The sequence below is a fragment of the Gluconobacter wancherniae NBRC 103581 genome (genome assembly GCF_007988885.1).
In the GTDB taxonomy this organism is placed as follows: Bacteria; Pseudomonadota; Alphaproteobacteria; order Acetobacterales; family Acetobacteraceae; genus Gluconobacter; species Gluconobacter wancherniae.
Genome location: NZ_BJUZ01000001.1, coordinates 230687 through 288357, shown reverse-complemented (window position 1 = coordinate 288357; position 57671 = coordinate 230687). Strand labels below are relative to the sequence as shown.

The following is a 57671-nucleotide window of genomic DNA, read 5'->3' as shown; positions in this document are numbered from 1 at the left end:
GCGGATGCGCAAGGTGGGCCCTCTCTCCTTTGTGGAATTTCACCTGGTGGTTCCCAGCGAAATGACGGTCTCTGATGCCCACGACATCTGTGACAGGATTGAAGCAGCCATTCGCGAAAAGCTGGGCCGTACATCCATCCACATCCATGTCGAGCCACCGGACAAGGCAAAGCACAGCGGCGTTCTGGTCCTTTCCTGAGCGCACTCCCAGGTAGCACAGTCAGCCGGCGGCGCGTCTTCCCACCACAAATGCCGCGACATTTCCTTGACCCGGCGCGCGCGATGCTGGCAGGAGCGAGGAACACACGGAGCTCTGGCCTGGCGTGCTCCGCCCTTGCCGACCATCCTTCTGGACGATCTCCTTGGCTGATACACCAAACACCTCCGCCGATATCCCACCCCGCCCACTTCCTGCGGGGCATATTTCTTCCCAGCACGCGATGCGGCGCAAAAACCGCATCATGTATCTGCGCCGGTCGGCCCGGGTCACCACGTCGCAATGGCGCCGTACGCTGGTCTACTGGGTAGGTGCGGTGTGCGTAGGGCTTGCCGCAGTGGGTTTTGCTGCGGCTGCAAACTGGGCCTCGGCCATGTGCCAGCATGTCGTAACGTGGAACCGCTGGGCGATGCTGGTTATTATACCATCTGGGCTCGCCCTCTCCACTTGGCTGACGCGAACCTTTTTCAAAGGCGCGCAGGGCTCTGGCATTCCGCAGACAATCGCAACACTGCATATCGGCAATTTCGATATCGTGGACCGCGTCCTGTCTCTCAAGGTCGCCTTTGGCAAGATCGTGCTCACAACGATCGGCCTGCTATGCGGTGCATCGATCGGCCGTGAGGGGCCAACGGTTCAGGTCGGCGCATCCATCATGCACGCCTTCTCTCGCATGATGGGCCAGTCCAACATCGCCGCGCGTCGCAGCATGATACTTGCCGGAGGTGCCGCAGGTGTCTCAGCTGCCTTCAACACACCTCTGGCCGGGATCGTGTTCGCAATTGAAGAGCTCTCACACTCCTTCGAGCAGCGCACATCCGGCACAACCCTCACAGGCGTTGTGCTCTCGGGCGTTACGGCAATCGCACTCGTTGGCAACTACACCTATTTCGGTCACACGGATGTCGATGTGCCGATCGGGACAGCATGGATCGCGGTTCTGACATGCGGCATCCTCGGCGGCCTTGCCGGTGGAACATTCTCGGCAATCCTGATCCGCGTTTCTTACGGAATTCCGGGACTGCTAGGCCGCTTTACCAAAAAGAACCCCATCGCCTTCGCAGCGCTATGCGGCCTGATACTTGCCATCATTGGCCTATTTTCAAAGGGCGCCACCTACGGCACCGGATACGAACAGGCACGCGCCATCATCGCCGGAACCGAGCATTACCCCGCATCGTTTTTCATCTACAAATATCTGGCAACCATCGTTTCATACTGCTCGGGCATTCCGGGCGGCCTGTTCGCTCCTTCCCTCTCGATCGGCGCTGGAATTGGCGGCTGGGTGGAGCAGTTTCTGCCACACACCACGCCCGGCGCCGTAGTCCTGCTGGGAACCGTCGCCTATTTCTGTGGAACTGTTCAGGCCCCGCTGACAGCCACCATCATCGTCATGGAAATGTGTGACAACCAGCAGGTCACGCTTGCTCTGCTGGCCACATCCTTTCTGGCTTTCGGCGTTTCGCGCATGATCTGCCCACAGCCGCTATACAGCGCACTGGCAGACCGCTTTATGGAAGCCAATGACCGGCCCGCAACCACAACACCACGATCCCAGACCGAGATGCCCTCAAAACCTCTCCCTTCCACCCCCGAAAAAACCCCGGAAGCCTGACGGCAGCATCTCCCGACGCGCTTATAGCCCCAGCCTATTGCCATGGAATGACAGGATGAAGCGCGGCATCTGCTTCCAGCGCGCATTCCTCAGGATCAGGACGCAGCCCTCTCAGCCGAGCCTGAGCAAGCTCCTGCCTTGCCATTTCAAGATCGCCCTTGAGAGCTGGGTCGGTTTTCAACGCCTGCATGAACATCATGCCGTTGCGAAATCCCGCCTCAACATCTGATTTCCAGTGCACACCACACACCAATCGGCTCTCTCCAAAAACATGCCCACGCGTCATGATCGCCTCACGCTGGTCCGGAAGCAGATCCGCAAGTAGCAACGCCATTGTAAAGCCTGCGGTAGCATGCCCTGATGGATAGGAGGCATGACCGTCCAGATCTGTATTTTTCCCCACGCACACCGGCAGATCATTTCCAACGAACGGGCGCGTGCGATGCCAAAGGTGTTTTTCCTCCGTCACCCGGCGGCGGATCGCGTGCCGCGAGCGCCTGAGAAAACGGACGAGATGCGGCGTCTCTGCAAGGTCAATCCGAAATCCCGCCGCGCAGGAGAAATCCCTGGCCAGGGCGGTATCCGAATGATCAGCATCCAGCCGCGCCAGCCTCCAGCGAGGAGAATCCTTCAGCGCACGTGTCGCATGAAAAACACGTAGATCATCCTGAAACGCGGCGCTTTGCCGATCCGGTGGGCCCGCAAGAAACTGTCGGCCATCTGGCAATACATGTTCCGGAACGGGGTCCGGCACGAAATACATTTCGACCGCACAATACGACAATACAGGTAACGCAGTCGCGCAGGTCAACAAAACAGCCGCAAAATAAGAAGGTCGGATCATCGTAATCCAGAACAGAAAGTCGGAACCTTGATAGATCTGACGAAATCCAGTGCAGGGATTACGCCACAACAGTGACACAACCCCTGCCATTTTCATCAGGATGCGGCGGAAAGGTCCACTGTCCCGAGTGTTCCTTCCTCGGTACCAAAAATCAATGCACCGCCCTGCGGCGTAAACGCTATGGACGTCACACGCCCCCGCGCACCATTGTCAGTCTGTCCCGTGCAAACCGGCAGAACGCGCTGGTCTCCGCCACCGATTTCAGCAAGCAGCAACGTGCCATCCTCAAAGCCACCGGCAACGATGTCTTCCTTGGGATTTGGGCATACGGCACTGACGAAAAAGCCCGGAAGACGTGCAATCTCGATCGGCGGCTTGCCCATTGGCCCTCCACCAAAGAACGGCCAGAGCACAATCGAATCAGCGCCAGACGTGGCGAGCCATCGGCCATTGCGCGTAAACGCCATCGACTTGACCTGCTTGGGATAGCCGCTCATGCGCATATTATGGCCATCGGCAAGGCGCCAGCCATGCAGATCATTCTCCTGCATACTCGTGACAAGTGCATCGCCACCCGGATGAATGACGATACCAATATGGCTGCCCTTCCACTCATACGGGCGGACATTGTCCACCTTGGCCTGCACAAACCAAAGCGAGGCACCATTATAATGCGAAGCCGCGATCCGCTTGCCCTTCGTATCGAACACAATCCCCGTCACTGTAGACGGATGCTCCAAGGTCTTGAGCGTTTCGCGGCCTGCAGCATTGCGGACCTCAAGCTGCTTTCCGCTTGAAAACGCCAGATGCGTGGGAGTGCTGGCAACACACTCAATCCAGCGGCGACCATCATGCAGGATTTCGGTCGTACCATCAGCCGAAATGCGCACCAGCTTTCCGTCTTCGCCACCGCTCAGGAAGGCATTCTCCGAACAATCCTGTGCCAGACACAATGCGCCGTCATGTACGGGCACCACAGTCCACGCATCCGAATTGCGAAGTTCGCTGCGGGGCACGAGAACGATCTCCCCGTCCGCAGTCAGCGCAGCCAGTGTCTTACCATCACGGGAAGACACCACCTGAATGATCGGGCTTTGGAAACGACGCTGTGCACCGCGATCTTCGATAAGTTCACGGCTCATAGGGCGACGCAGCTTTCAAAACCACGGCGCAACTGCGGACGGTTGAGGTTGCGTCCGATGAATACCAGACGGGAATCCCTGCTTTCACCTTCGCGAAATGGCCCGATGAAGTCTCCATCTGCCATCATGTGCACAGCCTGAAACGCAAATCTGCGGTCTTCATTCTTGTAGTGCAAGATGCCTTTAGCGCGCAGGATATCACCCCCCTGCTCCTGCAGAACTGCGCCGATCCATGCCTGAAAACGCTGCGCGTCCAGCGGCTCCTTAACGCTGAAGGACATGCTCGTGATGCCCTCCTCGTGGGAATGATGATCGTTCTCCAGAAAATCCGGCATCGTCGCGAGCGCGCGCTGCAGATCAAAGCCACCACGGTCCAGAATGTCCGTGAGCTTCACACCGCCATGCTGTGCTTCATGAATCTGCGCGACCGCATTGATCTTGCGAATACGGGCAACGATTTCAGCCCGACGCGCTTCGTCGGCCAGATCCGTCTTGTTGAGGATGATTACATCCGCGAATGCGATCTGGTTGATCGCCTCGGGGCTCTCATCCAGCGTTTGCATAACGTTGAATGCGTCCACAACGGTCACGACAGCATCCAGTCTGGCCTTTTCGCGAATGTTTTCATCCACGAAAAAAGTCTGTGCGACGGGTGCCGGGTCCGCAAGGCCTGTCGTCTCGACGATAATTCCGTCAAACCGGCCACGACGACGCAAAAGATTGCCAAGAATGCGGATCAGATCTCCGCGAACGGTGCAGCAGATGCAGCCGTTGTTCATCTCGAACACTTCCTCATCGGCATCTACCACGAGGTCATTGTCCACGCCGAGTTCGCCAAACTCATTGACGACAACCGCATATTTCCGGCCGTGCTCAGCGCTCAGGATATGGTTGAGCAACGTCGTTTTTCCGGCTCCCAGGAAGCCGGTCAAAACAGTAACGGGAACAGTACCGGTGCGAGCCGGTTCAGGGGTGCTGGACATTGAAAGCCTCCGTATTCTGCACCCGATATAGGGCTGCTTTAGCCAGCCTGAAACCCGTGCTTTTCCGATACCCCACGAAATGACAGCCCAAGGCCCAGCAAAAAAAAGCCCCATCCGCCCAATGGAAGGTTCAAAAAGTCAGAAGATGACGCGATGGGCCACTCCTGGATCAACACCGCAGCAAACAGGCCAATCGCCACCGCGGGCGCTCCTTTCCGAGGCCAAAGCGCTATCAGCCAGCAGATAATCATCATGCAGAACAGGATCAGACCGGGGACCCCCGCGTTCGTCAGCGCCTGTAGGTAATGATTATGCGGGTGCTGAACACACAGGCTCTGCCACCCTCCATCAGGTATTCCCGGTGAAAGCCATGACAGGCCATGGAACGTCGTCGGATCGGCACAATGATGCCGATAGGCATCGTACCCCTGACCGAGCAGCGGATGCCCCTGAGCCATCACAACAGCATGAGTATAAATCTGGCCATACGGAGACTGGCTGAAATGCGCGAGTTGCTCCTGCGCCCTCGTCACCAGATGGGAGAAACTACCTGGAGACAGCACACGAACCGCGAGCACCAGCAGCGGGATGGCGCACGCCCCGACGAGCGCTGCCGGACGCATGGGGCGATATAACAACGCGCAAATCGCAATGCCGAACATGCACAACGCAAACGGCATGCGCTGCCCAGCCAAAATAGTGATTGCAACAACGACGACCGTAACGCCCGACATCCCGACCAACCGGGCAATGCGACTTCTGCAGCGCGCCGCGATGAAGGCACAGCCCAGCATGAGCGTGGGCAAGAGCAGCCGTGAAAGCGGCGCCGCAGCCCTGGGTGTCTTGTATGGGCCCGTCAGAACCCCGTCTGGGAAACGAGGGTTTCCAAAAAGATTATGACCAAAGACAGCCTGAACGATAATCTGCGCCGCGATGTAGAGCCCACATGCGCAGGTGATCCAGACCACGCGCCGACGAGTGGTTGCATCTCGCAGAATCCAGCATCCCAGCGCGGCTGCCGCGAGAGGAAAGCGTATCGCCACAGCTGCCTGCACAAGCGCTCCGTGCCCTGGGGAGACCATTGCAGTACAGAGCATCTGCCAGCCCCACCACGCAAAAGTGGCAAGAACCCAGGGCTCACGCACCCATCCCCAGCCATCATTCGTGGCCCCGGTTATTCCCGATCGGAGCAGGAAAATAACCGCGAGAATATCCAGGTCTGCTTCCGCCAGCCCACGCAGATGCGTCAGCGTCAGCGGAAGAACAAGAGCCGTCAAGACTCCAATACGTGACAAAGCAGGAAGGATAGAGCGCATATTTTTCTGGATGGCTGCATTGAAGAATTCATGCAACCACCCTTAACTAGATGCGCTGTTCAGAAATATTGCAATTTTTACGGAGAGAGACATGGCAACCGATACGATTCACATTCCCGGTATCGATACCCCAGTCTCACGTGTCGCACTCGGCACCTGGGCCATCGGTGGCTGGATGTGGGGCGGCCCCGATGACGACAACGCTGTACGCACCATTCACCGCGCTCTCGATGAAGGTATTTCCCTTATCGATACGGCGCCCGTCTATGGGTTCGGGCATTCCGAGGAAGTCGTCGGACGTGCACTGGCTGAAAAGCCAAACAAGGCGGTTGTTGCTACGAAACTCGGTCTGAACTGGAAGGATGAGAAACCCTTCCGCGATTCGACCCCTGCGCGCATTCGCAAGGAAGTTGAAGATTCCCTGCGCCGTCTGCGCGTCGAGACAATCGATCTGGAGCAGATCCACTGGCCCGATGACAAAACACCCATCGAAGATGCAGCCCGCGAACTGCAGAAGCTACATCAGGAGGGCAAGATCCGCGCACTCGGCGTGAGCAATTTCTCACCCCGCCAGATGGATATTTTTCGCGAAGTGGCTCCTCTCTCCACAATCCAGCCACCGTTCAACCTGTTCGAACGCACCATCGAGAAAGATATCCTGCCTTACGCAAAGAAACATGACGCCGTTGTCCTTGCATATGGCGCACTGTGCCGCGGGCTCCTTACTGGAAAGATGAACAGCGAGACGACTTTCCCAAAAAGCGACCTCCGTTCGGCTGATCCCAAATTTCAGTCCCCGAACTTTGCAAACTATCTTGCCGCAGTGGACGGCTTTAAAAAGCTGGCAGATGCGCGCGGGAAATCCGTAATGGCATTCGCTGTTCGCTGGGTGCTGGATCAGGGCCCTGTGATCGCACTTTGGGGCGCTCGCAAGCCTGAACAGGTCTCAGGCATCAATGATGCTTTCGGCTGGTCACTTACCGACGACGAGAAAAAGGCCGTGGACGATATCCTCGCCCGCCACGTGCCCAATGCCATAGACCCAACATTCATGGCGCCCCCCGAGCGCGACTGAACGCAATGGCTTCCCGTCTCAGTTCTTCAAGCCTGAGGCGGGAAGCAGACAGATCAAACCGGATCGCAGCTTTGCGGCCCCGCTCACCGAGGCTGTCCCGCAAAGCGCTATCATCCAGCAAGCGGCACAGCGCCCCTTCCAGTTCACCTTCGCGATCCGGATGTGCCATCAGGCCGTTCTGACCTACCACGCTCTCAAGCGCACCGACCGGCGCGGCTATCACCGCCGCACCATTGGCCATTGCTTCCAACGCAGTCATGCCAAACGGCTCTGCCCAGCGGCTCGGGACCACCACAATCGCTGCCCTCGACATGGCTTGCATGACCTGAGCGTGACACTGATATCCCAGCATCTCCACACCTGCCTTCTCGGCCACAGGACGTAAATTTCGCAGAAAAGGCGTCTCGGGAGAGTCAGGACCAAACCTGTCTGCTCCGATGATGATAGCCCGCCACTCAGGGTAAAGGTGCCGGATCGCACCCCATGCCCGGACAAACGCATCCACGCCTTTATCCGCGACAACGCGCCCGGCAAAAAGCACCAGCTTTTCTCTTGTACAGAGCGGCACCTGCAATGTTTCAAGGTCAATACAGTTAGGCTGAACTTCAAAACGGACAGCCTCACACCCTACGCAATAGCGATCCTTCACCCATTCAGACACGCCGCAGACAAGAACCCTCCGTGCAAGCCACTGACGCTCTACAGCCGTTTTCGCACCGCGCATCGAACAGGGGTCATTGTGCAAAATGAGACGAACCCTACAGAAACGGCTCAAATACGCTGCCAGATCCGGTCTGTTGTGAACCTCCACAAGCTCAGGCCGGATTGAACGCACCATTTTCAGGCATGCACGGCGGTAACGCAGATTTCTGAAAAAACCCCACGCCGAAAGACGAAGCGGGCGGAACTGTCCACCATTCAGAGCCATTCCCCTGATCGGCATTCCTGCAACGATATCTTCAGGCAGCGCGAGTCGGCTCACCAGTATCGCAATCGCTCCGGCATGCCCCGAAGCGAATGATTCTCGGGGAGGAAGAAACGTTAGAACCGCGGAAGCTTTCATGTCAAAGAGCGTGACATGCTTTGACATGTAGCATCCCTATATCGACTGTGCATATTTTCATTTTCTTAACTGTTGTGCTTGCAATCTGCTCTGTCGCAGAAGGGCTGGGCTAAGCATGAAGCTAATAGAGCTGAAGAATAAGATGAGAGGATCTGGTCGCAAACACTGGATGCGCTCCTTATTCAATAGCGGCTTTCAGTCATCACCAGTGAAAGACAATATCGGCGCCCTTCTTGAAATTACCCTGGAAGCCATCGCGATCGTCCAGAAAGACAAGATACTCGAAGCTAACGGATCATTCTTCCAGATCACTGGTCAACTTCCCGGTCAGATCCCCGATCTTTCCACCCTACTCCCCGAGGCTTCTGCTGCTCAGCCAGACGGTAATATTCACACCGGACGGCTCAACCTTTCCCGACAGCAGCACATTCCCGTTCACTTCAGGTTAACACCTATCACATGGAATGGTCTGTGCTGCAGCGCGCTGGCGATCAAGCGAACAGACAATTCCAGCATCAGTTCCATAGATAACAAAGAATACCCACTGCATTTTACAGACCCTGTAACCGGGCTGCTCAACCGGCTGGGCTTCAAGAAAATGGCTCTGGATCCCTTGCAAAGCGCAGAGCAAAATAATTCCCGAATTATTCTTCTTGCCCTCAACATAGCACGGTTCCAGACCCTAAGAGATCGCTATGGTCACATTACAACAAACGATCTTCTCTGCCAGATTGGAGAAAGACTGGTCAGTACACTCCCGGACCGCAGCCTTATAGCCCGCTCCGGAAATAACGAATTCGCAATTGTCTGCCCTGCTCCCGACGATCCTGAAATTCCTGTATCCGAACCTTCCTCCATCATTCAGACGGCTCTCAGTGATTCCTTTTCCTGCGCAGAACATCATTTTCGAATTGAAACACATATCGGGTACTGCGTATTGCCCCTCGACACCGCCGACCCAGCGATTGGCCTGAGATATGCCGAACGCGCGATGGTCTTGGCTGGGAAAACTGGTTCGGGCTCTGCACGCCGGTTCGAATATATCATGGAGACAGAAGCAATTGAGCGCTCCTGTCTCGAGATAGATCTCCAGAGCGCTCTAGAGAAAAATCAGTTTTCCTTAGATTTCCAGCCATTGTTCTGCACCCAGACAGGGGCGACAAACGGGGTCGAAGCCCTCATCCGCTGGCGACACCCGACAAGGGGCGTCATCAAGCCCATCAAATTCATCCCCATTGCCGAAGAAAGTGGCCTCATCCTGCCAATAGGCGAATGGGTTCTGCGTGAGGCCTGCCGCCAGGCAAACACTCTTCCAGACCATGTCCGCGTTGCGATCAACGTCTCCGCATTACAGTTCGTGGATAGCGGGTTCAAAGACTGCATCTCGAGAATACTGGAAGAGACGCAGCTCAACCCGGAAAGACTGGAACTCGAACTAACTGAAACGATTTTCCTGCATGACGAAGCTCATATTCTCCGCACCCTGGCTTCAATCAGGGATCTGGGCGTCAAAATCGTTATGGACGATTTCGGGGTCGGATACTGCAGCCTGAGCTATCTCAGAACCTTCCCATTCGACTGCGTTAAAATCGACCGCTCCTTCATTCACGCAATGACCGACAAGCCCCACGTGAAGTCCATCATCGATTCCATTCTGACCTTAGGACGCACACTCTCGATGAGGGTCGTGGCCGAAGGCGTCGAAACACAGGAACAGTTCGATCTTCTGCGGGAAGCAGGCTGCCCAATCGTTCAGGGCTTTCTGACAGGCAAGCCCGTACCACTAACCCTACTTCCCACAGCAATAGACGCCTCCGTAATGGAGAGTGCCCCCGCCGGAAACATTCTATGCTCAGTTGGGAATGTCAGGGGAGTATAGAGCTTCGCGCTCTCTCGCGAGCCGCTGCCGACGAACAACCTTACGCTCTTCCCTCAAACGCCGATATTTTTCCAAGGCGGTCATTGGCTGGGGATCGCGCACTTCCGCCCCCTTCTTTTTTGCTGACTGGCTGGATCTCATGTCATCACGCGAGTTGACTGTATCGACGTCGGCCACAGGTTCCTCCCTGATCTCGAATCCAGAAAATTCGACATGAAAAGTTACATTCACAGTCGAACGCCATCAGGTTCATGCCGTCAAGCGGGTATTCATGCATCCAACCCTTGAGTTGGGCCGAAGGATCGCGCACATCCCGATCCAATATATCGCTTCGACGCCCATGTCCTGAGTGCGTCTTCAAGGAGAACGTTCGGTGAAAATCAACGGCACCCCATATCGCAGCGTCTGGCGCCCCCTCAATGACCGGAAAAGCATCCGGATCTTTGACCAGACACGCCTGCCCTGGAATCTGGAAGAGCTTGAACTCCGGGACGAGGAAGCCGTCGCACATGCAATCTGCACGATGCAGGTTCGTGGCGCCCCACTCATTGGCGCTGTGGCCGCATATGGACTGGTCTTCGCACTCCAGAACGACGCCTCCGATGCGTCACTGGAAAAGAGCGCCGCCGCACTGGTCGAGACCCGCCCGACAGCCATCAACCTGCGCTGGGCCATTGAGCGCATGGTCAACCACCTACGCCCGCTCCCAGCGTCACAGCGCGTCGAGGCTGGTTATCTTGAAGCCGATGCGATCTGCGACGAAGACGTACAGGTTAATGAGGCCATTGGGCGTCATGGACTGGAACTCATCCGCGAAATCTGGGAACGCAAAGGCCGTCAGGGTACAGTTAATCTGCTGACACACTGCAACGCAGGCTGGATTGCAACCGTGGACTGGGGAACAGCCCTCGCTCCAATTTACATGGCCCATGACGAGGGCATTCCGGTGCATGTCTGGGTGGACGAAACCCGCCCCCGCAACCAGGGAAGCCTCCTGACAGCCTGGGAGCTTGGCAGTCACGGCGTGGCACACACCGTCATCGCAGACAATGCGGGTGGTCATTACATGCAGGCAGGCCGCGTGGATATGGTCATCGTGGGAACAGACCGCGTTACGGCGCAGGGGGACGTCGCCAACAAGATCGGAACGTATCTCAAGGCGCTTGCGGCCCGTGACAATAATGTTCCGTTCTGGGTTGCCCTCCCGTCCTCAACCATTGACTGGCGCGTTCAGGATGGCGTGAAGGAAATCCCCATTGAGGAGCGCAGTCAGGACGAAGTGCTTTTCGTTCCGGGCCTTGATGCCCACGGAAACCAGAGCCGCGTCCGCGTAGCGCCGGAACGCAGCCCCGCAGCAAATCCGGCTTTCGACGTCACACCCGCCCGCTTGGTTACTGGCCTGATCACGGAGCGTGGCCGGTGTGACGCAAGTGCCGCAGGACTGAACAGATTGTTTCCCGGTGCTGCTCGTGAGACCCCCTCTGCTTGACGCATGAGGAAGCTTCCCGCTTCATCGTAAGACAACCGCCTGAAAAGAGGATGAGAGTGCCAGATTCGCAGATCATGCGGCGAGCGACTGCGTTAGCGGCCATGCTCGCGCTGGCGGGTTGCGCCAGCCAGAACGGCGTGCGCCCCTACCCCGCCCGTACGCCTGTTTCACAATATGCGAACGGCACGACGGGCCCGACTGGCTATGACAGTCATGTCCCGGACTTCGCGACACGGAACTTTGAGCCGTTCAACCGCCAGGATGTCGCAGCAATCGCGCTGCGGGAATGGCGGATGTTCGGCTCCCCCGTGTCAGACGATGATCCGGAAAACCGCCCCGAAGCCGATGATGCCTCGCTCAAGCCGGAACGCATTCCCGGCCTGTGGCAGCGCATCGGGGAATACTGGTGGATCGGGCAAGACCCATATGAAACCGAAGCTGGCTGGACCGGCAAGACAGACGCCAGCGGCACACGCTTCGATCCGGCCCATGACGGCCACTACGCGTGGTCAGCAGCATTCATATCGTATGTCATGCGTGTGGCGGGGGCGAACGACCGTTTCCCGTACTCCCCCAACCACGCAACCTACATCAACGCAGCCGCCAGCGGCCAGTCCAGCGGTGTGAGCGCACATGATCCGGGCGCATACATGCCCAAAATCGGAGACCTGATCTGTGTAGGCCGAGGCCGAAGCAAATCAGTGACGTTCTCCATGCTCCCAACGTCCTATGGCTTCCCCGCACATTGCGGCATCGTCGTTGCCACCCACCAGAACACACAGCCTTTCGGCCATGAACTCAGCATCATCGGCGGTAATGTGGACGACGCTGTCTCAATGACGCATGTGCCAACAGACGCCGCCGGCATGATTGCAGACAGTTCAGGGCACAGCTACGACGATCGCTACCCCTGGTGTGCCATTCTGGAAGTGCACTACGACGCGGATCAGGAACCCGATAGCGGCCTGTAAGCGCAGGGCAGCCCCCCGGCACGCCAGCCCGTGCCGGGGCCATGCTTGTCTTCGAAGCCATCCACGATATTGGTCACATCTTCATAGCCCACAGCTTCGGCAAAAACGCCCGCGTTATATGAGCGCATCCCTGAACGGCATAGGAAAAGCAGTTTCGTGTTCTTTTCCGGAGCTGCTGCTGCCAGCGCCTGAAGGAAGGTCTCTTCCATTCCTGGCTGCCATGTGATGCAAAACGCCGACCGCCCAATGGTTTCCAGTTCCGGAAGGCCAATCTGAGCCCACTCCATCGGTGTGCGAACATCGATCAGCACGGATTGAGGGTCTTTTTCGAGAATATCCCACGCCTGTTTCGCAACAACTTCCCTCATGACCATTCTCATCCTTCCAAAACAGGTTTTATAATCTCCCTATTACAGGAGTGAACGCGCATGAACGACACCCTTTCTTCCCGCCCCGCTTCTCCGGACGGCTGGCGCGCCATCTCGAAGGGCATGACAACAGCCATCGGTGGTACGCCGCTCATCCGCCTGCACAGGGCTTCGGAAGAGACAGGCTGCGAAATTCTGGGCAAGGCGGAATTCATGAATCCGGGCGGCTCCGTGAAGGACCGCGCCGCACTGGCCATCATCGAAGATGCGCTTCAACGCGGAACCCTCAAGCCCGGCGGAACGATTGTCGAGGGCACGGCAGGCAATACAGGTATCGGCATCACGCTGGTCGCGCAGGCGATGGGCTGCAAGGCCGTCATCGTAGTTCCCGAAACGCAGAGCCGCGAAAAGCTGGACTTCCTGCGAATGATTGGTGCGGACCTGCGTCTCGTACCGGCAAAACCATACCGCGATCCGGGCAACTATGTGCATGTCTCGCGGCGGCTGGCGGAAGAAACCGGTGCCCTTTGGGCCAACCAGTTCGATAATACCGCCAATCGCGAAGGCCACCGCACAACAACCGCACGCGAGATCTGGAACCAGACGCAGGGCAAGGTAGACGCCTTCACCTGTGCCTGCGGAACGGGCGGAACACTGGCTGGTATTGCCATTGGACTGCGCGAACAGGCGCTTGAGGCCGGACGTAAGGCTCCGCATATCGTGCTCGCAGATCCTGAAGGCTCGGGCCTTTATGGCTGGGTCAAATCCAATGACATGAGCATCATTGGCGGCTCGATCACCGAAGGTATCGGCCAGTCCCGCGTGACCGCCAATCTCGAAGGCTGTGCACCGGATGATGCCGAGCGTATCCCGGATGCTGAGGCTCTCGATCACATTTTCTCACTGACAGCAGATGAAGGTCTGTCAGTTGGAGGCTCTTCGGGCATCAATGTGGCTTCGGCAATCCGTACGGCCCGGAAGCTCGGCCCAGGTCATACGATTGTTACAATTCTCTGCGATGGTGGTGCGCGTTACCAATCCAAACTGTTCAACCCGGAATTCCTCCGTTCGAAGGGGCTGCCTGTTCCAGGCTGGCTCGCCTGATCGTATCAGTGGGGATCGGCATGAAACTTAATGCAACGGGCCCCACAAAACCTTCGGAAAGTGATTAAATCGCGCTATGGAAACACTGCCTCACCTGCTGGTCGTGGATGACGATCGCGAAATCCGGGAACTCCTGACCAAGTTCCTCGAACGCAACCACTTTCGTGTCACGGCAGCCCGTGATGGCCGCGAAGCCCGCAAAGCGTGGGCCAACGGTCATTATCAGCTTGTCGTACTGGATCTCATGCTTCCGGGCGAAAGCGGTCTCGAAGTTGCACGCTGGCTGCGTACCCAAGACAATGTTCCAATCATCATGCTCACAGCCATGAGCGACGAGACAGACCGGATCATCGGCCTCGAATTCGGTGCGGATGACTATGTTGCCAAGCCTTTCAACCCGCGTGAGCTGCTTGCCCGCATCCGCGCCGTCCTGCGCCGTACCGTTGAGACTGCTGAAAAGCGACAGGCTTCCGATACGCGCATCATTCGTTTTGCCGGTTGGAATCTTGATCCCGTCCGCCGTCGCCTTACAAACCCTGACGACGCAGAGGTCTCCCTCACCGGTGGAGAATATGATCTGCTGATGGCACTTCTGGAGCGCGCCAACCGTGTCCTCACACGGGACATGCTTCTGGAGCTGCTGCGTGGCCGTCAGGCAGGACCGTTCGACCGCGCCATTGATGTTGCCGTCAGCCGCCTCAGGCGCAAGCTCGAAGATGACGGACGCAATGCTCAGGTCATCAAGACTGTTCGTGGCGGTGGTTATGTTCTTGCCGCGGAAGTGGAACGTATCTGAGCCCGTTTCGCTTTCCGCGTCCACGCTCCCTCGTTGCACAGACCAGCTTCCTCCTGATTGTGGGGCTGGCTGTCATTGAGCTGGCTGGCCTCGGCATCCATGCCCTGGATCATATCGACTTCGCCACACGCAGTCAGATCCGCCAGAACCAGATGCAGGTCTTCTCGATCTATCGCACCGTCGCTGAAACAGCACCGGCAAACCGCGCGGACGCGCTCGATGATCTGCATATCCCCTCGGGAACAACCGCGCTGCTGCTAACCGAGCATGACCCGCTCATACCCAGCCACAAGATGCCGCTCCCTGATTTTCCGGGCGCAATGTTCAACCGCTTTCATCCGCCACCCGGAAACAACGGAATGGAATTCGGCCCCCATCCGGAGCCCGAGGGAGAAATGGGAGAACCCGGCGCCCCGATGGGCCCCTTCCCGCCCGGCATGATGAATGGTGGCGGCCCATATCATCCGGGGGAAATGCCTGAAGGGCCCGGCGGCCCGTTTCGGGGTGAGCAGCGCATCCCCATGCGCCACATGATTCCTCCCATGATGGACTGGGGCCTCCTGCCTTCATCGCTCTATCCACGCGCCGTCTGGACGGGCCAGAAGCTGCGCACGCACTCGGTTTCTCTGCTGCTGCCAGACAAAAGGACCTGGCTGGTGGTGCGCTTCGTCACGCCATTACCCAATCCGTTTGGTTCTCCCACCTTCCTGATCGCGTTCCTCCTGATGTCACTTTGCGGCAGTGCACTGATCGTGTGGGGTTCGCGTCGGCTGGTTGCGCCTGTCACAACGCTGGCAAATGCTGCGGAATCTCTTGGAAGAAACGTCAACACGGCTGCACTTCCCGAACATGGACCCTCCGAGATCCGCCGTGCGGCCATTGCATTCAACACGATGGCCAGTCGCATCCGCCGCTTCATCACGGACCGGACCTTGATGCTGACGGCCATCGGCCACGACCTGCGCACCCCCATCACGCGTCTGAAGCTACGAGCTGAATTCATCGACGATGATGAACTACGCACCAAAATTCTCTCTGATCTCGACGAGATGGAAGCGATGGTCGATGCAACGCTCGCCTTCGGACGTGACAGTGCATCGAACGAGCCTATCGTCACCCTCGATCTCCGCGCCCTGCTTCAGACCATCATGGACGAAGCGGCCGAGAGCCAGCCTGACATGGTAGAAGCTCTGATTTTCGAGCCCCCCACCGTGCCGGTTAAAGTGCGCGCGCGTTCCGTTGCTCTCAAGCGCGCTCTGAACAATCTGATCCTTAACGCCCTGAAATATGGTCGTAGCGCACAGGTTAGCCTTGAACCCGCAGCAATGATGAACACGGCCAGCGGGGTGGAAAACCTTATCAAGGTTGTCATCGAAGATAGTGGTCCAGGCTTGGCAGATGACCAGCTGGAGCGCGTTTTTGAGCCATTTGTTCGTGTGGAAACCAGCCGTAACCGCGAAACCGGCGGGACTGGTCTCGGCCTCTCAATCGCACGCACCATTCTGCGTGCTCAGGGCGGCGATGTGCGGCTCGAAAACCGTCGGGAAGGCGGACTGCGTGCTGTTGTGACGCTCGCCCCCTGACATAATCCCCCGCGACCGGCATTCACTGCCAGCCGCGGGACACCTGATATGATCAGGTGCGGATCAGACGGGCTGCAAAAAATCCGTCCATCCCGCCCTGCTCGACCCAAAGACCGGGATGCGTGCGGAAGAAGCCTTCCGGCGTACGAGCAGCAGACATCATGGAGAGTTCATCTTCGGTGAATGGCTCATGCGTCCATCCCCCACGCTCAACTGCAGCGCGAACCCGGTCCGGGCCTTCCTCGTCCTGAAGTGAGCAGACCGCGTACAGCAATGTTCCACCCGGACGCAGCATTTCACGCGCGGCATCAATCAGAGCATCCTGACCTTCTGCAAGCGCCACCACATCGCGCGGACGCTTGACCCACAGCACATCCGGATGGCGGCGAAGCGTTCCGGTTGCCGAGCATGGAGCATCCAGAAGCACGGCGTCAGCAGGCTCCGAAGGTTTCCACTCAAGTGCGTCAGCCACCACTGTCTCGGCCTCCAGCTTCAGCCGGGCAAAGTTTTCCTGAAGCCGAGTCACGCGCGTTTCTTCACGCTCTACCGCCGTGACCTTTGCGCCAGCCGTCGCAAGCTGCGCAGTCTTGCCACCAGGAGCAGCGCAGAGATCGATCACGCACTTGCCGTTCACATCGCCCAGCAGACGAACCGGCATGGCCGCAGCAACGTCCTGCGCCCAGAATGCGCCTTCTTCAAAACCTTCAAGAGCCGTCATCCGCGTCCCGGCTGGATAGCGTACGGTTCCCGTCGGAAGCAGCTCTCCACCTTCAGGGGCCGTAGCACCGGGGCGGATTGTCAGGTCCAGAGGAGCCTCCCGGTGAAGGCCGCGTGAAATCGCACGCGCACGGGAACCCCATGCGCTCCACAACCATGCAGGAACGTCCAGACGTGCTTCGTCCAGCCCTTCCAGAAGGCCCTTGCCTTCACGCGAAACCCGCCGCAGCACCGCATTGGCCAGTCCAGCGAACGGCGCAAGACCCCTACGACGCAGCAGATCCACGATCGTGCCCACGGCGGCATGAGGCGGCGTCTCCAGATGCAAAAGCTGGGCAACACCCAGAAGCAGCGCGCAACGCACAGGCTCTGGAGGCTCGCGGCGCAGCATCGGCTGGAGCAGCTCGGTCATGCTGCCCATGTGGCGCAGGGTCGTAGCCGCCAGACGATGCGCTGACGCACGGTCCCGCGGATCGGAAACGGTGCTGCGATCCAGAGTGGTTTCGAGCATGCGCCGGTGCTCAACGACACCGCAGACGATATCGAACGCCAGATCACGCGTGGGATCAGGACCCGGCTTCCCCGTAGGACCGGATCGCTCACCCGCTTTCCTGGTTCTGTTCCGGAATTTCGGCCCTGGGCTCTTTGTCCCCGTACGGGGTGTGTTCTGCTGTGTCATCGAACGTTCGTCTCTCGCATTGTGCGGAAATCGCATCTTGCGGCCTCGGACGCAATGGCGTCTTGTCTTCCGCCATGTCAGAGCAGATCGCAAGCAACCTTTCCGCCATCCGCCACCGCATGATCCAGGCTGCTGAAAAGGCAGGGCGCAATGCCGATGATGTCTCGCTGGTGGCGGTTAGTAAATTCCACCCGCAGGAGGCCGTCGAGGCGGCACTGAAAGCCGGCCAGAGGCTGTTCGGTGAGAACAGGGTGCAGGAGGCAGCGTCCAAATTCCCCCAGCTCCGCGAGAACTGGCCAGACCTGAAACTTCATATTATCGGGGGCCTCCAGACAAACAAAGCCGTGGATGCCTGTCGCATCGCCGATATGATCGAAAGCCTCGATCGCCCTGCCCTTTCCAATGCAATTGAAAAAGCCTCCCAGAAATGTGGTCGGCTTCCCGGCCTGCTCGTTCAGGTCAATACCGGCGACGAAACACAGAAATCAGGCATCCCTCGCAAAGATGCCGATGCGTTCATCGAAACTTCCATGAATCGCTTCGGCGATAACATTCGCGGTTTGATGTGCATCCCTCCGGAATCAGAAGATCCGGTAGCCCATTTCAATTTTCTCAACGACATGGCCAGACGTCACGGTCTGCCGGTGTTGTCCATGGGAATGTCCGCAGATTTCGAGGCCGCAATTGGCGCTGGCGCAACGCTGGTTCGGGTTGGAAGTGCTATTTTTGGATCCCGTCCCATGACAGTTTCCTAAGCTTCGGCTTGCTTCTGTGTAAGGAATCTTGTCATGAGGGCAGATGCCATGATGCAGAGCCGCCCGCCGATGGGTGGCACGACCGTATCTAACGGCGCTTTTCGATGTCCGTAAATGGAACCAGAGATGCCTGAACAAGACGGCGACCACCTATCGACCCAATCTTCTGGTGCAAACACTGACCCCGCCGTCGGGGAAGCGCTCCAGTCGATCGAGCAGGCTCGCAAGCAAGGTAACACGACAGAGTTCGGAGCAGACGAGGAGGCGCACACCCACAAGAAGCCCGCAGGCTTCGGCGCCATGCTTGCTGTTCTGGGTGTCGTGTACGGCGATATCGGAACAAGCCCGCTATATGCCCTGCAATCCTCCGTCAGCATCGTAGGCTCGGTAAAGCATCCGGCACAGCCTCTGGAGATCATGGGGCTGGCCAGCCTCACCTTCTGGTCGCTGATGCTGATCGTAACGATCAAATACGTCCTGCTCATCATGCGGGCGGATCATGATGGCGAAGGCGGCATCATCGCCCTGATGTCCCTGGCCCAGCGTGTTTGCAAATCACCGCATTTCCGCTGGCTCTTCGGGCTGGTCGGCATCGCAGGCACCTGCCTCTTCTTCGGAGACAGCATCATCACGCCCGCAGTGTCCGTACTATCCGCAGTCGAGGGCATCGAGATATCGATCCCATCTGCAAGCCACGTCATCATCCCCGTTGCCATGCTGGTGCTGGTGGCGCTGTTCGCTGCGCAGGCGCTGGGAACAGGCACAATCGGCAAGGCTTTCGGGCCGGTCATGGTCGTATGGTTCGCAACGCTTGCGGTCCTCGGTGTGCGCGGGATCATGCTATACCCGCATATCCTTCTGGCGCTCTCCCCAACCTTAGCCCTGCAATTCATCATCGCGCATGGAACGCTTTCGTTCATTGCACTCGGATCGGTCGTCCTGTCCGTAACCGGGGCAGAAGCACTTTACGCTGATATGGGCCATTTCGGACGTGCGCCAATCCGCTACGCATGGCTCTTCTTCGTGCTGCCATCCCTTACACTGAACTATTTCGGGCAGGCAGCACTGCTGATCCATGATCCGGCAACACTCGCCAATCCGTTTTATCACCTTGGACCACACTGGCTTCAGATCCCACTCCTGATCCTGGCCACCTGTGCCACCGTGATCGCCAGCCAGGCCGGCATTTCAGGCAGCTTCTCCCTGTGCCGTCAGCTCATCCAGTTGGGCTACCTGCCCCGCACGCGCATCATGCACACGAATGCTTCTGAGGAGGCGCAGATCTATCTGCCATCTCTCAACTGGATCCTTGCATTCGGCGCTCTGGTGCTGGTCGTCTCATTCCGTTCGTCGTCTGCCCTGGCCGCCGCTTACGGCATTGCCGTAACCGGAACCTTCATGTGCACCTGCGTGCTCGCAATGGTCGTTTTCCGTCGCGTCTTTAAATGGAGTGCTCTGACAACAGGGCTGGTGTTCGGCTTCTTCTTCATCGTGGACAGCATCTTCTTCTCGGCAAACGTCCTGAAGATCCCCGATGGCGGCTGGGTCCCTCTTGCCATCGGCGTCATCAGCACCATCGTCATGACCACCTGGAAGCGCGGACGCAGCCTCATCGCTGCCCGTCAGGCTGCCAATTCGATGCCGATGGGATCGTTCCTCGCCCGCCTGCCACAGTCGCGCACCATCCGCGTCCCTGGTCTGGCAGTCTTCATGACAGCCAATCCGGACGTGGTCCCCAACTCGCTGCTGCACAATCTCAAGCACAACAAGGTCCTGCACGAACACGTCCTGTTCGTCACCGTCCAGAACCTCGATCAGCCCGAAGCAGAGCGCGGCCACCGCGTCATCGTTCAGGAACTGGCGCCCAACATTCACCGCATCATCGTACGCTACGGCTTCATGGAAATGCCAAACCTGCCACGCGCCCTACAGGAACTCAAAGCACTCGGTGTGGCATTCGACGCCATTCAGGCATCGTATTTCACGTCCCACGAGCTCGTCGTGCGGTCGCGGGTGCCGAAAATGCAGCTCTGGCGCATGTGGATCTTCCTGCTCCTGCTACGTAACGCCACTTCCACAACCGAATTCTTCCGCATCCCGCCTGATCGCGTGGTGGAATTTGGTGTCCGGATTGCAATTTGACCGAACCTCTCTCCCTCTACATTCACTGGCCGTTCTGCCTCGCGAAATGCCCCTATTGCGATTTCAACTCCCATGTCAGGGAAGAAATTCCACAGGCGCGTTTCGCCGCAGCCCTTCGTCGTGAACTCGCGCATGACGCAGCACGTCTTGGCCGCAGACCGCTCAGATCCATCTTCTTTGGCGGCGGCACTCCATCGCTCATGGCCCCCGAAACGGTCGCTGCACTGATCGAGGACGCGCATCGCCTGTTCGATGCAGACCCAGACCTCGAAATCACGCTCGAAGCAAACCCCACAAGCGTTGAAGCCGGAAAATTCCGTGCCTTCCGCGAGGCGGGAATCAATCGCGTTTCCCTCGGCGTGCAGAGCCTGCGAGACGATGCTCTCTCCATGCTGGGGCGTGAACATTCCGGCCCACAGGCTATCCGCGCACTTGAAATTGCCCGCAGCCTGTTTCCGCGAATTTCGTTTGATCTGATCTATGCCCGCCCCGGACAGAGCGAAGCAGACTGGACCAACGAGCTGAATACCGCCCTCGAACTGGTGGCCGATCACCTGTCGCTTTATCAGCTCACAATCGAACCGGGCACCAAATTCGAAGCCCTGCATCGCCGGGGGGAAATTCAGCTCCCCGATGAAGACCTCGCAGCACGCCTGTACGAAGCGACAGGCGAAACAGCGTCCCGCCACGGCCTGTTGCCCTATGAAGTATCCAACTATGCCCGCCCGGGCGCAGAGAGCCGCCACAACCTCACATATTGGCGCTACGGAGATTATCTGGGGATCGGACCAGGAGCACATGGCCGCCTGACACTTGATGGCAAACTTCATGCAACGCGGCGTCACCGTGCGCCCGAACCCTGGGCCACACGTGTCGAAGCCACCGGCTCTGGCAGCACGGAAGAAACGCCACTCTCCCCCGAAGACCGCGGCCGTGAGGCACTCCTGATGGGGCTGCGTCTGTCTGAAGGGATCAGTGAGACACAGTTCGTACGCCGCACAGGTCGCGTCCTGGATGACTGCGTTGACCCTGCAATGCTGGGAGCCTGCATCGAAGAAGGATACCTTCTGAGAAGCAACGGCGTGCTTCGCGCTACGGCAGAAGGACGGCTCAGGCTCGAAGCGATGCTGGCGCGTCTCGTCACATGAGGGCATGATTGCGCATCAACTCAACCGGAAGAGACAATGCGCCGCACCCTTCTTTCCTTTCTCCTCGCCGCCTGTTCCCTGACCGGCGTCGCACATGCCGCTCCCGCCGCCCCGAACTACATCATCGAAGATAACGACTTCCTTGGTCCGGGCGGCTCCGACATCCAGTCAATCATCCCCCTTCTCAACCGCCCTGGCGTCAGCCTTCTGGGCCTAACGGTTGTCATGGGTGATGACTGGGAGAACGCGGAATCAGCGCATGCCCGCCGTTTCCTTGAAATCGCGCACCAGACCCAGATTCCCGTGGCCGATGGCGCAACCCTGCCACTGGTCAACACCGTTGCAGCCACGAAACTGCGTGAAAAGCAGTACGGCACAATTCCATGGAAAGGTGCTTGGGGCGGTCTCGGCTCAATCGACAACACGCCCGACACACAGCCCGCTCTAGGCACGCTGCCCGATGGTGCACCTCACCTCGCGGCCGACGCCACACCAGCGGCCATGTTCCTGATTCGCGAAGTCCATGCCCACCCCCATCAGGTCACAATCGTCACCACCGGCCCGCTGACAAACGTGGCACTCGCTATCCGGATGGACTCCACTTTTGCCGCAACAGCCAAACAGCTGATTTTCATGGGCGGCCTGGTGGACCAGAACATGAATTCCGTCACCGGAAATGCTGACTTTGCATCCGATTTCAACATGATCACAGACCCCGAAGCCGCACACATCGTCCTGACGGCACCCTGGGCCGCGATCACCTGCGTGGGCAATGTCTCCAACGACATCATGATGACGCATCCGCTGATGGATCGCATCAACAGCCGCCACACCCCTGTGACGGAATACATGCAGAAATTCTATGCCCCCCTGCCGATGTGGGACGAACTGACATCTGCCATCGCCGTTGATCCATCACTGATCCGCAAATCCGTCACGGCTTATATGGATTTTAACACGGCACCCGGTATGGATTATGGCCACGCCCATATCTGGCCTGAAAGCACCGCCCCAAAAGGCATGAACCTGCAGAAAGTGAAGATCGTAACATCCGTCGATACCAGAAGCTTCATTGACGGCTTTGTCTCACAGGCACAAAACGCGATGGGCACTCACTAACATCCTGAAAGAAGGGCAACCAACATGCTGCATATGATCAAGCTGGCCGTTGGTTGCCCAACTCTGGAAGTTCTGGCGGAGCGCATGCGCCGCGAACGCGTGGGTGGGCATGCGGTCGTCCACACACGCACAATGCCACGCCGGGCCGACGAAATCCTCGCCGGAGGGTCGATCTACCGCGTGATGGACGGCATGCTCCTGTGCCGCCAGCCGATCATAGGCCTAGAATCCTGTCAGCGTGGAGACGGATCAACAGGGACACTGATCGTGGTCTCGGATGAAATCATACCCGTCCAGCCACGGGCCATGCGTCCCTTTCAGGGCTGGCGCTACATGACACCCAAGGACGCACCTGCGGATCTGGGAGAAAATGGTGTAGGAGACGGCATCGCTGATCTGCCACCTGCCCTGCGTCGTGAACTCGCAGAACTGGCCTTGATCTAGACCCGCTCTGCGCGTTTCAAGAGCTGGCGCCCCGCCCTGTCCAACGCCGCAATTTCCGCAACAATACGTCCCTGCTCAAGCAGAAGCGCAATATCGTGCAGCGGCGCCCCTGCCTCCAGAAGTTCTGCCTGCTTCCCCCAGCGCTCAGCGGACAGCGTATCCCCCGGGCAAAGCCCCGCTTCCATATCGAAACGCAGAAGCGTCGCCTCACCGCTCAGGCGCCTGAGCGCGCGCAGAATGCCATTATTGTGCGCCGCCGCTTTGCCTATGGAAGCCACTCCACCAAAAATGGGCAATGAGCCACGAGCAAACTCCGCACGCGTCGTATCAATCCCCGCTTGCCGCTGAATACGATCGGTCTCCGCGCTATCCTGCCCACCCAGAACTGCTGCCAGATATTTCAGATTACCGATAATCGCAGTCCGCAACATGCCATCCATGTCCCGGCCCAATCGATCAGGACAGACGACGAATGCACAAAATAGCCCGATGACACTTCCAAGCGCATTATCCACTACCCGCAAACCCGCAAGCCCCGGTGAAGGCATCGTCATTTCCGTTACGACAATGAACTGCGCACTCAGAAACAGAACGAGCATCGTGTAATTGACGGCGCGCATGGCAATCGCACCAATCGCAAACAGCGCCACAGCCACCAGCATTTCCGATCGCCCCGAAAGCATAGGTGTGATCAGCAGCACCAGGACACCCCCACACACGCTGCCCAGAATGCGTTCCAGCCCACGGACCACCGTCGTAGGACCAGATGGCTGGATCACCAGAAGAACAGCCACCAGCGCCCAGAACCCATAGTGAAGGCCAAGCCAGCGACTGGCGAGGTCCGTTGCAATCAGGCCCACCATAAGCCGCAGGGCATGTCGCCGGATAACAGGCGTCATCCGCGCCGTATGCCGGGGACGCTCCGCAGCAGGAAGCCCAGTGTTTTCCCTCAGCAATCCGTTAGCCAGTGTCGCAAGCGTGCTGGCACTTGTGGCTACAAGCTCCCCAACTGATCCCGGCCTCACACGGATACTGTCTGCGAGAGCCGTAGCCTGCTTGGCGAGTGCGGCAAGGTCGGGTTCGGGGGAGAGCACCTGACGGCTGGCAGACTGACAGAGCGTCGAGAACGCAGCCAGTGTGCCGCGCCCCTCAAAATCAATGCCCCGCGTTTCAACAAGATGTTCAACAGCCAGCATTGCCGTGAAAAGGCGCTCAGCACCGGCAAGCGTCGCCGAAAGATGCGCGCGCATGCTGTCGCTGCCATGACCTGCGTCGATTTGTAGTGTGACCATACGCGCCTGCTCGATCGCACTGCGCACGGCTTGCCGATGAACAGTCTCGCGCAGCCGTCCCGCAGCGAGCTCTCCAGCCATCAACGCCAGAAGCCGATAGCTCGCCGCCACAGCACGACGTGCAGGAGCGTAAGGATGCAAGGACCAGATCACGAGGCACAGGAGCATCGCCCACAGGCCACCCACGGCGAAAGCAGCACCGATGATGAGCGCTGCATCAAAGGACGCGGGAAAACCGGTCCCTGCGGCAGCAACACAGCAAAGAAGCGTGCATAGCAGCCCATGAGACGGCGAAAGCGCGCGTGACATGCCAGCCGCAATCCCCGTCAGGGCCAGAAGCGGCAGTACGCCCCAGATCGGGGCACACGCTATGATGGCACTCAGGGCAGCAAGAATGGCACCCAGAAATGTGAAAAGCCCGAGAATACGGAACTGCTCACGAGGGGTTCCCCCCGGCTCGATCAGGCAGCTCCAGAACGCTGCAAACGCAGCCCATGCAAAAACGGGCTGATGAAAAAAGAGCGCAGGAAGTAATGCGCCCACCGTCGCAACGGCGGCGCGTATCCCCTCAGCCGGAGCAACCTGTTCCGGGCTGAGGGTAATGGAGTGTCGCGCCAGAAACTGCGACAGGAATGTAAGGTGGCGAGTGCGACTGAGAGCGGCCTGACCGGCCAGCGGATCACCCACCACAGCCTTACTGTCCGGTCAGGATGCGTTCCACGAGCTGTCCGACAGTCGGCGTAAACCCGTTCGCATAGAACGGGTCCGTCCCGAAGCGCCAGGCATTCGTGCCGCCAAACATGAGGTTATGATCCACGACCTCATCTCCGTTCGGGCCATTGCCATCATGCGCAATGCTCTGGAGCGTCTTCTGGATGCAGAAAGAACGCGGATCAGCCTTCTGACCATTGCTGTATGTCGGCGCGCGCTGGCTCCAGTTGGAGAAGCGGCATTCCGAAAGACAGCCCATGCACGCAGCTTGATCGTCCACGATCTGTTTTGCGCTCTCAGGCGTTACGAAAACAAGTGTCGTATCCGGTGTGCGCAGCGCCTCGGTGAAGCCTGCGGCTTCCCATTCCGAGATATGCCAACGGTCAGCCGCAGTCACGAAGACTTCGCGCTTGCGAACACCCACACCATAGGCCGTGTTGTGCTCACCAATCGGCTCCATGCTGTACGCCACCTGACGCTCAGAGCGCCCGCGCAGATCCTGCATGAAGCTGTTGTTCACAGCAGACGAATAGAACCCGGTTGGAGAGAAGCGGTTGAGATAGACATCTCCCTGCTTCAGATTCCGCAGGCGGCGCTTCCATGCATCAGGGATCGGGCTTTCCTGCGTCAGCAGCGGGCGCGTTCCAAACTGGAAAGCAATCGGGCCAAGTTCGGGATTATCGATCCAGTCTTCCCACTCACCCAAGCTCCAGACACCACCGGCCATGATGATCGGTGTCTCATCAAGCCCGTATTTGCGCATGACGTTGCGCAGTTCCAGAACACGTGGGTACGGATCTTCAGGCAGCAGGGGGTTTTCGGAATTGGACAGACCATTATGGCCACCTGCGCGCCATGGATCTTCATAGACCACACCACCCAGCAGTTCGGGCGCCTTGCTATAGGCCCGACGCCAGAGCGCATTGAATGCACGCCCGGAGGAGACAATTGGATAATAAGGAACCGCAAACTGTGTCGCAATTTCCGAAAGGCGATACGGCATGCCCGCGCCACAGGTCACACCCTGAACCAGGCCCGGAACGCCCTCGAGGATACCGTGAATGATTTCCTCGGCCCCGCCCATTTCCCATAGGATATTAACGTGGACGCGGCCTTTGCCGCCAGAAATCTCGCGGGCAATCTTGACCTGAGTGATGCCGCCATCGATGGCGTAACGGATCAGCTCCTGCTGACGATCACGGCGTGTACGGCCATGATAAATCTGGGGAACACGGTTACCGTCTTCGTCATAGCTGTCCGCATTGACTGCAGAAACGGTACCAATACCGCCAGCAGCAGCCCAATGACCGGCAGACACGCCCGTGGAGACGGAAACACCTTTGCCGCCTTCGATCAGAGGCAGCACATCCTGACCACCAAAACGGATGGCATTGATCGATTTCATGGGGACCCGATGTCTCCGAAACTCAAAATAAAAAAGGGCGGGGCAAAGTAAGCCCCGCCCAAACACTCACTCAGCGTCGCGACGAGGCGGACGGGCAGGCTTGGCGCCTACGCTCTCCGTGATGTCTGCACCAGTTTCCTGATCCACAACGCGCATGGAAAGCTTTACCTTGCCGCGGTCATCGAACCCGATGACCTTCACCTTCACGGCGTCTCCCTGCTTCACGACGTCTGCCGTGCGGGCAACGCGGCTGTTTGCCAGCTCAGAGATGTGAACCAGACCATCACGCGGACCAAGGAAGTTCACGAACGCGCCAAAATCAGCGGTCTTTACTACCTTACCGTCATAGATCCGGCCGATTTCCGGCTCAGCAACGATACCTTCAATACGGGAGATGGCCTTCTGGGCCTGCTCGTCGTTCGAAGCAGCAATCGTCACGGTGCCATCGTCACCGATATCAACCTTCGCACCGGAATACTCGACGATCTCACGGATCACCTTGCCACCGGAGCCGATCACATCGCGGATCTTTTCCTTCGGCACGGAGATCGTGGTGATCTTCGGTGCATTGCCTGAAACGTCCGTACGACCTTCCGTCAGAGCCTTGGACATTTCGCCAAGGATGTGGATACGGCCATCACGAGCCTGCTCCAAGGCAATCTTCATGATTTCCGGCGTGATGGACGTGATCTTGATGTCCATCTGGAGCGACGTGATACCGTCTTCCGTACCGGCAACCTTGAAGTCCATATCGCCAAGATGATCTTCATCACCAAGGATATCGGTCAGGACTGCGTAGCCACGATCTTCCTTGATCAGGCCCATGGCAATACCCGCAACCGGACGCGGCAGCGGAACGCCTGCATCCATCAGGGCGAGAGACGTGCCGCAGACTGTCGCCATGGACGAAGAGCCGTTGCTCTCGGTGATCTCGGAGACCACGCGAAGGGTGTACGGGAACTTGTCCTTGGGGGGCAGCAGCGGATGGATCGCACGCCATGCGAGCTTGCCATGACCAATCTCACGACGACCCGGCGAGCCCATGCGACCACACTCGCCAACCGAATACGGAGGAAAGTTGTAGTGCAGCATGAAGTTCGAGCGATACTCGCCTTCAAGCGCGTCAATGACCTGTTCGTCCTGACCCGTACCCAGCGTTGCGACAACCAGAGCCTGGGTCTCACCACGGGTGAAAAGTGCAGAACCATGGGCGCGCGGGAGAATACCGACTTCAGAAACGATCGGGCGAACCGTCTTCGTGTCGCGTCCGTCGATCCGGATACCCGTCTTCAGGATAGCACCACGAACGACCTGTGCCTCAAGCTCCTTGAGCATCGGCTTGGCCATATCAACGTCCAGGCCTTCTTCAGCCAGCGTCTCGTTAATACGCGCCTTGGCAGCAGCAACCTTCTCGTAACGAGCCTGCTTGCTGCGCTCTTTGTAAGCGTCTGCCATCAGCTTGTTGCCGACTTTCTCGACGCGCTTGCGAAGAGCAATCTCTTCCTTGCTGGGCGTGGGCAGATCCCAGGGGTTCTTCGCAGCGTGCTCAGCCAGAGCGATGATGGCATCAATGACTGGCTGGAAGGACGTGTGTCCAAGCGTCACGGCCTCAAGCATCAGGTCTTCAGAAAGCTCGGAAGCCTCCGATTCAACCATCAGAACGCCTTCGGAAGTCCCAGCAACAACGAGATCAAGATCGCTGTCCTTAAGCTCAGAGAGCGTCGGGTTCAGAACGAGCTTGCCATCAATCTGGCCAACGCGGGCAGCAGCAACCGGACCGAAGAAAGGAATACCAGACAGCGTAAGGGCAGCCGAGCAGCCAATCATCGAAACAATCGCAGGATCGTTTTCCAGATCGTGGCTTAGAACCGTTGCAACAACCTGAACTTCGTTGCGGAAGTTTTCAGGGAACAACGGGCGCAGCGGACGATCAATCAGACGCGCGTTTAGCACTTCTGCTTCGGACGGACGACCTTCACGCTTGAAAAAACCACCAGGAATCTTTCCGGCAGCATATGCCTTTTCCTGATAGTTCACGGTCAGCGGGAAGAAATCCTGACCCGGCTTCACCGACTTGGCGCCTACAGCCGTGCAGAGCACGACCGTATCACCATAGGTGACCATGACAGCACCATCAGCCTGGCGGGCGATCTTGCCTGTCTCAAGGATCAGGGGGCGGCCTGCCCACTCGATTTCCTTGCGAAAATAATCAAACATGTCGTCTTCCTCTGGAAGAGTGGAAAGAGCCATTCCGGAAGTCCTGTCGGTGGCGGAGCAGCGTTTCGGACGGCATGGCGGTGGTAGCGGGTCATCCCGGCACGACACCATGTGGCCTGAAACGCCGGTCGCGCAACCGCACCGAAAAGGGTTCCGGTCCGGTAGGTGGTTGTCCGGGAGCTAGCCCCCGGACAATACACTCAGCGACGCAGGCCGAGGCGACCGATCAGGGTCTGGTAACGGTCCTGGTTCTTACCCTTCAGGTAGTCGAGCAGGCTACGACGCTGACCGACCATCATCAGAAGACCACGGCGCGAATGGAAGTCCTTCGCATGGATCTTGAGGTGCTCGGTCAGGTTCGTGATACGCTCGGTCAGCAGGGCAACCTGCACTTCCGGCGAACCCGTATCCGTTTCGGACTGCTTGTACTCACCAATCAGTGCCGTGCGGCGTTCTGCAGTAATCGACATCTTATTCTCCAAAAAATTCGTGGTTTTCCATCATTCGTGCTGCCCTGAGCCGCCCATCGCGGACATGACACAGACCAAGCACGTGCTCTCCGATCATCGCGCGCCACAGAAAGTCATCTTCCTGAGACACAGCCGGCATCGGATGCGAAAGTGTGGCAGGGTCCAGAGACTGCCCCCACACCAGCGTCCGTCCCTCCGCTTCGGTGACGGCCAACGCCGGGATGTCGACCAGCGCGGTCGCCGCATCCAGCAGAGGAGCCGGAAGAGCGTTGGCGTTGTCCACAGTTTGAGCCTGTTTGTCCAGTGCTATCTCATCAACAGTCATCGCGTGTGACAGATCGAACGGACCACATTTTGTCCTGCGGAGAACAGAAATGTGGCCGACAGTCGCACATGCAAGCGCAATGTCCCGCGCAAGCGAGCGCATATAAACGCCTTTTCCGGACTGGACTTCAAAGAGCGCCGTATCGGCATCGGGGCGCGAAACCAGCGAAATCGAGTCGATCCTTGCGGGTCTGGGCGGTAGTTCCGGAGGCTTTCCTGCCCGGGCAAGATCATATGCCCTCTGTCCCCCGACACGCAGGGCAGAGAAAACAGGAGGAACCTGCATCACATTTCCAGTAAGCGCAGGAAGGACGCTACGGATCTGTTCATCCGTGGGGCGACTGTCGGATGTGGCCAGTACCTCCCCTTCCCTGTCATCGGTTGTCCTGCTCTCCCCAAAGCTCAGCGTAAACTCATAGCGCTTGGTGGCATCCATGATGTAGGGGATCGTGCGGGTGGCTTTCCCGAAGGCGATCGGAAGGACCCCCGAAGCAAGGGGATCGAGCGTTCCGCCATGTCCGGCTTTTTTCGCGTCAAATGCCCATCGAAGCTTATTGACCATGTCCGTGGAAGTCGGTCCCAATGGCTTGTCGAGTATGAGCCATCCGTCGATATCACGTCCGCGTTTTCTGGCCATTCTGTCCTCAGCTACTCATGATCAGGCGCTGATAGACCAGTCATGGCAGGCAACACAAACACGACGACCAGTGCGGTCGTACTTCTCGAAGAAAAAATTGGATATCCAGGCAAAAATAAAGGCCAATACCCTGAAGGTATCAGCCTTTATCTCAATCCTGCTCCAGATCTCTCTGGACTTCAGGAGACCGGAAAATTTCATCCAGCTCCATCGCATGATCCAGTGAAGTGTCTGGTTGGAAATGTATTTCCGGAACCGTACGCAACTTGAGGGCCTTCGAAAGACCCGTACGCAGAAAAGGAGCAATCCTTTTCAGCGCAGGCAGCAATGCCTCAATGTCCGTACGTCCAAGACGGGTTACGAACACAGTGGCATGACGAAAATCCGGTGCAACCCGAACCTCCGTCACCGTCACCTGAACATCATGAAGCTCAGGATCGCGAAATTCAGTGCGGGCGAAAATTTCCGCCAGAATGCGCCGAACTTCCTCTGCTACACGAAGCTGTCGAGTGCTGGGTCCCTGTGTTGTAACACCAGCAGGACCCTTCAGATCAATTTTGGAACGACGGTTCAAGCCGGGATCACTTCCATCTCATAGCACTCAACGACATCGCCTTCGCGCAGATCATTGTAACCTGCGAAGGAAAGACCGCATTCGTAACCGCGAGCCACTTCCTTGACGTCATCCTTGAAGCGCTTGAGCTGGCTGAGATCGCCCTGATGGATGACCACATTGTCGCGGAGGAGGCGAACACCACAGCCGCGCTTGACGAGACCTTCCGTGACGTAGCAACCCGCGACCTTGCCTGTCTTCGTGATGTTGAAGACTTGGCGGATTTCCGCGTAACCGAGGAACTTCTCGCGGTGCTTGGGCGCAACCTTGCCCTTGACGAGTTGCTCCACGTCGTCGGCCACCTGATAGATGATCGAGTAGTAGCGGATATCCACACCCTCGCGCTGGGCAAGCTCACGAGCCTGCGTCGTCGCACGGACATTGAACGCCACGATAATGCCGCTCGAAGCCTTGGCAAGCTGTACATCACTTTCCGTGATCTGACCGACACTGGCCGTCAGGACACGAATGGCAACTTCCTCATGCTCCAGCTTCTGCACCGTTGTAGCCAGTGCTTCCGCAGAACCCTGAACATCTGCCTTGATAAGCAGAGCCACTTCCTTCTGCACACCAGCCTGAATGCGGGCCAGCATCTGATCCAGCGTACCGCGGGCAGCAACCTGCGTTGCAGCAGCCTTGTCGCGAATCTTGCGCTGACGGAACTCGCTGATCTCACGGGCGCGATTTTCATTTTCCACAACCACGAACGGCTCGCCCGCACCAGGAACACCGGCGATACCGAGGATCTCTACCGGCGTGGAAGGACCCGCTTCCTTGATCTGACGACCGCGGTCATCAAGAAGGGCACGAACGCGTCCCCACTCTGCGCCAGCGACAACGATATCGCCACGCTTCAGGCTGCCCTTCTGGACGAGAACAGTTGCAACCGCACCACGTCCACGATCCAGACGGCTTTCAATCACGCTACCTTCGGCAACACGGTCCGGATTGGCACGCAGATCTAGCATTTCAGCCTGAAGCAGGATCGCTTCTTCAAGCTTGTCGAGACCGGTGCGCTTCACTGCGGAAACTTCGATGTCCTGCGTGTCACCGCCCATTTCTTCAACCACGATTTCATGGCTGAGAAGTTCCTGACGAACACGCGCAGGGTTTGCACCCGGCTTATCCATCTTGTTGATGGCAACAATGATCGGAGCGTTAGCAGCCTTCGCGTGCTTAATGGCTTCAATCGTCTGCGGCATCACGCCATCATCAGCTGCAACAACCAGAACGACAACGTCTGTCACTGACGCACCACGAGCACGCATCGAGGTGAACGCCTCATGACCCGGGGTGTCGATGAAGGTGATTTTCTGGCCCGACTGCAGAGTGACCTGATAGGCGCCGATATGCTGCGTGATGCCACCAGCCTCGGCAGCGGCCACGTCTGTCGTACGCAGAGCATCGAGAAGAGATGTCTTGCCGTGATCGACATGCCCCATGACCGTGACGACTGGAGCACGAGGCTGCAGATCGGTCTCATCATCTTCCAGGCCTTCAATACCCAGCTCGACATCGCTCTCGGAAACGCGTTTTACACGGTGACCGAACTCCTCGACGACAAGCTCCGCTGTGTCGGCGTCAATATTCTGCGCGGCTGTTGCCATCACACCCATCTTCATGAGTGCCTTGATAACTTCACCCTGACGGGCAGCCATACGGTTGGCAAGCTCAGCAACCGAGATCGTCTCGGGAAGGGTAACGTCACGCACAACACGTACCTGGTCAGAGCGCAGACGCTCAAGTTCGGCCTGACGACGCTCACGATCGCGCTGACGGCGAACCGAGGCCAGCGAACGTGTCTTGTCGTCATCGCCTTCAATAGCAGCACGAACGTCAATACGGCCTGCGCGACGATCCTGACCGCCACCACCGCCCTTGGTGCGCTGCGGAGGCGTTGGACGACGTGCCGGTGCAGCAGCTGCCGGACGGCGTGCCGGACCACGACGCTCTTCGTCCCCTGCTGGAGCAGAGGCCGCAGCGGCGCTGTTGTTGTTTGCACGCAGGTGAAGCGTCTCACCACGTGGTTGACCCGAAGGTGCAGGACGCGGATTTAACGGACGTGCTGGCATAATGGCACGCTCAGCAAGCGGACGAAGCCGCTCAACCGGAGCTGCTAGCTGAACGCCGCCCGTAGCCTGATTGGCATTGGGGTCCAGCGGTGCTGAGCGGCGTGCTTCTTCTGCCAGACGTTCTGCTTCACGGGCAGCACGCTGTTCTGCCTGTCGGGCCTCAATTTCTGCACGTTCGCGAGCATCTGCAGCATTACGAGCTTCTTCAGCCTCTCGCTCACGCTGCTCTGCTTCACGCTTGGCAGCTTCCTCAGCAGCCAGACGCTCTTCTTCCGCGGCACGGCGCGCAGCTTCCGCTGCGGACATGATCTGGATCTTTTCAGCTTCACGTTTTGCAGCTTCATCCGCTGCCTGACGCCGCTGCATTTCCAGCACGCGCTGACGCGTTGCCAGCTCAGCAGCTGTCAGGGCACGTCCGCCCGCACCTGTTGCACCGCGCGCACCACCGCGTGATGATCCGCCACCAGAGGCGTTTGTTGGGTTCGGGCCGCGCTTCTTGCGCACCTCGACCTGCACCACCTTGGAGCGGCCGTGGCTGAAGCTCTGGCGCACAGAGCCAGCATCGACCGTGCGGCCAAGCTCCATGCGACCGGCCGGACGCAGGGACAGGCGGCTGTTCTTGGCCTGCTCGCCACCCTGCGAGGGGGTCTGGTTTCCGTCCTGGTTGCGCTCGTTGCCGTCGCTCATAGTTCCGCCTGTTCCTTACTGACCCCTGCAGGGTCTGGGAGCGGACGTCCTGCCACTCCCGAAAATCTCTCATGTTCGGCGATCAGACGCTGCGCCAGCGCCCCTGGCGCCACCACTGCATAGACCGCCCGATCCCGGCCAAATGCCGAGGCCAGGACCCGATCGGGAACCGTCGCCACCGGCAGATCCCGCCGGCCCGACACCAGTCGGGAAAACTCGTCCGGACTTGCACTGTCCGAGCGGATTACCACCCCAGCCCTGCCGGAAGTGAGCCACTCCCGGCTTTTCTGAAAACCACAGACCGCCTGCCCGGCTCTGCGAGCCAGACTGACAGAATCGAGCAGTCTCTGTGCCAGAGCTGCCTGAACGAGGTCTGCCAGCCCATCCGGTACAGTCACCTGTGCCTTGGCCGCGCGGGCAAATGCCTGTCGTGTGCGGCCGCTATCTAACACATCTCGGCTAGCACTCAACCACATTCCCCGACCAGGCAGTTTTGCTGCAAGGTCAGGTACGATCCGATTCCCCGGACCGACGACAAACCGGATCATGCTCCGAGGGGCGCGCTGCTCCCGTGTAACGATGCAGCGCCGCTCCACTTCATGGCGCTTTGCAGCCCCCCGGACAGGTCCGTCATCTGTATCAGAAATTTCAGACGTCGTTCGATTCCTCGCCTGTGCCGGTGGCAGTTTTCTGCTCCGACTCGTCATTTTCAAACCAGTGAGCGCGCGCTGCCATGATGATTTCGTTAGCCGAGTCTTCGTCGATCTCGCCATCACCAAGCAGTTCCACGAGCTCATCACCCGCGAGGTCAGCTAGGTCATCAAGGGATTTCACGCCCTTCTCACCCAGCTCAACCAGCATCTTGTTCGAGAAGACACCAAGATCCGCTACGTCATCCGCAACACCCAGAATCTTCCGCTTGTCGTCGAGTTCCTGCTCCTTACCGGCCAGGAAGTCATTTGCACGAAGCATCAGTTCCTCGGCCACACTCTCATCGAAACCTTCGATGTCATGCAGCTCGTTCGGGTCGGCGTAAGCCAGTTCCTCGATGCTATGGAAGCCTTCGGTCACCAGCAGGCTGGCAATCACGTCATCCACATCAAGGGCATCCACAAACAATGTGGTGCGCTTGCGGAACTCTTCCTGACGACGCTCGGATTCTTCCGCTTCCGTCAGAATATCGATGTCCCAGCGCGTAAGCTGGCTTGCGAGACGCACGTTCTGACCGCGACGACCGATTGCAAGCGAAAGCTGCTCATCAGGCACCACAACTTCTACGCGACCTGCTTCTTCATCCATCACCACCTTGGTGACTTCAGCTGGAGCCAGAGCATTCACAACGAATGTCGCAGCCTGCGGGCTCCAGGGAATAATGTCGATCTTCTCGCCCTGCAGCTCGGCCACAACGGCCTGCACACGGGAACCACGCATACCTACGCAGGCGCCGACTGGATCGATCGCAGCATCACGTGAAATGACGGCCATCTTGGCGCGCGAACCCGGATCACGGGATACAGCCTTGATCTCGATGATGCCGTCATAAATCTCAGGGACCTCCTGCGCGAAAAGCTTCGCAAGAAATGCCGGATGCGTACGCGACAGGAAGATCTGCGGGCCGCGGGGCTCGTCACGCACATCGTAGATATATGCGCGGATGCGATCCGAGTTGCGGAAGGACTCGCGCGGGATAAGTTCGTCACGACGCAGAAGGCCCTCGGCATTGCCGATTTCGACCATCATGTTGCCATACTCGGTACGCTTGACGGTACCGTTGACGATCTCGCCTACACGATCCTTGAATTCATCGTACTGGCGCTTGCGCTCGTATTCACGAACTCGCTGGACGATGACCTGCTTTGCGGTCTGCGCTGCGATGCGTCCGAAATCGATAGGAGGCAGCGGATCAACGAGATGCTCGCCAAGCTGAATCTCAGGCTGGAATTTACGGGCGATCAGCAGAGGAATCTGCGTATCCTCGTTTTCCACAACCTCGACAGCTTCGGTCCAACGGCTCAGACGCACTTCACCCGTCTTGCGATCGATGGTGGCGCGGATGTCCTTCTCGTGTCCGTACTTTGCGCGACCGGCCTTTTGAATGGCCTGCTCCATCGCTTCCAGCACTTCCTCACGCTCAATGTTTTTTTCGCGTGAGACAGCGTCGGCAACAAGCAGCAGTTCAGGACGGATAACAGATGTGTCCATCAGATCGGACCTCCAGCCAGCATAAGACGGGTCATCAGTTCTTCTTCCCCGGCTTTTTCGGATTCAGTTTTGGAGCACGACGCTTGGCTTCGCCGCTTTCCTCGTCAGACGCTGCAGCACCAACCCCGGAAAGGAGGGCGCTTGCCTCGATCAGCGCGTCGGTCAACACCAGACGTGCCTTACGAATTTCTGTCAGTGGCAATGCTACTTCGGAGCCATCGTCTAGACGCATGATGGCGCTGCCATCACGCGTACCGATTGCAGTTCCGGAAAATCGCTTCCGTCCATCCCGCGGGATTTCCAGCTCAACACGTGCCAGATGCCCGGCGAAACGCTCCCAGTCCTTGCCGCGCGTCAGCGGACGATCAATCCCGGCCGAAGACACTTCAAGCATCCATGCGCCAGGGATCGGATCATCCACGTCCAGAACAGCACCAACCGCGTGGCTGATCTGCTCGCAGTCTTCGACAGAAATGAGGGATCCGTTTGCACGGTCTGCCATGATCTGGATGGTCGGGGTTTCCCGCCCGAGCACCGAAAGGCGCACAAGCTCGAAACCCAGATCCGCCAGAGTCGGGGCGATGCGCTCCGCAATGCGGGCATCAAGGCCCGTCAGGTGGGGCAGTTCGATGTCAGATGAGTTTTGCAGCTGTGCCAAGACAAAAAAGGCGGCCCGCAAGGGCCACCCCCCGGAATAACGGAAGATGAATGGAATGAGGCCTATGTAAGTCACATGCCCGATGGATGCAAGGGTGAAGCCGATCTCAGCCCCTCTCTTGCGAGTCGAAAGATTTGTTTACACTTATAGCCGTCTCAGACGCTTGCGTTGTTACGAATGGCGGAGTGAGATGAGCAGCATAATGATACCAAAACCGGAACCACGCCCCGAACTGATTTCGCCTCAGGCTGCGCATCAGAGCAGAATGATGTGGGCCGGAGGCGGCCTTCTCGCGGCTATTACATTCGGCGCAGGGGCATTTTTCTACTCTACCCACGGCGGAAACACCGCCCCCGCACCAGCTCCGGCCGTGTCACAAAGCCAGAATACATCTGTTGCAAGCACCACGGACATGGCGGCGGCAGCCCAGCTATCGATGCTGCCGTCATCCCAGGCGGCAAAAGCTCTGGCGCACACCTCATTCAATGCGGATCAAAAGGCCCGCATTCTTGCCGCCGTCCAGCGCGGGGAGATGCGGCTCGTGCAGATGCCTGTACTTGATGCCTCTGGAGCCGCGGGGCAGATTATTGATGTGACAACGTCAGGTCTCACACAGCGCGTCGTTCTGACAGGTAAATTCCAGCCGCTTCTGTTGCCTATTGCGGTAGCAGGGCAGGTTATGGTGTCTCCTGTCACGATGCCTCATGCGCCCGCCCTGACCATTGGAGCGATGACTGCTCTTGGTCCTGAAATCCTGCCCAGCCTAACGGCACTGGACCAGCGTATCGTGCTCAGCGTGATCGTTCAGTAAGGAGAACACCCGGTGTTCAAGTCCCTGGTTCCAATGCTGAACCGCGCCATGCCTCTTATGATGGCCGCATTCCTGATCCTTGCCGTGATTCAGGTTGCGGTCATGCTTCATTTTTCTCCCGATTTCCTCTGGTCAGCGATAGAATGGGGCCGCCGCTTCTACCTGCCCATCGCAGGCATTGGGGCACTGCTGACGCTTTCGGGCCTTCTTTATGAAACTTCGGCAGAAAAACTGGCGCGGCAAGGTCTGCGACGCAGGAAAGGTTTGATGATGGACGTACTTAGCCGGTTAACCAATCGTGGAGTTCTTGAGGAGCTTATGGCCCGGGAACAGCGCGAAACAGTAATCGACGCAGAGGAACTGGCTGCATCCCTTCGCGCCCGGGTCATCGGTCAGGACCGTGTCTGCGAAGACATCGCGCAGCAGCTCCGCAGACGCCTCGCCCTTCAGGTGCGCGGCAAGCCGGTGGGTATTTTTCTACTCGCAGGGCCTCCGGGTACTGGCAAAACATACCTCTCAAAGCAGATCGCCAAGCAGATGGAACGTCCCCTTCTGCATTTCGACATGACCCAGATGTCGAGTCCACACGCGGCGACCCAGCTTTTTGGCTCCCCCAAAGGCTATGTTGGCTCTGATACGTTTGGCCGTCTGACGGGAGGCCTTAAGGAACATCCTGACGCCGTCGTGCTTCTGGACGAGATCGAGAAAGCCCATCCCGATGTCTTCAAGAAATTCCTGACCGCCTGGAATGACGGACATGTCACTGAAGCCTCGACCAACGAGCAGGTCTCGACCACCCGATGCATCTTCATGCTCACTTCCAATGTCGCAACAGATGCCCTGACGGATATCGCCGATCGTCTGGCCGATGAGCCCGACAAGATGCGTGGCGAGTCGGTTGAAGCCCTGCGTCGCGCCGGTTTTGCGCCAGAAGTTCTGAACCGCCTCGACCGTATTTTTGTTTTCCGCTCTCTACGTGGCCTTGATCTGGCACGCGTTGCTGCGCTTGAAATTGAAGCGATGATCGAAGGCTACGGCCTGCACGTCGAAACTGGTGGCATCGACCCAACGCTCCTGTTCCAGGTTATGCAGAAGCAGACCAATCTTGGCGCCGCAGCAAGCGCGCGCGATCTGGTGCGCTCCATTGAAGATATGGTGAGTGAGAGCCTGATCACTGCCCGCCAGCAGGGCGCCAAAATGGTTCGCCTGGTAACGGGGCCCGAGGGTGTCGAGGCGGAAATTGCTGCTGATACCGAAGCCCAGCGCAGCCGCATGAGCCGCTGATACCATGACGGCATTTGGACGCCTGTGGCGACGCGCTCCTGTCTGGCGCACAAGCCTTATCATGACAGTCGGCGCTCTGGGGATGGCGGCCTTCTACCCAACCGCCCCGGTTAAAAAAGCGCTTCCATGGCTTCCAGGCCATGCGCCCAGCGCCCGCCCAAGCAAGGCGGGTAGCACCGCCTCCCCTGCGGCAGGGGGCCCTTCCGCTCCGGGTGCAGGTCAGGATGATGGCTCAGGTCAGGTCGGACTGCCGGATGTTGGCATTACCCAGCGCGGCAGTCTCCAGATTGCTGGGCGCACACTTCCCCTCCCGGCGGGGGACTGGCATCCGATTCTGATTGCCCAGACCGGGCCACACCGCGAAGTATCGCAGCAGGTTCTGGCGCGCACGGACCGTGGCGTTGTCTCCGGGGTGATCATCGTCCATGCAACGCAACAGGCAGTTCCGCAGGACGTTGCAACGGACCTTGAAACGCCCTGCCATGACGACCGAAATTATGCAGCGCGCATCACCAATACCGCCAATATTGAGGAATGCAGCTACACCGGGAACGCCGTTCTCTCAAACCATACGATCAGCACTGATCCGTTCATCACGGCAGCCTTCAATCGCATGTCCACACTCGGGTTCCCGATTCCGCCGCTGATGGTCAATGTTGGCTGGTATCACGTCAGCAAACAGGGAACGCAGGGTGTGCAGGTCGAAACGGTGGAGACGCTTGTCGCACCGATCGAACAGGGTTCCCGCCAGCTCCTTGCCCCGCCCCAGTACTGGAACAAGGCAAGCATTCATCAGAACCCTGATGCTGCACATTTCATTGATGCGCTGGATCGCTGGATGCTCAGCTGGTCAAAGGTTCTGCGGCAAGGCTTTGATGGAACACTAAATACGGCATCCCTTGTTCCACCGCTGATCAACGACCCCTCCGCGCCCCGCCCTTCCTGAATCAGCTAAACTTCTGCCGCGCTGCCGCCAGCGAGAGTGGTAGTTTCGTGCCCGGGGCCAGTCGTCCATCATCAAGCGGCTGCCCCAGCCCCGTCACAACGGGCACGACCCCGCCCCAAACCTGCAATTCGTAATCTTCTGGGCGGGCCTCTGCGGGAGGCGCATTACGGATTTTTGCCGAAGCCGCATCAATTGAGACTGCCAGCACACCCGTTGCAGCCAGTTCCCGCGGTAAATGGTCACGAACCTCCTCCATACGCCCCGGCAGCAGATGCTCCGTGATCAGTGCAAGGGCGCGTTTTTGTTCGTCAGGATCGGTGACAGCCCGGGCAATACCATGCACCACCGCGCAACGATAATTCATCGAATGATTAAACGAAGAGCGGGCGGCGACAATCCCATCCACATGAGTGACCGTCAGGCAAAGCGGCGCACCTTCGTCGATATTCCGGATCATCCGGGTGCTGGCGGCACCATGAATGTAGAGAGTCTCGCCATCGCGCGCATAGGCCATCGGCATGACCATGGGGCGTATGGAGCCCTCTTCTCCGGCCAGAAAACCAACATGCGCGACCAGCCCGACATCCAGAATCCCATGGATCGCCTCGCGGTCATATACGGCGCGTTTGCCCTGCCGGGCGATTGCATAAGGCGGCAGGGAAGGCTTCTCACCCATGACAACATCTCTCCTTGTATGAACAGAGGGGATGCTGCACACAAAACTGGTCTGCCATAAGATCCAGTTTTTATAAAATCAGAGGTCCAGTTGCTCGAAAAATGGCTTCGGCTTGACCGCACAGACAACACCCCGCTTTCGGAGCAGCTCTACAAATCCATCCGGCTGGCCGCGCAGGAAGGACACATAAAAGCCGGCTACCGCCTGCCCTCGTCACGAGCGCTCGCATCAACTCTGGGTATTTCCCGCAATACGGTGGGAACTGCCTACGATCTGCTGGCAGCCGAAGGGCTTCTCGCCACCAAGCCCGGCGCTTGTGCATATCTGTGTGTTCCGCCCGGCTTTTCCTTTCATGCAACACAAGACACCGTCACTCTCCCAACCCTGTCCATTACTGGCCAGAAGCTGGCACAGAACCGGCATCTGGGTGTGTTCCGCGGTGCTGACTTGTCATTTCGCCCGGGCCAACCAGATCCCACTCTCTTCCCGAAGGATGAATGGGGGCGTCTGGCGCGACGAGCCACGCGCGGGCTGAAAGGAGACGCGCTGCTTTATGGCGAGAGCAGCGGCCTTCCAGAGCTTCAGGAAGCATTGTCCCTCCATCTTGCAGCAACCCGAGGCGTGCGGGTAGCACCTCGGGACCTGATGATACTGCCCACGGTGCAATCTGCCCTGTTCCTGCTTTCGCAGTGCTTCACAGAACACGGTGATACTGTATGGCTCGAAGATCCCGGCTATCCCGGCGCACGTATGGCGTTTTCAGGTGCAAAGACGGATTTTATGCCCGTCGATGAGAATGGAGCAAACACGTCCGGCCTCATATCAACACCGAAGCTCATATATGTAACCCCGTCACATCAGTATCCGACGGGCTCTGGCATGTCACTGGAGCGTAGACTGGAACTGCTCGAACGCGCACGCATCACTGGTGCAATCGTCATTGAAGATGACTATGACAGCGAGTTTCTGTGGCAGGGGCGCCCCATTCCCGCGCTACAGGCGCTTGGGAGCAGTGCGCCTGTCATTTATCTTGGAACGGCCGCGAAATCCCTGCTTCCGGGCCTGCGTCTCGCATGGATGGCTCTGCCGCCGGGCCTGATCGATACACTGCAACATGTGCAGCGCAATTTGGATCTACTCGCAAATGTTTATACCCAGAGTGCCTTCGCGCACTGGATCAGCGCTGGCCATCATCGCGCACATCTGCGGCGCATCAGCCAGATTTATGAAAAACGCTGCCAGACACTCACCCACCACATCCAGAACGAATGCGGCAGCCGGGTTGTCCTCCTCCCTTCACAAGGAGGACTGCAGATCGCAATCAAATTTGCTCCACAAATCGATGATCGCATGGTCGCAGCCTTCATGGCTGAACAAGGCTACACCGTAACCTGCCTGTCCTCACTATATGGCGGCAACAGAGTTGAGCAGGGCCTCGTCGTCGGGTTTGCGCAAAGCAACGATAGGGAATGTCAGCGATTTTCACGCCTGCTTGCACAGGCCTTGCATCGACAGGTCAGTGATGCCCCGTCATGCCCCCCATCCCCCGCCCCAGACGACGCTCCGCCATGCGTGCAAGCCTGACGAAAGGCAGCCCTAGCAACAGATACGCGGCGCCAACCATCAGACCAGTCCCGAAATAGTCGTAATAGGTCGAGGAGAGCCGCACATATGTCTGGCTCAGCTCCGTCAACGTAATGACAGAAACCAGCGAGCTGTCCTTGAGCAGCGAAATGAAGTCATTCGTCATGACCGGCACAACGGTCCGGAACGCCTGAGGCACGATAACAAGGCGCAATGCCTGAAAATGCGTCATGTTGAGTGCAATCGCGGCCTCCATCTGACCGCGGGGGACAGACAGAAGACCAGCACGGTAGTTCTCCGCTTCATACGCAGCATAGTTCAGCCCAAGCGCGAGCACACCTGCGACGAAGGGAGAGAGGCGAATCCCGAACGCTGGCAGACCATAGAAAATGAACAGCACTTGAATGAGCAGCGGCGTACCCCGCACGATCTCAACATAGACTCCCGCCACGAACCGCAATGGGGCTGCGCCATAATGCCGGGCCAGAGCAAGAAGCAGCCCTAGCCCCACGGCAATGATCATGGCCAGCCCGGATACAGCCAGCGTCATCAGGGCGCCCTGCCCTACAAGCGGCAGGAAACCGGCATAGCGTCTGGCGAGGAAGACCCATCCACTGCCCGTACTGCTTGCCATGGCTTCGCGGTAACGGTTCCACTCATCCGGCGCGATATTTGGCTCGGACATGTCTCCCGTATAATTCGCCATCAACGGCGTCCAAAGATTCCAGCGCGCCAGAATATGGTGGAGCGTACCATCCTTGATCAGCTCGCCCAGAGCCGCATCCACCTGATCTCGAAGGGCGCGGTTGTTCTGGGAAAAGGCTATTCCATATTCCATGCTGCCAATCGGCTCACCAACCAGCTTCATATCATCGGAAATGGCACCGTAATAAAGCGCGATCGGCGCATCCAGCAGAATGGCATCAAGCCGACCGTTCCTCAGATCGGAAAACGCGTTGGTCTCCTCCTCATACGAACTGATCGTCACCCCGCCGAGCCGATGCAGCATCCGCTCGGACGTCGTATCCTTAAGTGTCCCGACCTTATGGTTTTTCAGCGCCTCAAGTGTGTCCAGCCCCGTCTCATCCTTTCGCAGGATGATCCGCTCGCTCGTGACATAATAGGGACGTGAGAACAGGACCGCAGCCTTGTGCTCCGGGGTCATCTCGATCCCGTCCACAACCATCGCATAAAGGTCGCGTGACAGGCCGGGGATCAGGCCATCCCAGTCATTCTGGATGAAGCGCGCCTTGCGGTGCATCTTCTGCGCAAGAGCGTCCACCAGATCCTTCTCGAACCCCGTAATGCGTGATTCATGCGCAGGGTCGTGAAAGACATAGGGCACATTGGCTTCACCATCCGAGGCCCAAGGCAGATCTGTTGCGTCTTTCGCTCCTGGCACCACAACCGGCTCCGCATGGAGTTGCGGCGCAAGAAAAACCAGAAGCATCAGAAGGGAGAAAAGCGCCCGCATCACAGGAGCGTCCGCAGGAAGCGGCGCGTTCGGGCATCCTTCGGATCAGCGAACATCAGATCGGGATCTCCACTCTCAACGACTTCCCCGCCCTCGACATACAGAACCCGATCAGAGGCGGCGCGCGCAAAACGCATGTCATGAGTTACGACGATCTGGGTCATGCCATCCTCGTCAAGCGCACGCATGACGGACAGCACTTCCTCTGAAAGTTCAGGGTCCAGTGCCGATGTAGGCTCGTCATACAGCATCACTGAAGGCTTCATAGCGAGCGCCCGCGCGATGGCAGCACGCTGCTTCTGTCCGCCGGAAAGACGGTCCGGATAGCGCTCCTTGACGGCGCCCAGCCCCACCTTCTCAAGTAACTCGCACGCAATGGCCTGCGCCTGCTCCCGGGCCACACGCTTAACCTGAATTGGCGCCATCATGACATTTTCAAGAACAGTGCGATGAGGGAAGAGATTGAACGACTGAAAGACCATTCCGACATGCGCCCTAAGCCGGTGCGCCTGCGCTTCATTGGCGCGACTCCAGCTTCCCTGACACGCCAGCGTGACATCTTCGATTCGAACAGAACCCGCGTCCGGATGCTCCAGAAAATTGAGGCACCGCAGAAAAGTAGACTTCCCGCACCCTGAAGGGCCAATGATCGAGATCAATTCACCGCGTTCCACATCAAGCGACAGGCCACGCAGCACATCGTTGCCACCATACGACTTGGCGATCCCACTCGCCTGCAGCACCAGATCAGTCAGTTCAGGACATCCTATACAAAGACTGCGGCCAGCATGCCGCTCTGCCGCTCATAACTGACCTTGGCGCGCATATCGAGACCCTGCCCCCCGGAAGTCCGGCTTGGAAGACGAAGCCTCGAGCGAAGTTCCTGCTTTACACACTTGCAGGCAGCCTTCTCCCGGTCTCTAAACCACTGACCAGACGCAAGAGGGCTGCCGGGAAGGCGACATGAACATTTCTGCGCAAACAGGCGATGGCCTGACCGCTCAACATCTGCTGGATGTCCGCGACCTTACGGTTTTTCGCGGAGACCGCCTCGTTCTTGATGGCGTGTCGCTTCATCTGGATGCTGGCGAGGCCATGATCCTGACCGGCCCGAACGGCGCAGGAAAATCGACCCTCCTCCGCACCATCGCAGGCCTGCGTACGCCTGATTCCGGCACCGTTATCCGCAAGACAGAACTCGCATGGCTGGGCCATCAGGACGCCCTCAAGCCCGGCCTGACCTTATCGCAAAATCTTGCTCTGGCGGTGAAGCTGGGCTCAGGCTCTCTTGAAGAAGCCTTGGACGCTCTGGATCTCACAACTCTCGCAGACCTTCCCGCCCGCCTCCTGTCATCGGGGCAGAAGCGCCGGGCTGCCTTTGCGCGGGTCATGCTCTCCGGCGCCCCACTCTGGCTTCTGGATGAGCCGAGCGTCGGGCTGGATGTCGCAAGCATTGATCGGCTCGGCGCCGTGATGGCCACTCACCGACAAAAGGGCGGCGCCATGATCGTCACGACACATGTGCCCCTTCCCCTCGGAGAAGCCCGCTCCCACGAACTGCCATCACTGGCCAACGTCGAACCACTCTGGCTGTCATGACCGCTTTCCTTGCCCTGATCGACCGCGATCTGCGCCTTGCTTTCCGCTTCGGCGCAGACACACTGGCGTCCCTGCTTTTCTTCGTACTCTGCGGAAGTCTCTTTCCGCTGGCCTTGGGGCCATCCCCCGATCTACTGCGCCATATGGGACCTGGAATTGTGTGGGTTTGTGCGCTTCTGGCGTCCTTGTTGCCTCTGGACAGGCTATTCGGCTCCGAACTGGAGGACGGCTCGCTCGACCTGTTGATGCTGACCGGGCTCCCTCCGTCAGCCGTGGCACTCGCCAAAATGGTCGCACACTGGCTCACGACAGGCCTTCCCCTCCTCGTCGCCAGCGTGCCGCTCGGGATCATGCTCGGCATCAAGGGCTCTGAACTGCCTCTGCTTCTTGGTGGTCTGGCACTTGGCACCATGTCGCTGTCGCTACTTGGTGGAATGGCAGCATCCATCGTGCTGGGCGCCCGGCGCGGCGGCGTTCTGCTGCCACTTCTGGTGCTACCGCTCGCCACACCGGTTCTGATTTTCGGAGCAGCGTCTTCATACGCGGGTCAGCTTGGCACATCCTCGGCAGCAAGCCTCGATCTGCTCGCTGCCTGCCTTTTCGCGTGCCTGCCGCTCTGCCCGCTTGCGGCGGGTCAAGGATTAAAAGCCGCCGTAGGCTGACACGCCGATTGGTGATGCAATCTTAACAAGATGTCACCTCGGGGGATTTGACGTCACGATATCGATATGAAACGGATTGTGTCAGTTTTCCTATCGAGAGTGCCCACATGCTCCTGCGTTCTTCGCTCAGACGTTCCCTTCTTTCCTGCGCGGCCCTTCTGGGCTGTGGACTGGGGGCCAGCGCCCAGGCAGAACCAGGATATCTGAGGGAGCCTGTGGTTGCAGGACAGACGGTACTGTTCAACGCTGAACAATCCGTCTGGAGCGTGCCTCTGGCAGGCGGGACCGCCCAACGACTGACAAGCGTGCCTCACGGGGCAAATGCGATCGATCCACATCCCGTTCTTTCCCCCGATGGCTCGCAGATTGCCTTCATCGGGAATTTCGATGGCCCGACAGAAATTTATGTCATGCCCCGCGCTGGCGGCTCTCCGAAGCGGGTCACATTTGAAAACGGTCGCCTCCGCCTGATCGGATGGGATGCCAGGGCCGGTATTCTGTATTCAATCCCATCGGTTACAGGCCCGTATTACAGCTTCAACGTACTGGCCGTTCAGCCGGATACCGGCGCACGGCGTATCTTCCCCGTCGAAAACGCCAACGATGCGGCCATCAGCCCCGACGGACGCTGGCTTTACGCAGTACGCTTTGGTCTGGCGATGACCGGCGATCACATGCGCGCCTATCGCGGTGGCAGCCTCTCTCAGCTCTGGCGCCTTGATCTTCAAAACGGCAAGGAAGCCGAGCGTATTGGCACGCGCGAAGCCAACCTGCGCCGCCCGATGCTCTGGCGTGATCGGTTGATTGTCGTGTCTGACATGAATGGCCGTGATAACCTGTGGAGCCTGGCGCTCGACGGTACCGATCCAAAGCAGCTCACCCATTTCACGGATTATAGCGTCGCTGAAGCAGCGATCTCGGGCGATCATGTCGTCTTGCGTAAAGGTGCAGACCTGTTCGACGTGGATCTGGGCACGGGCGAAAGCCACCAGATTCCGGTTGATCTCGTTTCAGACAATGCACCCCGCACACCCTACTGGCTCAGCAAGCCCATGCGCTTTCTGACCTCCCAGAACCTGTCTCCAAACGGCGAGTTGGCAGCGTTTACAACGCGCGGTCATGTCATCGTGGCAGGTGCAGGCCCGCGTCGCCGCGTCATCGTCCCAACGCCGGATGATCTGCGTCTGCGCCTCGCCCAGATTACGTCTGACGGGAAATCCGTTATCGCCTTCAATGACGTCTCCGGTGATTCCGCATTATGGCGCTTCCCTGTTGATGGAAGCGGCAAAGGCGAAGCTCTAGGAAAACCCTCCCCGACCGAGCCGGTAGCGCTTGCCCTCTCTCCAGATGGGAAATACGCGGCGCATACGGATCTGCTCGGTAAGCTCTGGCTTTTTGACTTGTCTGCAAAGACCGAAAAGCTGGTCGACGATGCCATGAAAGACGGCACCAACAGCATTGATTCAATTTCATGGTCAGCAGACGGTCACACCCTTGCTTTTGTTCGGACACGCGGCTCGAATTTGCGTCGGCAGATCGCCCTCTACGTCCCTGCGACAGGCCGGACCGAATGGGTCACGGATGGTCGCTACGAATCCTATACGCCGACATTCTCCCCTGACGGTCACTGGATGTGGTTCCTGTCTGACCGGACCTTCTCACTGGCCAATGGCTCCCCTTGGGGTGACCGAAACATGGGACCGGCCTTCCCGCACCGCACGGGCATCTATGCCCTCGCACTCCAGACAGGCGAGCGTTTCCCGTTCCAGGCCGCAACAGAACTCGATCACGACACCAAAAAAAGCGACGAGAAAAAAGATAAAAACAAAAAAGACGATAGCAAAAAAGCACTTCCCGCCATCGTCTGGGACGGCCTCGCTTCCCGTCTTTATCAGGCTCCCGTTCCCGCGGCGGATTATCACGGCCTTGGTGTCTCGGGAGAGTTCCTCTTCACTATTGATGGCGGCGAGGAAGCTGGACCACTAAAGTCGATTCATATCGACGACAACGAGCACAAGATCGAAACTTTTGCTCCCAAAGTATCTGATTTCAGCGTGACCCCTGATGGAAAAACCATCATGGTCACCAGCCCCGGGGCTGCTGGAACGCCATCCATTCTTCTGCTGCCAACCGGTGCAAAGCAACCGCCTGAAACGACTGGCAAGAAAATCGATCTGGGCGATCTGCGCCTCAGGATTGATCCTGCGCAGGAATGGAAAGACGAATTCAATGACGCCTGGCGCCTGCACAGAGATCATTATTTCGACCGGACTCTCCGCGGCGTGGACTGGAAGGGCGTCCATGATCATCTCCAGCCGCTCCTTAGCCGCCTCGGAGACCGTACTGATCTGAGCGATCTTCTGGGCCAGATGGTGGCAGAAATCGGCGCCATGCACTCCCAGATCAGCCCGCCACGAACACTGGATGAACCTACCAGCGTTCTGATCGCGGGGCTGGGCGCACGGCTCACGCACGAGAAAAACGGCTTCCGCATCACGCATATCTATCAGGCCGATCACGACCTTCCAGACCAGCAGTCTCCACTGGCAAAGCCGGGTGTCGATGCCCGCGATGGAGACCTGATCACGGCTGTCAACGGGCAGCCAACAGCAGGCGAGCCAGACCTATCCTCCATGCTGGCGGATCAGGCCGGACATCAGGTGCTCCTCACGCTCTCGCGCAACGGTACCGAGCACAAGGCCGTCGTAACGCCCGTCAATGCCTATACAGAGCGCAGCCTTCGCACCAGCGACTGGGAAGTCGGCCGCGCTAATGCCGTCGATCAGGCCAGCAAGGGCCGTATCGGCTACCTGCATCTGGGCGCGATGGGTGGCGAGGACATGGAAACATTTGCGCGCGAATTCTATGCCAACATCGACAAGGACGGTCTGATCGTCGATGTCCGTGGAAATAACGGCGGCAATATCGACAGTTGGGTCCTGAGCCAGTTGATGCGCAGGGCATGGATGTTCTGGGGACGCTATGGCACAGCACCCGCCGTGAACATGCAACAGGCGTTTCAGGGGCATCTGGTCATCATCGCAGACGAACGCACCTATTCCGATGGGGAGACCTTTGCCCAGGGTATCAAGGAACTACATATCGCTCCCGTCATCGGCGAGCGCACCGCAGGCGCAGGCGTCTGGCTGTCTGATGGTGACCGCCTGATCGACATGGGCAATGCACGCACTGCGGAGAATCCCTATTTCGACATGAAAGGCCACTGGCTCGTCGAAAATCAGGGCGTCTCACCAGACATCGAAGTAGAAAACATGCCGGTTGCTGCTTTCCACGGACAAGACCAACAGTTGGACGCAGCGATTACCTATCTACAAAAACAAATGGCCGAACACCCTCGCCCAAAACTCGTGCCTGAAGCGTTCTCGCAGCAGGTTCCAGCTCCTAAATAAGATCCAAATGCACTGTGTTCCCCGTCTGGATGGGGAACACAGAATGCAACATTGTGCATACCCGATGCGTTTGCCGAACACAGGAACAATCATGAGGCCCTCGGGCCTCTCTGTATCCAGTCGGAGAAAACCGTATGCCAACCAATATTCCCCCCCAGTCCCAGGACCATCAGCCAGGCGTCGAAAAGCTTCTGCAACCTCAGGCCGAGCACATCCGTGCCAGCTACAAAGGAAGCGGCAAGCTTGAAGGCAAAAAGGCCCTGATCAGCGGTGGAGATAGCGGAATAGGACGTGCCGCAGCGCTGCACTTTGCCCGTGAAGGCGCGGACGTGGCGATCCTCTATCTGGAGGAACACGAAGATGCGAAAGAGACGATCCGCCTGATCGAGAAAGAGGGCCGCAAGGCTCTCGCAATCCCGGGGAACGTCACCTCCAGTAAAGTCTGCAACGATGCTGTCGCACAGGTCGTGAAAGAGCTGGGCGGTCTCGATATTCTGGTAAATAACGCTGGCGTGCAGATTGTCAGCGAAGATCTCACAAAGATTTCCGATGATGAATGGCAGCTCCATATGGACACCAACATCAACGGATATTTCTATCTCGCCCGCGCAGCACTTCCCCATCTTGGCGAGGGCGCCGCAATCATCAACACATCGTCCATCAATGCTTTCGCAGGAAATAAGGCACTCGTGGCCTATTCAACGACGAAAGCTGCGGAAATGGGCTTCACACGAGCTCTGGCTCTGCAACTTGCGCCGAAAAAAATCCGGGTCAATGCCGTGGCGCCCGGGCCGGTATGGACACCGCTCCAGCCTGCAAGCTGGGGACCTGTTGACCCGCAGGCCGTAGCAGATCTGGGAAAAGATGGCCCTATGGGACGATGCGGAGATCCATCGGAACTTGGTCCGGCATATGTCTACCTCGCCAGCCAAGACGCTTCTTTCGTGACGGGCCAGACCCTGCACGTCAACGGCGGCATGATCATCAACGGCTAACCTCTGGCGGCCGCTGGCAGTAACAAAAAACGCCCGGTAACAAGCCCTTTCAGGGCCGTTACCGGGCGTCATTCATATCAGGATTCAGTTGTCGTCAGCGCCAGATGCTGTTGGCAAGCGGCAGCAGAATTTCGTTTTCCATATTATTCAGAAAACCGGCGATCTTCGGCGGCCACTGACCGGAAGCAACAGCATTCACTCTTGCTGAAGCGCGATCATTCAGATCCGTATATGGCCACAGATGTGCAAAGCGTGGCGTACCCTCAAGGGATACAAGCGCACATAGCAGTGACGAATGCTCCAGACGTGCAGGAAGAGCGTCCATGAACAGACGCTCAGTGTTCGCCATGCCGTCTGTCTTGCTCTCATAACAGCGCCATTCATAGACGCTGCCATAAGCACCTGCAGGCATAACAGGTGACAGAACACGCCACGATGTCACGTCAGAGCGCAGCAGGAATTCATGTGGCAGGGCTGCAAGGATATCCGCCCGACTTTCCAGAAGTTCCTGAACGGTATCAGACAACCGCAACAGTGTAATCCGGTTGAGATGGCCGATTTCGGTCACCCAGGCACCCATTCCAGACACAGCGGAAAGCACAGCAGCAACCTGCGGAACTTTTCCTGGGACGATATCCAGAATGAGCGTCTCAGCGTATGACATCGGCACGTCTCTATTTTATTCCGGGGTCTGGGATGCCACGAAATTTTCCAGCCAGTGGATCGTATAATCCCCTTTCTGGAACGAAGGATCTGCGAGAATCTTGCGATGCAGCGGGATGACCGTCTGCACACCTTCAACCACACATTCATCAAGCGCCCGCTGCATACGGGAGATCGCCTCTGCGCGGGTAGGCGCATGTACGATCAGCTTGGCAATCATGCTGTCGTAATAAGGCGGGACCCGATAGCCAGCATAGATGGCGCTGTCCATACGCACGCCCAGACCACCGGGAGCATGGAAAACCTTGATCGTTCCCGGATTGGGAACAAAGGTTTCCGGGTTCTCGGCATTGATCCGGCACTCGATGGCATGCCCGCTGACCTTGATGTCTGACTGGGTGTAACCCAGCGGCTCACCGGCAGCGATGCGGATCTGCTCGCGGACGAGATCCACATCACAGACCATTTCGGTCACCGGATGTTCGACCTGAAGTCGCGTATTCATCTCGATGAAGCAGAACTGGCCGTCCTGATACAGAAACTCAAGCGTGCCAGCATTGCGGTAGCCGAGCTTGGTGAGGGCCGCAGTGGCCGTCGCACCAATGGCGTCGCGCTCTGCAGGCTCGAGTGCAGGCGAACCTGCCTCTTCCAAAAGCTTCTGATGACGGCGCTGCAAGGAACAGTCACGCTCACCGAAATGCACCACATTGCCGTGCATATCGGCCATGATCTGCAATTCGATATGACGAGGCCGATCGAGATATTTCTCGAGATAGACCTCGTCATTGCCAAAGGCAGCACGGGCTTCGGTCCGCGCGACGCTCCAGGCTTCCTCGATGTCATCAGCCGTCTGCGCGACCTTCATCCCACGACCACCACCACCAGCAGCAGCCTTGATGAGCACCGGATAACCGATTTCCTCAGCAACCTTGCGGGCCATGTTCAGGTCTGCGAGTGCGCCGTCAGAGCCCGGAACCAGAGGCACACCCAGGGCACGCATGGTCGTCTTCGCCGTGATTTTGTCACCCATCGTGCGGATATGCTCCGCAGTCGGGCCGATAAAGGCGAGGCCATGAGCTTCCACCGTTTCGGCGAAATCAGCATTCTCGGAGAGAAAGCCATATCCAGGATGGATGGCTTCAGCGCCCGTGATCGTCGCCGCGGAGAGAATCGCTGCCACGTTCAGATAGGAATCACGTGAGCTTGGCGGCCCGATGCAGACAGCTTCGTCCGCCAGACGCACATGCATCGCGTCGGCGTCGGCCGTGGAATGCACAGCAACAGTTTTGATGCCCATCTCACGGCAGGCGCGCTGAATACGCAGCGCGATCTCACCACGATTGGCAATGAGGATTTTTGAAAACATTACTCGATGATCGCCAGAGGCTCGCCGAATTCAACCGGATCTCCCGAAGCTACAACAAACTTCGTCAGGGTACCGGAGCGCGGTGCCTTGATCTGGTTGAAGGTCTTCATGGCTTCGATCAGCATGATGGTCTGGCCAGCAGAAACATGCGCGCCTTCCTGCACGAACTGCGGTGCAGAAGGATCAGGCGTCAGATACGCCACGCCCACCATCGGGCTGGGAACAGCACCGGGATGCTTTGCCGGATCGGACGGTGCAGCTGCCGGGACCGGGGCCGCAGCGACAGCTGCCGGAGCCGCAGCAACAGGAGCCACTGCCTGCACGACGCCACCACGGACAACGCGGATGCGGCTGTCAGCTTCTGCAATCTCGATTTCGGTCAGGCCGGTTTCCGTCAGAATATCGGCCAATGCCCGAATGGCATCCTTGTCCACGAGCATACGGCTCATCCTTCGTCCTCGTCCTCGATCATGTCAGTAATAGCCTGGAGCGCATGCGCATATCCCCGAACGCCAAGACCGCAGATCACGCCGATGGCGGCCTGCGAGACGTAGGAATGATGACGAAACGACTCCCGACGATGAATATTTGAAATATGAACTTCGACCACTGGCAGCCCGACAGCAAGAAGAGCGTCAAGCAAGGCAATCGAAGTGTGTCCGTAAGCAGCAGGATTGATCACGATTCCACGTGCGCGGCCATGACATTCCTGCACCCAGGACACAAGCTCACCCTCACCGTTCGTCTGACGGAAATCAATGGCAACATCAAGCCTTTCGGCAGCCTGAATACACACCTGCTCGAGATCATCGAGTGTGGCGTGTCCATAGATTCCGGGCTGGCGAAGACCCAGCATATTAAGGTTCGGACCGTTCAGAACGGCAATGAGGGGGCGTTTCATCTGGCCGCGCGATAGCACTTTCATGGCCGTCATGAAAGCGTCATTGCCCTAATGCTGCCCACTTCAAGGTATTCAAACTGTCCATAGGCGGCAATTTTGTGCTATGAAGCGCGATTGAACCCCTGCCCTTCCACTGGAGAAGACCCACGGATTGTGACATTCAAGCCCGTTTCCCAACTCGTAGCGCCCCGTTCCGTTCTCTCTCTTCGCGGCCTGACCTTTGTTCTCACACTCGCCGGTGCGGTAGGTGCAGGAACGGCTCACGCAGCTGACGAATCCCAGAGTAATGGTACGGTTCATACAAGCTGGGCCGCATCTGTCCGGGCCGCTCTGTCCAATCACGCGCACAAAGCCGCCAGCTGGACCCAAAACGGAGTGGCAAGCTGGTATGGCCGTCATTTCCATGGACGCCGGACCAGTTCGGGAGCGATCTTCGACACCAATACCATGACGGCCGCCCACCCTTCCCTGCCGATCGGCACGAAGCTGTTGGTCACGTCTCAGGACACAGGTCAGTCTGTTGTTGTCACGGTCAATGATCGTGGCCCTTTCAATAACCGCATTATTGATCTCTCCCATGCCGCTGCTGCAAAAATTGGCATGCTGCACAGCGGTACGGCGCATGTGACCATTGCCCAGCTACCTAAGGCTGTACCGGGTGTCCCCGCATCCACTGGCCCGGAAATGGAAGTCGCCGAGGCTGATCCTGCTGATACCAGCGCACAGGCCATTGAAAATGCAGCGAGCGGGTCTGCCGTACCGGCCCCTGACGCGCACGCGAAAACTGCGGCCACGCATCAGCCCATTCGCAAGGCACCACACAGAGTGCATCACTGATAAAAACCACAAAAAGGCGCCCACTATGCAGGGCGGTGCCTTTTTGTATTCTGAGGGTCAGGGCGTTCCTTCTGCCCTGCTGACAGCCGCGGCTACAATCGGATCCGGCTGAGGCAGACCTGTAATCCTGGGCTGCTCACCCTTTGCGCGCTCTTCAAGACCAGCATTCAGTTCAGCGCCGAACAGCACAACATATGTGCTGACAAAGAACCACATCATAATGGCAGCAACGGCACCTAGAGGCCCATATGTTGCGCCATAGCTGGCGAAATGCCCGACATACCAGGAAAAGCCGAGGGACGTGATGACCCAGAGCATGGTAGCGACCACCGAGCCCGGCAGAATCCAGCGCCACTGGGCGGGTGTACGGCAAGGGGCAAACCGATAAAGCAGACTCACCGCCATAAAGACAAAGAGGAGCATCAGAACCGGGGCGACAAGGCGCACGACCACCGGCGCACCATATGAGACAAGCAGATCAAATGGCGGCGGCGGCTGGAAGCCGAGATATTTGGGAAGATAATCCACGAGCGCCGGTGCCGCGACCATCAGCGCCAACGTCAGACATGCTCCCACGACAGCCATCAGCGTCATACTCAGAGCCATTGCCTGAAATCTGAGGAAGCTGCGGCTCTCTGTCGCATTATAGGCCATGTTCAGAGCGGACAGCACCGATTTAGTGCTGGCCGAAGCAGACCAGAGCGCCACAGTCAGAGAAAAAATAAGGCCAATCGTCAAAGACGAATGCGGCTGAGCCACAAGAGTATGGATTCGCCCGCCAATCAGTTCGTATGCCGCGTTCGGAAGAAGGTGGCGTAGGACCTCAAGCTGAGGCTCCACTGTCTGTAAGTCAAACGCGAGTCCATAGACCGAAATAAGCGTAGAGATCGCCGGAAACAGCGACAATGTGGCGTAAAAGGCGCAGCCCGCTGCCGAAAGAGATGTCTGGCTGGAGCCGACCTCCGAGACCACCTGCTTAAGGACCAGCTTCCAGCCCGCACGTGGCATGGAAAGCGGCGAGTTTGCCCCGGTGCCGGGTGCACCCAGGCTCAGTTCATGAGCGCGCCTTACAGCCTCCTCATCGAGATCCGGCAGTGCGTTCTGGATTTTCTCCAGCTCGTCCCTGCTCAAATCTGCCGCACCTTCCGGCTTCTCAGGCCCCGAAGCACCATGTGTAAGTTCAGAATCAGGGGACATGAGCACTCAGTATTTTCCTCAACTTTTGTTGTTCGGAGCAGCAATCGTGGGGAAGCGCTCCTGAAACAGAAGTGCTCAGCGCCCATGTTTACGCAGGATACCAGCCCTGCGTTCCCAAAATGACATACGCAATACAGACAGGCATATTTGTCCCTCATCAGAATTGCAAAAAATAGATGTTGCACTGAAGACGATTTAGCCTCATATGCCCCCCACGCAGCAACGCACGTGCCACTGGCCCTCTCGAGGTTACGCAACGACGTCAAGCGTTCTGGCCTTCGGATCCCGTTTTCTCGGGTCCCGCACTTCGCCGGTCCGTTCGACCGTTTCGCAACAAGCTCGCAGGGAGCCAATCTCCCTCCGCGAGTCCGGTTCTGGGAATGAGTGTCATGACTCCCAAAATCTCACGTTTCTTTGCCGAGCATCGCCCGGCTACTCCTTGCCTCGTCGTAGATCTCGATGTGGTTGAAAGCCGGTATCAGGCTCTCCACCATAATCTGCCATCGGCGCGGATCTATTATGCCATCAAGGCCAATCCGGCGCCGCAGATCCTGCGCCGCCTGACTGAGCTTGGCTCCTCCTTCGATGCAGCGTCCATTGAGGAGATCCGGATGTGCCTGGCAGCAGGCGCAACGCCGGACCGTATTTCCTATGGGAATACCGTCAAGAAGGTTTCCGCCATTCGGGAAGCCCACGAACTCGGTATTGACCTGTTCGTGTTTGACAGCATGGAAGAGCTTGCAAAGCTTGCCGAGCACGCTCCTGGTGCACGGGTTTTCTGCCGTCTGACAGTCGAAAACGAAGGCGCAGACTGGCCGCTGTCCCGCAAGTTCGGAACAACGACCACGCATGCACGCGAACTGATGCTTCGCGCGGCAACGATGGGCCTGCGCCCATATGGCCTCTCATTTCATGTGGGCAGCCAGCAGACCAGTGTCACCGCATACGAGACAGCAATCGCCCGAGCTTCGGCGCTGTATCGCGATCTTCAGGACGAAGGTCTCGATCTGCAGATGCTGAACCTTGGCGGCGGCTTCCCTGCCCGTTACCGCGAGGATGTCCCGACGATCGGGCAATTCTGCACGGCAATCTCTCAGGCACTGACCGAACACTTCCATAATGACCTTCCGGACATTCTGGTAGAGCCGGGACGTTACATGGTTGGCGAAGCAGGCGTTGTATCCAGCGAAGTTGTGCTCGTAAGCCGCCGTGGCGGTGCACCAACAGACCCGCGCTGGGTATATCTCGATATCGGAAGATTCGGTGGTCTGGCGGAAACGGAAGGTGAAGCCATTCGCTATACATTCCGTACGCCCCATGACGAATCTGATCCCGATCACTCGCCATGCGTTCTGGCAGGGCCGAGTTGCGACGGCGTGGACATCATGTACGAAAAGGCACGCATCCCTCTACCGAACTCCCTGCGAGACGGTGATCGCGTGGATATCCTGGCGACGGGCGCATACGTCTCCACGTATTGCTCCACAGGCTTCAATGGCTTCCCGCCACTTGCCGAGCATTATATCTAAGCGAAAAAATCTATCACTCATGAAAAAAGCCGCCCCGGAAAGGAGCGGCTTTTTTGTTTTATGGAACCTGATTGAGGGAAAGCCGGATCAGAGATCCAGCTCCATCGTGAAGTGATAGGTACGCGGCAGACCTGCTACAGCAGAGTTACTCGCGGTCCCACCACCATTGATGCTGGATGGATAAACAGACGCCCAATAGCTCTGGTTCGTCACGTTCTCCACACCGAAACGAAATACAAGTGGCTGACCATAAGCGTGCGTTGCGTATCGCGCGCCCAGATCAAGTGTCACGTAAGACGGCGCAAATGTCGTATTATAAACATTGGCTGCACGGCGGCCCATGTAATGAACATTCGCGTTGACGGCAGTGCCTTTCAGGAAGGGCAACCTATAATCAAGCAGCGCATTTGCCATGAGCGGCGGAACCCCGACAACCTGCTTGTAGGACGTCTTGGCAACACCCGTTGAGCCAAGCTGTGCATCAAGCCACGTCATTCCACCCAGTACCGTCAGGTTCTTAGTAAGGTTACCGGAAGCCTGGAATTCCACGCCATAATTACGTTGCGTTCCGAATGTTCCAAACACGTTCGTGACCGGATCAGTGTATCCGAATGGCCGCGTCATGCGAAAACCCGCAACATTCAGCTGAATACGGTCCGCTACAAGCATCTTGTAGCCAACCTCATATTCTTCAGAGCGCAGCGGGGCGAGAACTTCGTTGACGTTAGCAGCACCGGCAGGAGCTGTAGGTCCCGTCTGAAGGGAACGCCCCCAGGTGAAATATGCCGTTTGCGTGTCATTCACCTTATACATCAGGCTCGTCATCGGACTGAATGCAGCGGAACGACTGTAGCTTGAAGTCTTAACGCCGCTCTTGCCGTAGTTATTCGCGCTCATCCAGCCCCAGCCCAGCGTCCCCATGATGGCCCAGTGGCGGCCGAGAGAGATCGTGTCTCCAACAAGCAACGTCTGGCTGGCAGTATCGGCAGACTTATACGTT

General features: G+C 58.1%; 51 protein-coding genes (2 of these 51 running past the window's edge). 24 read left to right on the top strand and 27 right to left on the bottom strand.

Features of this window, described 5'->3' with window-relative positions:
* Together GWA01_RS01300 and GWA01_RS01295 are read left to right on the top strand one after the other, a co-directional pair.
* A protein-coding gene (locus GWA01_RS01300) for a cation diffusion facilitator family transporter (RefSeq protein ID WP_146793257.1) crosses the window boundary here: on the top strand, window positions 1-199 show its 3' portion. It extends 695 nt beyond the left edge of the window; only the last 199 of its 894 coding nucleotides appear in the window; its start codon lies beyond the left edge, outside the window; it ends in the stop codon at window positions 197-199.
* Window positions 200-362: 163 nt separating this feature from the next.
* A complete protein-coding gene (locus GWA01_RS01295; RefSeq protein WP_146793255.1) occupies window positions 363-1832 on the top strand; it encodes a chloride channel protein in 1470 nt (489 codons plus the stop codon).
* 34 nt (window positions 1833-1866) lie between these two features.
* On the opposite strand, the gene GWA01_RS01290 is transcribed toward GWA01_RS01295, so the two are convergent.
* The 4 genes from GWA01_RS01290 to GWA01_RS01275 all read right to left on the bottom strand — a co-directional run bounded on the left by GWA01_RS01290 (window position 1867) and on the right by GWA01_RS01275 (window position 6078).
* A complete protein-coding gene (locus GWA01_RS01290; RefSeq protein WP_228118276.1) occupies window positions 1867-2676 on the bottom strand; it encodes an acid phosphatase in 810 nt (269 codons plus the stop codon).
* Window positions 2677-2771: 95 nt separating this feature from the next.
* On the bottom strand, window positions 2772-3818 hold the full coding sequence (locus GWA01_RS01285) for a WD40 repeat domain-containing protein (RefSeq protein ID WP_146793253.1): 1047 nt from the start codon (window positions 3816-3818) through the stop codon (window positions 2772-2774).
* On the bottom strand, window positions 3815-4801 hold the full coding sequence (locus GWA01_RS01280) for a CobW family GTP-binding protein (protein ID WP_146793251.1): 987 nt from the start codon (window positions 4799-4801) through the stop codon (window positions 3815-3817). Before GWA01_RS01280 ends, GWA01_RS01285 begins: the two co-directional genes overlap by 4 nt.
* 38 nt (window positions 4802-4839) lie before the next feature.
* Window positions 4840-6078, bottom strand: a complete 1239-nt coding sequence (locus GWA01_RS01275; RefSeq protein ID WP_228118274.1) for an O-antigen ligase family protein — start codon at window positions 6076-6078, stop codon at window positions 4840-4842.
* A gap of 130 nt (window positions 6079-6208) precedes the next feature.
* Here GWA01_RS01275 and GWA01_RS01270 point away from each other — a divergent pair, with 130 nt between their 5' ends.
* Window positions 6209-7192 carry an aldo/keto reductase gene (locus GWA01_RS01270; RefSeq protein ID WP_146793246.1) on the top strand — a complete coding sequence of 328 codons (984 nt, stop codon included), beginning with the start codon at window positions 6209-6211 and terminating at the stop codon, window positions 7190-7192.
* Here GWA01_RS01270 and GWA01_RS01265 read toward each other — a convergent pair.
* Complete coding sequence (locus GWA01_RS01265) at window positions 7167-8282, bottom strand: glycosyltransferase family 4 protein (RefSeq protein WP_228118272.1); 1116 nt, start codon at window positions 8280-8282, stop codon at window positions 7167-7169. The two genes, GWA01_RS01270 and GWA01_RS01265, sit on opposite strands and share 26 nt — an antisense overlap.
* A gap of 115 nt (window positions 8283-8397) precedes the next feature.
* On the opposite strand from GWA01_RS01265, the gene GWA01_RS01260 reads away from it, so the two are divergent.
* Window positions 8398-10134 carry a putative bifunctional diguanylate cyclase/phosphodiesterase gene (locus tag GWA01_RS01260; protein ID WP_186819415.1) on the top strand — a complete coding sequence of 579 codons (1737 nt, stop codon included), beginning with the start codon at window positions 8398-8400 and terminating at the stop codon, window positions 10132-10134.
* Here the strand turns inward: GWA01_RS01260 and GWA01_RS01255 are convergent.
* Window positions 10108-10311, bottom strand: a complete 204-nt coding sequence (locus GWA01_RS01255) for a hypothetical protein (RefSeq protein WP_146793242.1) — start codon at window positions 10309-10311, stop codon at window positions 10108-10110. The two genes, GWA01_RS01260 and GWA01_RS01255, sit on opposite strands and share 27 nt — an antisense overlap.
* 196 nt (window positions 10312-10507) lie before the next feature.
* Here GWA01_RS01255 and mtnA point away from each other — a divergent pair, with 196 nt between their 5' ends.
* Window positions 10508-11623, top strand: coding sequence for an S-methyl-5-thioribose-1-phosphate isomerase (gene mtnA, locus GWA01_RS01250; protein WP_146793240.1), 1116 nt, complete (start codon window positions 10508-10510; stop codon window positions 11621-11623).
* A gap of 50 nt (window positions 11624-11673) precedes the next feature.
* Window positions 11674-12594, top strand: coding sequence for a DUF2272 domain-containing protein (locus tag GWA01_RS01245; RefSeq protein WP_146793238.1), 921 nt, complete (start codon window positions 11674-11676; stop codon window positions 12592-12594).
* Here GWA01_RS01245 and GWA01_RS01240 read toward each other — a convergent pair.
* Complete coding sequence (locus GWA01_RS01240) at window positions 12570-12962, bottom strand: rhodanese-like domain-containing protein (protein ID WP_146793236.1); 393 nt, start codon at window positions 12960-12962, stop codon at window positions 12570-12572. The two genes, GWA01_RS01245 and GWA01_RS01240, sit on opposite strands and share 25 nt — an antisense overlap.
* A 60-nt stretch (window positions 12963-13022) precedes the next feature.
* On the opposite strand from GWA01_RS01240, the gene GWA01_RS01235 reads away from it, so the two are divergent.
* The 3 genes from GWA01_RS01235 to GWA01_RS01225 all read left to right on the top strand — a co-directional run bounded on the left by GWA01_RS01235 (window position 13023) and on the right by GWA01_RS01225 (window position 16445).
* Window positions 13023-14066 (top strand): cysteine synthase A, encoded by a 1044-nt coding sequence (locus tag GWA01_RS01235; protein WP_146793234.1) that lies wholly within the window; start codon window positions 13023-13025, stop codon window positions 14064-14066.
* Between the two features lie 76 nt (window positions 14067-14142).
* On the top strand, window positions 14143-14862 hold the full coding sequence (locus GWA01_RS01230; RefSeq protein ID WP_146793232.1) for a response regulator: 720 nt from the start codon (window positions 14143-14145) through the stop codon (window positions 14860-14862).
* A 59-nt stretch (window positions 14863-14921) separates the two neighbouring features.
* Window positions 14922-16445, top strand: coding sequence for an ATP-binding protein (locus tag GWA01_RS01225; RefSeq protein WP_146793230.1), 1524 nt, complete (start codon window positions 14922-14924; stop codon window positions 16443-16445).
* A gap of 52 nt (window positions 16446-16497) precedes the next feature.
* Here GWA01_RS01225 and GWA01_RS01220 read toward each other — a convergent pair whose 3' ends face one another.
* Window positions 16498-17841, bottom strand: coding sequence for an RsmB/NOP family class I SAM-dependent RNA methyltransferase (locus GWA01_RS01220; RefSeq protein WP_146793228.1), 1344 nt, complete (start codon window positions 17839-17841; stop codon window positions 16498-16500).
* Between the two features lie 74 nt (window positions 17842-17915).
* Between GWA01_RS01220 and GWA01_RS01215 the strand changes: the two genes are divergently transcribed.
* The 5 genes from GWA01_RS01215 to GWA01_RS01195 all read left to right on the top strand — a co-directional run bounded on the left by GWA01_RS01215 (window position 17916) and on the right by GWA01_RS01195 (window position 23449).
* Window positions 17916-18596, top strand: a complete 681-nt coding sequence (locus GWA01_RS01215) for a YggS family pyridoxal phosphate-dependent enzyme (protein ID WP_146795388.1) — start codon at window positions 17916-17918, stop codon at window positions 18594-18596.
* Between the two features lie 114 nt (window positions 18597-18710).
* A complete protein-coding gene (locus GWA01_RS01210) occupies window positions 18711-20738 on the top strand; it encodes a potassium transporter Kup (protein WP_146793226.1) in 2028 nt (675 codons plus the stop codon).
* Window positions 20735-21886, top strand: coding sequence for a radical SAM family heme chaperone HemW (gene hemW, locus GWA01_RS01205; RefSeq protein WP_146793224.1), 1152 nt, complete (start codon window positions 20735-20737; stop codon window positions 21884-21886). The genes GWA01_RS01210 and hemW overlap by 4 nt, the downstream gene beginning before the upstream one ends.
* A 36-nt stretch (window positions 21887-21922) precedes the next feature.
* A complete protein-coding gene (locus tag GWA01_RS01200) occupies window positions 21923-23005 on the top strand; it encodes a nucleoside hydrolase (RefSeq protein ID WP_146793222.1) in 1083 nt (360 codons plus the stop codon).
* A 24-nt stretch (window positions 23006-23029) separates the two neighbouring features.
* On the top strand, window positions 23030-23449 hold the full coding sequence (locus GWA01_RS01195) for a DUF1489 family protein (RefSeq protein ID WP_146793220.1): 420 nt from the start codon (window positions 23030-23032) through the stop codon (window positions 23447-23449).
* Here GWA01_RS01195 and GWA01_RS01190 read toward each other — a convergent pair.
* From GWA01_RS01190 to rimP, 10 genes are all read right to left on the bottom strand, one after another.
* Window positions 23446-25428: an FUSC family protein gene (locus tag GWA01_RS01190; RefSeq protein WP_229316015.1), complete on the bottom strand. Its 1983-nt coding sequence runs from the start codon at window positions 25426-25428 to the stop codon at window positions 23446-23448. The two genes, GWA01_RS01195 and GWA01_RS01190, sit on opposite strands and share 4 nt — an antisense overlap.
* A gap of 7 nt (window positions 25429-25435) precedes the next feature.
* Window positions 25436-26857 (bottom strand): NAD(P)H-dependent flavin oxidoreductase, encoded by a 1422-nt coding sequence (locus GWA01_RS01185; RefSeq protein WP_146793216.1) that lies wholly within the window; start codon window positions 26855-26857, stop codon window positions 25436-25438.
* A 66-nt stretch (window positions 26858-26923) separates the two neighbouring features.
* Window positions 26924-29074, bottom strand: a complete 2151-nt coding sequence (gene pnp, locus GWA01_RS01180) for a polyribonucleotide nucleotidyltransferase (protein WP_146795386.1) — start codon at window positions 29072-29074, stop codon at window positions 26924-26926.
* A 200-nt stretch (window positions 29075-29274) separates the two neighbouring features.
* On the bottom strand, window positions 29275-29544 hold the full coding sequence (gene rpsO / locus GWA01_RS01175) for a 30S ribosomal protein S15 (protein WP_146793214.1): 270 nt from the start codon (window positions 29542-29544) through the stop codon (window positions 29275-29277).
* Window position 29545: 1 nt separating this feature from the next.
* Window positions 29546-30505 (bottom strand): tRNA pseudouridine(55) synthase TruB, encoded by a 960-nt coding sequence (truB, locus tag GWA01_RS01170; protein WP_146793212.1) that lies wholly within the window; start codon window positions 30503-30505, stop codon window positions 29546-29548.
* A 151-nt stretch (window positions 30506-30656) separates the two neighbouring features.
* Window positions 30657-31061 (bottom strand): 30S ribosome-binding factor RbfA, encoded by a 405-nt coding sequence (gene rbfA / locus GWA01_RS01165; RefSeq protein ID WP_371858424.1) that lies wholly within the window; start codon window positions 31059-31061, stop codon window positions 30657-30659.
* A gap of 14 nt (window positions 31062-31075) precedes the next feature.
* Window positions 31076-33877 (bottom strand): translation initiation factor IF-2, encoded by a 2802-nt coding sequence (gene infB, locus GWA01_RS01160; RefSeq protein WP_146793207.1) that lies wholly within the window; start codon window positions 33875-33877, stop codon window positions 31076-31078.
* Complete coding sequence (locus GWA01_RS01155) at window positions 33874-34584, bottom strand: RNA-binding protein (protein WP_146793205.1); 711 nt, start codon at window positions 34582-34584, stop codon at window positions 33874-33876. Before GWA01_RS01155 ends, infB begins: the two co-directional genes overlap by 4 nt.
* Window positions 34526-36079, bottom strand: a complete 1554-nt coding sequence (nusA, locus tag GWA01_RS01150) for a transcription termination factor NusA (protein WP_146793203.1) — start codon at window positions 36077-36079, stop codon at window positions 34526-34528. The genes GWA01_RS01155 and nusA overlap by 59 nt, the downstream gene beginning before the upstream one ends.
* A 34-nt stretch (window positions 36080-36113) precedes the next feature.
* Window positions 36114-36737 (bottom strand): ribosome maturation factor RimP, encoded by a 624-nt coding sequence (gene rimP, locus GWA01_RS01145; RefSeq protein WP_146793201.1) that lies wholly within the window; start codon window positions 36735-36737, stop codon window positions 36114-36116.
* A 190-nt stretch (window positions 36738-36927) separates the two neighbouring features.
* On the opposite strand from rimP, the gene GWA01_RS01140 reads away from it, so the two are divergent.
* From GWA01_RS01140 to GWA01_RS01130, 3 genes are read left to right on the top strand one after another with little or no spacing between them, the layout of a single operon-like run.
* On the top strand, window positions 36928-37548 hold the full coding sequence (locus GWA01_RS01140; RefSeq protein WP_228118267.1) for a hypothetical protein: 621 nt from the start codon (window positions 36928-36930) through the stop codon (window positions 37546-37548).
* Window positions 37549-37581: 33 nt separating this feature from the next.
* Window positions 37582-38832 (top strand): AAA family ATPase, encoded by a 1251-nt coding sequence (locus GWA01_RS01135; protein ID WP_146795382.1) that lies wholly within the window; start codon window positions 37582-37584, stop codon window positions 38830-38832.
* 4 nt (window positions 38833-38836) lie between these two features.
* Window positions 38837-39778, top strand: a complete 942-nt coding sequence (locus GWA01_RS01130; RefSeq protein WP_146793199.1) for a hypothetical protein — start codon at window positions 38837-38839, stop codon at window positions 39776-39778.
* Between the two features lies 1 nt (window position 39779).
* Here GWA01_RS01130 and GWA01_RS01125 read toward each other — a convergent pair whose 3' ends face one another.
* Complete coding sequence (locus tag GWA01_RS01125; RefSeq protein ID WP_146793197.1) at window positions 39780-40454, bottom strand: pyridoxamine 5'-phosphate oxidase family protein; 675 nt, start codon at window positions 40452-40454, stop codon at window positions 39780-39782.
* Window positions 40455-40544: 90 nt separating this feature from the next.
* On the opposite strand from GWA01_RS01125, the gene pdxR reads away from it, so the two are divergent.
* Window positions 40545-42038 (top strand): MocR-like pyridoxine biosynthesis transcription factor PdxR, encoded by a 1494-nt coding sequence (gene pdxR, locus GWA01_RS01120; protein ID WP_146793195.1) that lies wholly within the window; start codon window positions 40545-40547, stop codon window positions 42036-42038.
* Here pdxR and GWA01_RS01115 read toward each other — a convergent pair.
* Together GWA01_RS01115 and GWA01_RS01110 are read right to left on the bottom strand one after the other, a co-directional pair.
* The gene (locus GWA01_RS01115) at window positions 41971-43488 is read right to left on the bottom strand and encodes an ABC transporter substrate-binding protein/permease (protein ID WP_371858423.1); all 1518 of its coding nucleotides are present in this window, start codon (window positions 43486-43488) and stop codon (window positions 41971-41973) included. The genes pdxR and GWA01_RS01115 overlap by 68 nt on opposite strands.
* A gap of 23 nt (window positions 43489-43511) precedes the next feature.
* The gene (locus GWA01_RS01110) at window positions 43512-44255 is read right to left on the bottom strand and encodes an amino acid ABC transporter ATP-binding protein (protein WP_146793191.1); all 744 of its coding nucleotides are present in this window, start codon (window positions 44253-44255) and stop codon (window positions 43512-43514) included.
* Between the two features lie 220 nt (window positions 44256-44475).
* Here GWA01_RS01110 and ccmA point away from each other — a divergent pair, with 220 nt between their 5' ends.
* The 4 genes from ccmA (at window position 44476) to GWA01_RS01090 (ending at window position 50178) form a co-directional block, all read left to right on the top strand.
* Entirely contained in the window at window positions 44476-45111 is a 636-nt protein-coding gene (gene ccmA / locus GWA01_RS01105) for a heme ABC exporter ATP-binding protein CcmA (protein ID WP_146793189.1), read from the top strand.
* Window positions 45108-45773 (top strand): heme exporter protein CcmB, encoded by a 666-nt coding sequence (ccmB, locus tag GWA01_RS01100; protein WP_146793187.1) that lies wholly within the window; start codon window positions 45108-45110, stop codon window positions 45771-45773. Before ccmA ends, ccmB begins: the two co-directional genes overlap by 4 nt.
* A 107-nt stretch (window positions 45774-45880) precedes the next feature.
* Window positions 45881-49183, top strand: coding sequence for a S41 family peptidase (locus GWA01_RS01095; protein ID WP_228118265.1), 3303 nt, complete (start codon window positions 45881-45883; stop codon window positions 49181-49183).
* Between the two features lie 134 nt (window positions 49184-49317).
* Window positions 49318-50178 (top strand): glucose 1-dehydrogenase, encoded by an 861-nt coding sequence (locus GWA01_RS01090; RefSeq protein WP_146793185.1) that lies wholly within the window; start codon window positions 49318-49320, stop codon window positions 50176-50178.
* Window positions 50179-50272: 94 nt separating this feature from the next.
* Here GWA01_RS01090 and GWA01_RS01085 read toward each other — a convergent pair whose 3' ends face one another.
* Genes GWA01_RS01085 through aroQ form a run of 4 tightly spaced genes read right to left on the bottom strand, consistent with a single transcriptional unit; the run spans window position 50273 to window position 53108 of the window.
* Complete coding sequence (locus GWA01_RS01085; protein WP_146793183.1) at window positions 50273-50842, bottom strand: NIPSNAP family protein; 570 nt, start codon at window positions 50840-50842, stop codon at window positions 50273-50275.
* Window positions 50843-50857: 15 nt separating this feature from the next.
* Window positions 50858-52207, bottom strand: a complete 1350-nt coding sequence (gene accC, locus GWA01_RS01080) for an acetyl-CoA carboxylase biotin carboxylase subunit (protein WP_146793182.1) — start codon at window positions 52205-52207, stop codon at window positions 50858-50860.
* On the bottom strand, window positions 52207-52656 hold the full coding sequence (locus GWA01_RS01075; RefSeq protein WP_146793180.1) for an acetyl-CoA carboxylase biotin carboxyl carrier protein: 450 nt from the start codon (window positions 52654-52656) through the stop codon (window positions 52207-52209). Before GWA01_RS01075 ends, accC begins: the two co-directional genes overlap by 1 nt.
* Entirely contained in the window at window positions 52653-53108 is a 456-nt protein-coding gene (gene aroQ / locus GWA01_RS01070; protein ID WP_186819482.1) for a type II 3-dehydroquinate dehydratase, read from the bottom strand. The genes GWA01_RS01075 and aroQ overlap by 4 nt, the downstream gene beginning before the upstream one ends.
* A 153-nt stretch (window positions 53109-53261) precedes the next feature.
* Here aroQ and GWA01_RS01065 point away from each other — a divergent pair, with 153 nt between their 5' ends.
* A complete protein-coding gene (locus GWA01_RS01065) occupies window positions 53262-53945 on the top strand; it encodes a septal ring lytic transglycosylase RlpA family protein (RefSeq protein ID WP_211577334.1) in 684 nt (227 codons plus the stop codon).
* Between the two features lie 57 nt (window positions 53946-54002).
* Here the strand turns inward: GWA01_RS01065 and GWA01_RS01060 are convergent, their stop codons facing one another.
* On the bottom strand, window positions 54003-54953 hold the full coding sequence (locus GWA01_RS01060; protein ID WP_228118411.1) for a YihY/virulence factor BrkB family protein: 951 nt from the start codon (window positions 54951-54953) through the stop codon (window positions 54003-54005).
* 578 nt (window positions 54954-55531) lie between these two features.
* Between GWA01_RS01060 and GWA01_RS01055 the strand changes: the two genes are divergently transcribed.
* Window positions 55532-56671, top strand: coding sequence for a type III PLP-dependent enzyme (locus GWA01_RS01055; protein WP_146793172.1), 1140 nt, complete (start codon window positions 55532-55534; stop codon window positions 56669-56671).
* 87 nt (window positions 56672-56758) lie between these two features.
* Here the strand turns inward: GWA01_RS01055 and GWA01_RS01050 are convergent, their stop codons facing one another.
* On the bottom strand, window positions 56759-57671 hold the end of the coding sequence (locus tag GWA01_RS01050; protein WP_146793170.1) for a TonB-dependent receptor. 1274 nt of this gene lie beyond the right edge of the window; only the last 913 of its 2187 coding nucleotides appear in the window; its start codon lies beyond the right edge, outside the window; the stop codon is at window positions 56759-56761.

What these genes read in the sequence shown, in the direction of transcription:
- GWA01_RS01290 (WP_228118276.1), bottom strand. Translation starts at nt 2,676, where the DNA reads ATGATCCGACCTTCTTATTTTGCGGCTGTTTTGTTGACCTGCGCGACT.
- GWA01_RS01285 (WP_146793253.1), bottom strand. Translation starts at nt 3,818, where the DNA reads ATGAGCCGTGAACTTATCGAAGATCGCGGTGCACAGCGTCGTTTCCAA.
- GWA01_RS01280 (WP_146793251.1), bottom strand. Translation starts at nt 4,801, where the DNA reads ATGTCCAGCACCCCTGAACCGGCTCGCACCGGTACTGTTCCCGTTACT.
- GWA01_RS01270 (WP_146793246.1), top strand. Translation starts at nt 6,209, where the DNA reads ATGGCAACCGATACGATTCACATTCCCGGTATCGATACCCCAGTCTCA.
- GWA01_RS01265 (WP_228118272.1), bottom strand. Translation starts at nt 8,282, where the DNA reads ATGTCAAAGCATGTCACGCTCTTTGACATGAAAGCTTCCGCGGTTCTA.
- GWA01_RS01260 (WP_186819415.1), top strand. Translation starts at nt 8,398, where the DNA reads ATGAGAGGATCTGGTCGCAAACACTGGATGCGCTCCTTATTCAATAGC.
- GWA01_RS01245 (WP_146793238.1), top strand. Translation starts at nt 11,674, where the DNA reads ATGAGAGTGCCAGATTCGCAGATCATGCGGCGAGCGACTGCGTTAGCG.
- GWA01_RS01240 (WP_146793236.1), bottom strand. Translation starts at nt 12,962, where the DNA reads ATGAGGGAAGTTGTTGCGAAACAGGCGTGGGATATTCTCGAAAAAGAC.
- GWA01_RS01235 (WP_146793234.1), top strand. Translation starts at nt 13,023, where the DNA reads ATGAACGACACCCTTTCTTCCCGCCCCGCTTCTCCGGACGGCTGGCGC.
- GWA01_RS01230 (WP_146793232.1), top strand. Translation starts at nt 14,143, where the DNA reads ATGGAAACACTGCCTCACCTGCTGGTCGTGGATGACGATCGCGAAATC.
- GWA01_RS01220 (WP_146793228.1), bottom strand. Translation starts at nt 17,841, where the DNA reads ATGACACAGCAGAACACACCCCGTACGGGGACAAAGAGCCCAGGGCCG.
- GWA01_RS01215 (WP_146795388.1), top strand. Translation starts at nt 17,916, where the DNA reads ATGTCAGAGCAGATCGCAAGCAACCTTTCCGCCATCCGCCACCGCATG.
- GWA01_RS01210 (WP_146793226.1), top strand. Translation starts at nt 18,711, where the DNA reads ATGGAACCAGAGATGCCTGAACAAGACGGCGACCACCTATCGACCCAA.
- GWA01_RS01200 (WP_146793222.1), top strand. Translation starts at nt 21,923, where the DNA reads ATGCGCCGCACCCTTCTTTCCTTTCTCCTCGCCGCCTGTTCCCTGACC.
- GWA01_RS01195 (WP_146793220.1), top strand. Translation starts at nt 23,030, where the DNA reads ATGCTGCATATGATCAAGCTGGCCGTTGGTTGCCCAACTCTGGAAGTT.
- GWA01_RS01185 (WP_146793216.1), bottom strand. Translation starts at nt 26,857, where the DNA reads ATGAAATCGATCAATGCCATCCGTTTTGGTGGTCAGGATGTGCTGCCT.
- pnp (WP_146795386.1), bottom strand. Translation starts at nt 29,074, where the DNA reads ATGTTTGATTATTTTCGCAAGGAAATCGAGTGGGCAGGCCGCCCCCTG.
- rpsO (WP_146793214.1), bottom strand. Translation starts at nt 29,544, where the DNA reads ATGTCGATTACTGCAGAACGCCGCACGGCACTGATTGGTGAGTACAAG.
- truB (WP_146793212.1), bottom strand. Translation starts at nt 30,505, where the DNA reads ATGGCCAGAAAACGCGGACGTGATATCGACGGATGGCTCATACTCGAC.
- infB (WP_146793207.1), bottom strand. Translation starts at nt 33,877, where the DNA reads ATGAGCGACGGCAACGAGCGCAACCAGGACGGAAACCAGACCCCCTCG.
- GWA01_RS01155 (WP_146793205.1), bottom strand. Translation starts at nt 34,584, where the DNA reads ATGACGAGTCGGAGCAGAAAACTGCCACCGGCACAGGCGAGGAATCGA.
- nusA (WP_146793203.1), bottom strand. Translation starts at nt 36,079, where the DNA reads ATGGACACATCTGTTATCCGTCCTGAACTGCTGCTTGTTGCCGACGCT.
- GWA01_RS01140 (WP_228118267.1), top strand. Translation starts at nt 36,928, where the DNA reads ATGAGCAGCATAATGATACCAAAACCGGAACCACGCCCCGAACTGATT.
- GWA01_RS01135 (WP_146795382.1), top strand. Translation starts at nt 37,582, where the DNA reads ATGCTGAACCGCGCCATGCCTCTTATGATGGCCGCATTCCTGATCCTT.
- GWA01_RS01130 (WP_146793199.1), top strand. Translation starts at nt 38,837, where the DNA reads ATGACGGCATTTGGACGCCTGTGGCGACGCGCTCCTGTCTGGCGCACA.
- GWA01_RS01125 (WP_146793197.1), bottom strand. Translation starts at nt 40,454, where the DNA reads ATGGGTGAGAAGCCTTCCCTGCCGCCTTATGCAATCGCCCGGCAGGGC.
- GWA01_RS01115 (WP_371858423.1), bottom strand. Translation starts at nt 43,488, where the DNA reads ATGCTTCTGGTTTTTCTTGCGCCGCAACTCCATGCGGAGCCGGTTGTG.
- ccmA (WP_146793189.1), top strand. Translation starts at nt 44,476, where the DNA reads ATGAACATTTCTGCGCAAACAGGCGATGGCCTGACCGCTCAACATCTG.
- ccmB (WP_146793187.1), top strand. Translation starts at nt 45,108, where the DNA reads ATGACCGCTTTCCTTGCCCTGATCGACCGCGATCTGCGCCTTGCTTTC.
- GWA01_RS01095 (WP_228118265.1), top strand. Translation starts at nt 45,881, where the DNA reads ATGCTCCTGCGTTCTTCGCTCAGACGTTCCCTTCTTTCCTGCGCGGCC.
- GWA01_RS01090 (WP_146793185.1), top strand. Translation starts at nt 49,318, where the DNA reads ATGCCAACCAATATTCCCCCCCAGTCCCAGGACCATCAGCCAGGCGTC.
- GWA01_RS01085 (WP_146793183.1), bottom strand. Translation starts at nt 50,842, where the DNA reads ATGTCATACGCTGAGACGCTCATTCTGGATATCGTCCCAGGAAAAGTT.
- accC (WP_146793182.1), bottom strand. Translation starts at nt 52,207, where the DNA reads ATGTTTTCAAAAATCCTCATTGCCAATCGTGGTGAGATCGCGCTGCGT.
- GWA01_RS01075 (WP_146793180.1), bottom strand. Translation starts at nt 52,656, where the DNA reads ATGAGCCGTATGCTCGTGGACAAGGATGCCATTCGGGCATTGGCCGAT.
- aroQ (WP_186819482.1), bottom strand. Translation starts at nt 53,108, where the DNA reads ATGAAACGCCCCCTCATTGCCGTTCTGAACGGTCCGAACCTTAATATG.
- GWA01_RS01060 (WP_228118411.1), bottom strand. Translation starts at nt 54,953, where the DNA reads ATGCCACGTGCGGGCTGGAAGCTGGTCCTTAAGCAGGTGGTCTCGGAG.
- GWA01_RS01055 (WP_146793172.1), top strand. Translation starts at nt 55,532, where the DNA reads ATGACTCCCAAAATCTCACGTTTCTTTGCCGAGCATCGCCCGGCTACT.